Here is a 56,774-nt window from a genome sequence, read left to right as displayed (position 1 = left end):
CCACCGGCTCCGGTGCGGCCGCGGCGCTGGAGGCCGTCCTGGAGCAGACCGGGTACCTGGCCGGGCTGCGTTCCAGCACCGATCCGCAGGATGAGTCGCGGGTGGAGAACCTGGCTGAACTGGTCGCCGTCGTGCGTGAATACGAACAGGAGAACCCGGAGGGTTCCCTGGGCGCCTTCCTGGAGCAGGTCTCCCTGGTGGCGGACGCGGACCAGATCCCTGACGCGCCGGGCGCGGACATCGACGCCGCCGTGGCGGAAGCCAAACGGCTGGGCGTGGTCACGCTGATGACCCTCCACACCGCCAAGGGCCTCGAATTCCCCGTGGTGTTCCTGACCGGAATGGAGCACGGGCTGTTCCCGCACCAACGCTCCGCCACTGATCCCAAGGAGCTCGCCGAAGAACGCCGGCTCGCCTACGTGGGCCTGACCCGCGCGCGCAAACGGCTCTACGTCACCCGCTCCGAAGTCCGCAGCATGTGGGGCCAGAGCCAGTACAACCCCGCCAGCCAGTTCCTCGAAGAGATTCCGTCAGAGCTGGTGGAGTGGAAGCGCGAAGGCACCAGCAGGCAGGCCGGCGGTTGGGGGAGCGGCGGGTCCATCGGCTCCAGCCGGTACGGCGGCTCGTTCTGGGGCGCTGGCACGGCCCGTGGTGCGGCCGCGGATTCCTCAGCCGGTTTCAATGCTGACGTTCCCGCCATCATTGCCAAGAACCGGGTCCAGCCACAGAAGGAAATCGTGGCGGTGAGCGTCGGGGACAAGGTCAACCACACCAGCTTCGGCAACGGAACGGTGCTGGCCCTCGAAGGCGCAGGGGACAAAACTGTCGCCAAGGTGAAGTTCGACGTCGGGGAGAAGCGCCTCCTGCTCCGTTATGCGCCGCTGACGAAACTCGACGCCTGACGATGCCGGTCCGGTCTGCTGTGCAGACGGTGGGCTTTGCGGCTGCCGGCGTTCATAGCCGCACCTCCCCTTCAGCGTCCTCGTTTCCGGCGGGCAGCAGGTAGCGGACGAACCACGCGGCGGCCAGTGCGGCCGCTTGGGGCAGGGTCCCTGGTTCTTCGAAGAGGTGCGTGGCACCGCGGATGATTTCCAGCCGGGTCGGCGCATGCATCCGGGCCATGGCCTCGCGGTTCAGGGCAAGGACATGTGTGTCGGCGCTGCCGACAATCAGGAGAGTGGGGGCACGGACAGCGGCCAGCCGTGGGCCGGCCAGGTCCGGGCGCCCGCCCCTTGAAACTATGGCCCGCACCTGCGCGCCGGGCTCTGCCGCCGCCCACAGCGCGGCACCGGCACCGGTGCTGGCGCCAAAGTAACCAACATGGCTTGACGCCGTGTCATCCCTCGTACTGAGCCATTGTGTGGCTGCCGTAAGCCGCCGTGCGAGCAGGCCGATATCGAAAACCTTCTCCCGGACGATTTCCTCAGCGGGGGTCAGCAGATCGAGCAGCAGGGTACCCAGGCCGGCTTTCTGGAGGACCGAGGCAACCAGCCGGTTGCGGGGGCTGTGACGGCTGCTGCCGCTGCCGTGGGCAAAAAGCACAATGGCACTGCACCGTGCGGGCAGGTTCAGGTTTCCGCGGAGGCTTACATTGTCCGTGGGGATTTCCACGTCCGCTTCGACGGCTTCCTCGTCGAAGGCAGCGGGCATGCTTCCCCTGGCAGGGAGCAGGCGTCCGGCAGCCTCAAGCAGTTGCAGGACCTCCTCATCCCCGGTGGGGGAGAAATCGCGGTAGTAGTTGCCCACCGCATGGAAGTTCCGGGCCGGAAGGAGGCAGACGACGGCGTCGGCTTCGGTCAGCGAGGCCAGCGCCCTGTGGGGGGCGACCGGCACAGCCAGAACCACCCGCGCGGCTCCCAGTTGCCGCGCGACGGTGCAGGCGACACGGGCGGTGGATCCCGTGGCGATGCCGTCATCGACGATGAGCGCAGTGCGGCCTTTCAGGTCCACCCGGGGGCGCCCCTGCCGGTAACGCACCACCCGGGACTCCAGCAGTTCGCGTTCACTCCGCTCCACCGCCCGCAGGGCATCTTTTCCAACGCCTGCCAGGGAGACGATGTGCGGGTCCACCACCCGTGCGTTGCCTTCCCCAATGGCTCCCATCGCCACTTCCGGCTGGAACGGCAAGCCCAGCTTGCGCACCACGATGACATCCAGCGGCGCTTCGAGGACCTTCGCAACCTCAAAAGCCACCGGAACCCCGCCGCGGGGCAACCCCAGCACCACCACGTCCTGTCCCCGCAGCTCAATCAGTTTTTGTCCCAGTCTTCGGCCGGCATCGGTCCTGTCCTGGAATTCAAACATCATGCCCACCCTCCCTGAGTGGCACCCGGCCCCGCGTTGGTTGGGGCCTTATTCTTCCTCCAGCGGGATGACCGCGGCCGCGGGCCACGACATCCGGAGGATGAAGTGGCCCTCCGTGCTGTTTCTGGCGATGACAGCCCCTGCATCCCCTGCCAGTTTGACGCCGAATTCGATTTCCATCTGCTCGGGAGCCAGTTCCCTCATGGCCTCCACTACGGCAGTGGCGGCCGGACGGATACTGGCCAGCGCATCTTCAAGGCGCCGGCCCACATCGAGGATTCCTTGCTCGTTCCGGGCAGGGTGGTTCACTCCATAACTGTTGTCATCCACTTCAACCAGAACTGTTCCGGAGCCGACTTCGTATCGCAGTACCTCGGTCATGGCCAGGTCCGCTCCAATCTTGGCTGGGAAGGCCCGAAGCGGGGCCGGTGTTCCTCCAGTAGATACCTCCGGCAGAACCCGTAAAAGGGACGAAAGGCCCGACCACGCCCGCCGCGTACCAGGCGGTGCGGTGGGGGAGATTTCCTGGCTACGAGGGATGGTCCAGGGACACGGATTCAAGGTACTCGGGCACGCGGGCCTTCCAGCCCAGTTCACGTTTGATCCTGGTCCGGATGGTGTCGGATGAGTCTGCTTCCCCATGCGTGATGTAGGTCATGGCCGGTGCAGTGGGGGCAGCGTGCATCCATCGGATCAGCTCGTCAGCATCCGCGTGGGCGGACAGGCCTTCCATCTGGATGACTTCCGCGCCGATCCGGATGTCCCGCCCGTAGATGCGCAGCTGCCGGGCACCGGCCGCGAGGGAAGCTCCCCGGGTTCCGGGGGCCTGGTATCCACTGAGGATGATCGCGTTCCGTGGATCCGGCCCGTAGTTTTCCAGGTGATGCAGGATCCTTCCCCCGGTGAGCATGCCGCTGGCTGAGAGAATGATCATAGGACCGCCCCGGAGGTTGAGCAGCTTGGAATCATCGGCGCTGCGGACCGGCGTGGCCAGTTTGTACATCGCCTCAAATTCGTGCCGTTCGAGCCTGTGCTCTTCGCGGTGGCGCTGGTACATGCCGGAGGCATCGATAGCCATCGGACTGTTCAGGTAGACAGGGATATGCGGGATCGCATCCTTGCGCATCAGGCGGGACAGGTGCAGCAGCACCGTTTCGGCCCGTCCCACGGCGAAGGCAGCGATCATGATCACGCCATTTCTTTTCGCCACCCGCGTGATGATCCCGCCCAGCTCTTCCTCCGGGCTCCCGCTCGGGTGTGCGCGGTTCCCGTAGGTGGATTCGGTGACCAGCACGTCGACGGCCTCCAGGGCCCTGGGCGGGTACATGAGGGGGTCGTTTGCCCGGCCGAGATCACCGGTGAAATGTACGGAGCGGCCGCCCAGGTTGAGATGGATCTGCGCAGCGCCGAGGATATGGCCGGCGGGAAGGAAAGTCGCCTCGATTCCATCGCCCAGCGGGAACGGGGCGTCGAACTCACGGGTTTTGAAGCTGTTGAGGGAACGAACCGCATCCTCCGCGGTGTAGAGGGGCATCGGGGGATGATGTTGGGAAGAACCCCGATGATCCGCGTAGCGGGCTTCCTCCTCCTGCAGGTAGCCGCTGTCAGGCAGGAGCAGCGTGCAGAGCTCGGTGGTTCCCTGGGTCGCATACACCGGGCCGCGGAAGCCGTCCCGCACCAGCGCCGGAACATAACCGGTGTGGTCCAGGTGGGCGTGGGTGAGGATGACGGCATCAATGCTTGCCGGACTGACGGGAAACGGGACCCGGTTGCGGTCCCTGAGGACTTTGTATCCCTGGAACAGACCGCAATCGACCAGAATCCGCCGTCCCCCTGACTGGATCAGGTACCTGGATCCAGTGACGGTGTCCGTTGCGCCGAGAAACCGCAGCCTCGGCCGATGGTTCTCCTCCATGGGGGCTCCTTAGGTTCGGCAACCGCGGACAGGCTCGGGCCTCCCGTGCACCCAAGGTGGGGCCAGCCTACGCCCAACAAATTTGTCACCGCCATGGGCTAAATGCCCTGGAGGAGCGGATTCCCGAAAGCTATCCACCGGGGCCGGCCGCCAGCAGGCCGGGCCTGTCCCCCGAGGCCCGCGGCCACGGGGGATGAAGCATAATGGGGACCATGCGACGGACTGTTCTGGGGATCTTCGCCGCCTTCACTTTGCTGGCGGCCACCGCGTGCACCATCACCACCGGGGATCCCGGCTACGTTCCGCCGCCTCCACTGCCGGCCCTGGAGCAGTTGGAACAGACAGCCCTGGTTGACCCCGCTCCTTACCAGGCCGGAGATAACACCACTTCCTTCATCTCCGAAGACCGGAACATTGTCTGCTCGCTCACGGACGCCCGCGGCGAACACCTGAACCTCCCGTACGAAATGAACAGCTTCAGCGGCCAGGACAACAACAAGCTCGCCATTGTCCCCGTAGCGCACTGCGAGCTCGCGAACTATCCGAAACCGGAGGCGGGCGACATCAAGGACGACTGTGCAGGCACCGGGCTGGGCTATCTGGGCGGAACGGTGCTGCTCACCCCGGACAAGGCCACCTATGGGGAGTGCCGCTCCGGCGTCACACAAATGGAGGCAGCCTACGGACCCAGGGGAAACAAATCCGGTCCCCTGACCGGACTTGCCGTCCTTGCGCAGGGCCGGAACCTTGAACGGAACGGGCTCCGCTGCTCGGCTTACAACGGCGGCGTGGCGTGCGGAAATGTCTCTGCCGGCGTCGGATTCTTTGTTTCCCGGGAAGGCTACGAACTTATTTCCAAGGCGGCGGAATCCGCTGCACCGGCACCGGCCATGGCCTCAAAATCCCCGTAATCTAGGGTTTTTTCTACGCTCCATAGAATAGTGTCCTTACTCACATTAGCGGTACTGTGGGACGGGCCCGTCCTTGAGAAGGACTAGAGTTCCGAATGGAGCATTGCGCTGGGTGGCCCGTTTCCAACGGGCCGAAGGCGCTCGCAATCCGCAGCCCGGTCATCGTCTTCGATGGTGCCCGACTGTACAGAAACTACTTCGACGTAGAAGGACACTAAACCGTGGACCTGTTTGAATACCAGGCGCGCGATATGTTCGAGGCGCACGGTGTACCCGTGCTTGCCGGCATCGTGGCGTATACCCCAGAAGAAGCAAAGGCAGCTGCCGAGAAGATCGGCGGCGTAACTGTCGTTAAGGCCCAGGTTAAGGCCGGTGGCCGCGGAAAGGCCGGCGGCGTCAAGGTTGCCAAGACAGCCGATGAGGCACTTGAGCACGCCACCAACATCCTGGGCATGGACATCAAGGGCCACACCGTTAACAAGGTGATGATCGCCCAGGGTGCTGACATCGCCGAGGAGTACTACTTCTCCGTGCTGCTGGACCGGGCCAACCGCAACTACCTGGCCATGTGCTCGGTTGAAGGCGGCATGGAAATCGAACAGCTCGCCGTCGAACGCCCCGATGCCCTCGCCAAGATCGCTATTGATCCGGCCGTGGGAATCGACCAGGCCAAGGCCGACGAAATCGTTGCGGCAGCAGGCTTCGCCGAGGAACTGCGCGGCAAGGTCGCCGCCGTGATCCTCAAGCTGTGGGACGTCTTCAAGAAGGAAGACGCCACCCTCGTGGAGGTCAACCCGCTGGTCAAGACCGGCGCCGGAGACATCGTGGCATTGGACGGCAAGGTCTCGCTGGACGAGAACGCTGAGTTCCGCCACGCCAAGCACGCCCTCCTTGAGGACAAGGACGAGACGGACCCGCTCGAGGCAAAGGCCAAGGCGCAGGACCTGAACTACGTCAAGCTGGACGGCTCCGTGGGGATCATCGGCAACGGTGCCGGCCTGGTCATGTCCACGCTGGACGTCGTCGCTTACGCCGGTGAGAACCACGGCAACGTCAAGCCCGCCAACTTCCTGGACATCGGCGGTGGAGCTTCCGCCGAGGTCATGGCTGCCGGCCTTGACGTCATCCTGGGCGACGAGCAGGTCAAGTCCGTGTTCGTGAACGTCTTCGGCGGCATCACCGCGTGCGACGCCGTCGCCAAGGGCATCGTTGGTGCGCTGGCCGAGCTGGGCCACTCCGCGAACAAGCCGCTGGTAGTCCGCCTCGACGGCAACAACGTTGAGGAAGGCCGCCGCATCCTGGCCGAGGCCAACCACCCGCTGGTTACCCTGGCCGCCACCATGGACGAGGGCGCCGACAAGGCCGCCGAGCTCGCCAACGCAGCTAAGTAAAGGGACGCACCATGTCTATCTATCTGAACAAGGACTCCAAGGTCATCGTCCAGGGCATCACCGGCGGCGAAGGCACCAAGCACACCGCCCTGATGCTGAAGGCCGGCACCAACATCGTTGGCGGCGTCAACGCCCGCAAGGCCGGCACCACGGTCCTGCACGGCGACAACGAAATCAGCGTCTTCGGCACCGTCAAGGAAGCCATGGCTGAAACCGGCGCAGACGTTTCCATCGTCTTCGTGCCGCCGGCATTCACCAAGAACGCCGTTGTTGAAGCCATCGAGGCCGGCATCGGCCTGGTGGTTGTCATCACCGAAGGCGTGCCGGTCCAGGACTCCGCCGAGTTCTGGGCGCTGGCCCAGTCCAAGGTCGACGCCGACGGCAACCAGGTCACCCGTATCATCGGCCCGAACTGCCCCGGCATCATCACCCCGGGCGAGGCACTGGTGGGCATCACACCGAACAACATCACGGGCAAGGGCCCCATCGGCCTGGTTTCCAAGTCCGGAACCCTGACCTACCAGATGATGTACGAGCTGCGCGACCTCGGTTTCTCCACCGCCATCGGCATCGGCGGCGACCCCGTCATCGGCACCACGCACATCGATGCCCTGGCCGCGTTTGAGGCTGACCCCGAGACCAAGGCGATCGTGATGATCGGCGAAATCGGTGGCGACGCTGAAGAGCGCGCGGCTGACTTCATCAAGGCCAACGTCACCAAGCCCGTCGTTGGGTACGTGGCCGGCTTCACGGCTCCCGAAGGCAAGACCATGGGCCACGCCGGCGCCATCGTCTCCGGTTCCGCCGGAACCGCCCAGGCCAAGAAGGAAGCCCTTGAGGCTGCAGGCGTCAAGGTCGGCAAGACGCCGTCCGAGACCGCCAAGCTGCTGCGCGAAGTCTACGCAGCGCTCTAGCTTTCAGTAACAAAGCAACGCGGGGTCACTCCTTGCCCGTTCCAGAGGTTGGATCGGGCCAGGAGTGACCCCGCGTTGACGTTTAACGTCCCGGGGGAGCCGCGTGGAGCGGCGGCTGCCCCGAGGTCTAGTAGTGTTTAGGGAAGAAAAACGGCGGACAGGGAAGGGACGGCAATGGCAGAGGCGCGGCGCACGCTCGTCGATGTCGTGGTCGATAGTGTCCTTGAACATATTCTCAGCGGGCAGATTAAGGCCGACGACGCCCTGCCGCCCGAAGCCGACATCGCCAAGGAATCCGGGGTCAGCCGCCTGACGGCCCGCGAGGCGATGAAGGTGCTGAAGGCGCAAAACATTGTTTACGTCAAACGTGGACTCGGCACGTTCGTCAACCCGCCCGAGCGCTGGACCGGCCTGGATGCCATCATGCGCGCGGCCTCCCGGGGAGTGGCCTCGGACCAGGTGGCGTTGCGGCTCCTGGAAGTGCGGCGGATGGTCGAAACCGGCGCTGCCGAGCTTGCCGCTTCGCGCCATGATGAGGACGACCTCGCCGCAATGAAGAAAAGCATCACGGAGATGGAGTCGGCCCACCACGCGGGCGACGTCGATGCGCTGACCATTGCGGACATCACTTTCCACGACACGGTGCTCCGCGCCTCCGGCAACCCCTTCGTGCCCGCACTGCTGGGCCAGCTGACCACCCTGCTGTACGCCATGCGGCGGGAAACATCTGCTTTTCCGGATGTGCAGCGACACGCCATCTATCACCACAAGCAGGTCTTGGCTGCCATCGCCTCGCGGGTCCCTTCCGCCGCGCGCTCCGCCATGGATGAGCACATCACCCAGACCTTTGAGGACTACAGGCATTTCCTCGCGGCATCCAAGCTGGAGGCCGGACTGGTCTCGGACCCGGATGGCGCTTCCGCCCGCTGACAGCGGCGCAGCAATACTGCAGCGGGCCGGACCCGGGCCCTGACTTCCACGTTTTCCTTTCCTCGTCACCCCCTTCGTCGAGCCTCCTACGCGCGGAGGTTGACGCTGGCGCGCCCTGTGATTAGAATCTCAATCAGACATCAGACATCTGATATCAATCGAGTCATTTGCCGCCAGCCAAAGGAGCCTTTATGCGCGCGCACGTCCACGTCCAAAACACCATCGGCGGAGGTCTCGGATGACTTCCCTCACTGCAGCCCCGCCGTTGAGTGAACTCGGCCAGACAACGCTTCGCAAGGTCCGCCGGCGGGTCATGCCGCTGGTCATCCTGCTCTATTTCATCGCCTACCTTGACCGCAACAACGTCGGCTTCGCCAAGCTCGGAATGCAGAGCGATATCGGCCTGACCGAGGCTGCGTACGGCCTGGGTGCCGGCATCTTCTTCATCGGCTACGCGCTGCTGGAGATCCCGAGCAACGCGGGCATGTACCGCTTCGGTGCCCGCAAGTGGCTCGCCCGGATCCTCATCACCTGGGGCATCTTCGCCACCGCCATGTTCATGGTCAACGGCGAAGCCATGTTCTACGTCATCCGGTTCCTGCTCGGTGCCGCCGAGGCCGGATTCTTCCCCGCCATTCTCTTCTACCTCACGCTCTGGTTCCCCGCGGCCCAGCGGGTAACCGTGTTGGGCCTGTTCATCCTTGCCCAGCCGATCTCCAACGCGCTCGGTGCACCGGTTTCCGGCATGCTCCTGAACATGGAAGGTGTGCTCGGCCTGCACGGCTGGCAGTGGGTCTACATCATCGAAGGCATCCCGGCCATCCTGCTGGGCATCATCACCCCGTTCGTCATGACGGACCGTCCCGAGCACGCCAAGTGGCTGAAGCCCGAAGAGCGTGAGTGGCTCACCAGCACCATGAACAAGGAACTCGCCGACAAGCAGAAGTCCGGCAACCACAACTTCCTGGCCGGCCTCAAGGATCCCCGGACCATTGCCTACTCGGCCCTGTACTTCGGCCTGGTCTGCGGTATTTATGGCCTGGGTCTGTGGATGCCGACCATCGTCAAGGCGCTGGGCAAGTTCGACTCCACCCAGGTGGGCTTCATCGTCTTCATCCCGTACGCAATCGCCGCCGTGTTTGTGTACTTCTGGAGCAAGCGCTCGGACCGCACCGGCAACCGCGTATGGCACGCCTGCTTCTCCATGGCGATGGCCGCAGTGGGTCTGCTTGGCGCCGGCTACCTGCTGCCGGTGAACGCAGTGCTGGCGATGATCTTCCTGACCATCGCCGCCATGGGCATCTACTCCGCCATCGCGCCGTTCCTGGCGATGCCGGCCGCAGCGCTGACCGGCGCGGCTGCTGCCGCGGGCCTGGCGATGGTGAACTCGCTCGGCAACCTCGGCGGCTTCGTGGCCCCGTACGTCGTGGGCCTCCTCAAGGACGCAACCGGCAACAGCCAGAGCGGCCTGACTTTCCTTGCCGCCTGCCTGGCAATCACCGCTGTTGCCACCTATCTCTACGCACGCAAGCGTCCCGAAGGCGTCTCTGCTCCCGCAGCCACCGCCCCCGTCTCTGAAAGCCTGTAGGACAACTCCATGACTGAACTCACCACATTTCCCGCCGAGCGCACGGTTGTCCTGACCGGCGCAGCCTCCGCCCGCGGCATTGGCCGCGCGACGGCCGACCGCCTGGCCCGGGACGGCTGGTCCATCGCCATCCTGGACATCAACGCCGAGGATGCCAAGGCCGCGGCCGCGGAAATCGGCTCCAACCGTGCTGTCAAGGCGATCGGCGTGGGAGCGGACGTCTCCGACGCCGCGTCCGTGGACCGGGCCATCTCCGAGGTCGAGGAAAACCTTCCGCCGATCGTCGGCCTGGCCAACCTGGCCGGCATCAGCTCGCCGACGACGTTCATGGAAACGTCCGTTGAGGAATGGGACAAGGTCTTCGCGATCAACATGCGCGGCACCTTCATCGTCTCGCAGCGTGTGCTCAAGGGCATGATCGAGCGCCGGACGGGACGCATCGTCAGCGTCTCCTCCATCTCCGCCCAGCGTGGCGGGGGTACCTTCTCCAAGGTTGCCTACAGCGCTTCGAAAGCCGGAATCCTGGGCTTCACCCGAGCACTGGCACGCGAAGTGGGCGAGTTCGGCGTGACGGTCAACGCCGTGGCACCGGGCCCGATCGACACCGACATCATGGGCGGTACCCTCACGGACGAGCGGAAGGCTGCCATGTCCGAGGGCATCATGATGGGCAGGGTAGGAACCCGCGAGGAGGTGGCGGCCTTGATCAGCTTCCTCCTCAGCGAGGACGCCGGCTACATCACGGCGGCAACCTACGACATCAACGGCGGCCTGCAGGTCTCCTGACCGGAAAGGCTAAATGCCGACCCTCTGCGCGCCCGGTCCACAGCCGGGCGCGCAGGGGTGTCCGCCGTCCATGGCGGCCTCCACCGGCTATAGGATTTCACTATGGCAAACAAGGACCAGGCCGCCGGAGGCGTCAGCAGGCAGGTCCTGGCCGACCACGTATACGAAGCGCTGCTCAGCGCACTGATGGACGGCCGGCTCGAAGCCGGATCGCCGGTGAGCATCGACGGCATGGCGAGGGAGCTGAACGTTTCGCCGACGCCGGTCCGGGAGGCTCTTGCCCGGCTGGAAGCAACCGGCATGGTGCGCCGCACCGCCTTGCGGGGGTACCGGGTGGCGCCCCTCCTGACACCGGATGAGCTGGCCGACCTGATGGATGCCCGCCTCGTGATTGAACCGGCAAACGCCTTCATGGCTTGCCGCCGTGCCGCTGATGGTCTGATCGGTGAGCTCGCCCAGGCAATTGATGACCTTAAATCAGCGCCGCGTGGCCCGTCGTTCGCCGAGTTCCGGGCATACTGGGAAGCGGACGAGCGGTTTCACCGTCTCGTCGCACTCTACGCCGATAACCAGTTCCTCCTGTCAGCCTACGACGCCCTGGGCGGCCAAGTGCAACGCTTCCGCTTTTTTGGCGGCCTGGGCATCACGGATGCGGACTTTGCCATCACGGAACACACACAGATCCTCCAAGCCTTCAAAACAGGCGACCCCGAACGTGCCCGGGATGCGATGATCGCCCACATCCAGGGCGTCAAACAGCGCTCACAGCACGAAAGTGAACTGCGCAGCTAGCGCTTTCCGCCGGAACGTCACGGCCGCACACCGGCATCCGGCCCCGCATGGACAGCTGAAGCCCTTGACAGGCGCTGCTAGTTCATAGATCCTATAGGAAATGTGATCCGCACAAATTGGAGTGACAATGGTGTACACCGCTGACAACTGGCCCATTACTGCGGCCCTTCTGCCTTTTCCCGGCGTCCGGCCTGACGGATCGCCCGTTCAGGAAGCTCCTGCCGAGGAGTGGCAGCTCGTCTTCGAGGAAGTCAGGGATGCGGGTTTTGTCAACGCGGACCTGACCGACAGCTGGGTCCGCCCGGGGGACCTTTCCCCGGCGAGGCTCAAGGAGCTCACAGCTGCTGCGCACAACGCAGGCATCGGACTGCCCGCCATTTCGGCCATCCGCAGGAGCGTCATCGAGGAAGGGGCCTGGCAGGAGAACCTCGCCTACACCCACCGCACCCTGGAAGCGGCAGCGCAACTAGGCTGCGAAGTGGTGTCGATCGGCCTCCACCAGGCCATTACCGCGGCCCAGCGCAAGCAGCTTTGGTTCTGGACCGTTGAAGGCCACAAGGACCCGGTGGGGGACAAGGACGTGTGGAACAACGCCGTCACCCGCATCCGTGAGGTCGGCCGGCACGCCGCCGAGTTGGGGCTGCTGGTCTCCCTCGAAATGTACGAGGACACCCTCCTCGGAACCGCCGACTCGTCGGTGCAGCTGGTCCAGGACATCGGCCTGGCCAACGTGGGCCTCAACCCGGATATCGGCAACCTGATCCGCCTGCACCGGCCCATCGAGGACTGGCGGGAGGCGCTCCACAAGACTCTCCCGTACGCCAACTACTGGCATGTTAAGAACTACATCCGCGACGAAGACCAGGCCCGCAACCAGTTCGTCGCCATGCCCGCTCCGATGGAAAGCGGCCTCATCAACTACCGCGAGGCGTTCCAGTTCGCGCTTTCCGTCGGTTTCCAGGGCATCGTCTGCACAGAGCACTACGGCGGGGACGGCCTGAGCGTTACCGCCGCCAACCAGGAGTACCTGCGCCGTCGGATCCTGCCCAAGCGCGACGGTTACGGCCTCGGCACCAGCCTCGTGGCCCAGGGACGCCAGCTCCCGGCAGCCGTCCCGTCCCTGTAGCCTGCACTTGTAGCCTGCACTGCAGGCCCAACCGGTTCAACGAGGAATCATGACCAAACTATTTGACGATCCTGCACGCTTCGCCGATGACGCCCTCGATGGTTTCGTGGCCGCCAACCGGGCGTACGTGACGCGGGTGGACGGCGGCGTTGTCCGGTCCACGGAGACTCCAGCAGGCCAGGTCGCCGTGGTGATCGGCGGCGGTTCGGGCCACTATCCGGCCTTCGCGGGCCTGGTGGGCGCCGGCCTGGCCGCGGGCAGCGCCTGCGGAAACATGTTCGCCTCGCCGTCTGCCGGCCAGGTCTACCGGGTTGCGAAAGCGTCCGACGCCGGGGGCGGGGTCCTGCTCAGCTTCGGCAACTACGCCGGTGACGTCCTTCACTTCGGCCAGGCGCAGGAGAAGCTGAACGCCGAGGGCATCCGGACCCGGACCGTGCTGGTAACGGACGACATTGCCAGTGCCCCGCCCGGCGAGATCGGCAAACGCCGCGGCATTGCCGGTGACCTCACCGTCTTCAAGATCGCCGGGGCGGCAGCCGAGGCCGGCCGGGACCTGGATGAGGTGGAGCGGCTTGCCCTGAAAGCAAACGATCGCACCCGCTCGCTCGGCGTTGCCTTCGCCGGCTGCACCCTTCCGGGCGCACCGGAGCCGCTGTTCACGGTGCCCGAGGGCATGATGTCGGTGGGCCTGGGCATACACGGTGAACCCGGTATCTCCGAGCAGCCGCTCCCGACAGCCAGTGAACTGGCGCAGCTGCTGGTGGACGGACTCCTCAAGGACAGGCCCGAAACCGCCGGCACCCGGGTAGTGCCCATCCTTAACGGCCTCGGCACGGTCAAATACGACGAGCTTTTCCTCCTGTACGGCAAGATCGAGAAACTCCTGGTCAGGGCAGGGCTGGAAATCGTGGAGCCGGAGTGCGGCGAGCTCGTCACCAGCCTGGACATGTCAGGAGTGTCCCTGACGCTGTTCTGGCTGGATCCGGAACTGGAGATGTTCTGGGCCGCGCCCGCGGACACACCCGCTTTCCGCAAGGGCAACCTCGCGCCGCGCCGCGCCCGGGCCGTGACCTCTGCGGCGGCAGCCGCCGCGCAGGCCCCGGCACAGGCGGCAACCGCGGCTTCCATCTCGCTGGCCGCCACCGCAGTCGAGGCGCTGAAGGTTGCCCGGTCCGTCGTCGTCGAGCACGAGGACGCACTGGGGAAGCTGGACGCCATCGCGGGCGACGGCGACCACGGCATCGGGATGCGCCGCGGCGTGGACGCTGCGGTCGCCGCGGCGGAGAAGGCGCACGCGGCCGGCGCCGGGCTGGAGGAGCTGCTTGCGGCCGCCGGCGAGCAGTGGGCTGAACGTGCCGGGGGCACGTCCGGTGCGCTCTGGGGAGCGGCGGTCGCCGCCGTCGGACGGACCCTCGGCAGCAAGGAAGCCTACACCCGCGCGGATGCCGCGGCCGCCGTCGACGCCCTGCGCGACTCCATCATTACCCTTGGCAAGGCCGAGGCAGGCGACAAGACCATGGTGGACGCACTGCTTCCCTTCGCCGAAGTCTTCAACCGCTCAATCCGCGACGGCGACGGCCTGGCAAAGAGCCTGCGCTCCGCCGCCGACGCGGCCGCCAAAGCCGCCGACGCCACTGCCGTACTCAGCCCGAAAAAGGGCCGCGCCCGGCCGCTCGCCGCGAAGAGCCTCGGGCACCCGGACCCGGGCGCCGTGTCATTCGCACTCATTGCCAACCGGTTGGCCGACCACGCCGCCTCCATCGAACGCATCTGAAGGACAAACCATGACTGAAAACACCCAGCCAGGCTGGCGGATCGTTGTCGGAAACGACGAGGCCGGTGTCGAATACAAGAACGCCCTGCGTGAACTGCTGGAGGCCGACCCGCGCGTCGCGTCGGTGGAGGACATCGGCGTCGGCGCCGACGACACCACCGCCTACCCGCACCTTGCCGTCGCCGCGGCCCGGAAAGTGGCCGCCGGCGAGGCCGACCGTGCCCTGCTGATCTGCGGCACCGGACTGGGCGTGGCCATCTCGGCCAACAAGGTCCCCGGCATCCGGGCCGTTACCGCGCACGACAGTTACTCCGTGGAGCGTTCCGTCCTGAGCAACAACGCCCAGGTTCTGACCATGGGCCAGCGGGTGATCGGCCTGGAACTGGCCAAGAAACTGGTGGCGGAATGGCTCGGATACCGCTTCGATCCCGCTTCCGCGTCGGCGGCCAAGGTGGAAGCCATCCATTCCTATGAAGGAACGTCCGCAGAAGGGGACAGGAAATGAGCGTCCGCAACATCGCCGTCGTCGGGTCCGGTTACATGGGCGGCGGCATCGCCCAGGTCCTGGCCCTGGCCGGTGCCCGGGTGGCACTCGCCGACGTCTCCGCCGAGATCGCCCAAAGCAACTACGAACGGCTGCTCAGGGAGTCCGAGGAGTTCGTGGCGGCGGGCCTGTTCCCGGCCGACGCCACGGACCGGCTGAAGGAGAACCTCTGGGCCGCCCAGGACATTGAGGAAGCCGTCGCCGGCGCCGAATTCATCGAAGAAGCCGTGCCGGAGGTCCTCGAGATCAAGCACGGCACCCTCTCCCGGATCAGCGCCGCAGCCCGCCCGGACGCGATCATCGGCTCGAACACCTCCACCATCCCCATCGCAAAGCTGGCAGAGGTGGTGGACCGGCCGGAGCGCTTCCTTGGCGTGCATTTCTCCAACCCGGCACCCTTCATCCCGGGTGTGGAGCTGATCCCGCATGCAGGCACGTCGGAAGCCACGGTTGCGGCTGCCCGCGCCATCGTGGCAGAGACAGGCAAACAGAGCGCCACCGTGAAGGACGTCACCGGCTTTGTCCTGAACCGGCTGCAGTATGCGCTCTTCCATGAGGCCGCCCAGGTGGTGGAGGAGGGCATAGCCACGGCCGAGGATGTTGACACTCTGGTGCGCACCACCTTCGGGTTCCGCCTTCCCTTCTTCGGCCCGTTCGCGATTGCGGACATGGCCGGCCTTGACGTCTACGCTTTCTGCTACAAGTCACTTCAAACCGGCTTCCCGGAAAGGTTTGCCACCCCGAAAATCCTGCAGGAGAAGGTTGACGCAGGGCAGCTCGGGACCAAGACCGGGTCCGGATTCCTTAACGTCCCGGCTGAACGGACGGCGGAGCTGGTGGCCTACAGGAACAAGGCCTATGTGGCGATGCAGCGGCTGATGGAGGACCTCGGTCCGGCGCCGGTCCAGTAGGGCAGGCCCATGACCTCAAGTGGCGGAAATCCGCTCGGACCGGCCGGCGCGGCCATTTCCGTGGGTGTCAGTACCAAGATGTACCTCGGCTACCAGGCCAGCCTGCGCTGGCTGGCGGAGGTGCGTTCCGTGGTGGATGCCCGCCGTCTCGGCGCGGACAGCGCCGTCCGGGTTTTTGTGATGCCGTCCTTCCCTGTCCTGGAGCATGCCGGGCGGATCTTTGACGGTTCGCCCGTGCTGCTGGGGGCGCAGAACTGCTCCTGGGCGGACGGACCCCTGACGGGTGAGGTCAGCCCCGGCATGCTGGCCGAGCTGGGCGTCTCGCTGGTGGAGGTGGGCCACGCTGAGCGCCGGCGTCTCTTCGCCGAAACTGATGCGGTAGTTGCACGCAAGGTGGGCGCCGCCCTCGACGCCGGCCTGACGCCGCTGCTGTGTATCGGCGAACCGGACGTGCTGGGCCACGAAGCTGCGGCGGAGTTCTGCCTGCGGCAGGTCCGGCTGGCGATCGGGGATGATGACTCGCTGCTGCCGGAACTGGCTCTAGCCTACGAGCCGGTGTGGGCCATCGGGGCTGAACGGCCGGCCGCCGCAGGATATGTGAATGCAGTGGCCGGGCTCCTCCGCGAAGCCGTGGGCGCGGCGTGTCCCATCCTTTACGGCGGCAGCGCCGGTCCCGGGCTGTTGCCGGCGCTGCCCGGAGTGGACGGTCTGTTCCTGGGCCGCTTTGCCCACGACGCCGCGAACCTGGGCCTGGTGCTGGATGACGCCCTCGAGCGGGCAGCGGCCGGCGAAGCCTGAGTACGACGGAGGGACGGTTGCCTTCCCGGCGGAGGTGACCGTCCCGGCGTCGTGATTCTTGTGCGTATTAGACCTTGGCGCCGGACAGCAGTTCGTCCAGGCGCTCATAGCCTTGGCTCATGCCGCTTTCCATGCCGGACTGCGCCATCCCGTCCCGCGCTTCCTGGGTGGGATAGACGGAGTGGCCGCGCAGGCGCGTACGTCCGTTGCCGAGGTCCTCAAAGGTCATGAACTCGAGGCTGACCACATCGGGGTAGCCGCCGAATTCGAACGTCTGGATGGCGAACTCGTTTTCGCGGACGGTGTGGAAGATGCCCTTGAACTCGTAGGCGACGCCGTCCGGCCCTGTGTGGAGGTAGCTGTAGCTGCCGCCCGTGCGGAAATCGTAGTGGTCGATGTCCATCTTCATGCCACGCGGGCCGAGCCACTGGACGATCAGATCGGGCTCCTTATGGGCGCGGAAGACATCCGCGACCGGGAAATCGAACTCGCGCTCGTAGTAGATGAAGGGCTGGCCTTCGGGGACGCTGAGTTGCAGGGAATTGCTCATGATGACTCCTTGGGTAGCTCGCCGCTGGCTGCGGCGCGTGATTGAAGTACGGTATCGAGGCGCCGGAACCGTCCTTCGTGGACCAGCCGATACTGGTCGATCCACGACGTCAATGCCTCCAGCCGTGCGGGATTCAGGTGGACGGGCCGCCGCTGTGCATCCCTCGTACGGGTGACCAGCCCTGCCTGCTCGAGGACCTGGATGTGCTTCGAGACCGCCTGCTTGGTGATCGCGAAGGGTTCTGCCAATTCATTCACTGTGGCCGGGCCCCGGCTGAGCCGTGCGATGATGCCGCGGCGCACGGGATCAGAGAGGGCCATAAAGGCCGAGTCCAGCGATCCGTTGTCCGCATCCATTGGTGGCTCCGTCTTGCGCAGTGACATTCCGCGTGCTGATCAATGCATTGGTTGATCAACCATCTGGTTGTTTAAGAATAGATCCAGCAGTGACGGCGGTCAAGGCCTGCAGTGGGGTATCAGACGGTGGCGTGGAGCCCAGGGAGGGCGTGGACCAGTGCGGCCAGCTCGGGAATCCCGCGCGCTTCGTCGAGGGCGCGCTCCAGGGTGGCGTCGTGGACCGGCCGGGCCTCTTCCAGCAGTGCGACCCCGCTTGCCGTGAGTTCGGTGTAGATCCCGCGGCGGTCGTCCGCGCAGAGGATCCTGGTCAGGAGCCCGCGGTCCTCGAGCCGGTTGACCAGGCGGGTGGTGGCGCTGGCACTCAGCGCGGTGGCGCGGGCCAGCTGCTGCATGCGCATGTGCCAGCCGTCCTGCCGACTCAGGGCGTCCAGCACGGTGTACTCCACCACGGACAGCTTTGACCCGGCCTGCAGGGAGCGTTCCAGCTCGCCCTCGATCAGTCCGTGCAGGGCCGCGAGAGTGCGCCATCCCTGTGCGCGGACCTCCACGGCGTCGTCCTTGATGCCCATCCTCTGTTCCTTATCCGGTGCGCCGCCCCACGCCGCGGGGCGTGAGGACGGACACAACCACTAATAGTTGCTTGCGCGGTGTATCTGCTTGTGCAACAATAAACAACGCGTCTGCAACTACTAGCTTACGCTCACTACCTCATTCCGTACAGTTTCAAAGGAGCACCCCCATGCCCATAGGCCTGATAGCCCTCGCCCTCGGCGGGTTCGGCATCGGACTCACCGAGTTCGTCATCATGGGCCTCCTGCCCGAAGTTGCGGCGGACTTCCGGATCAGCGAAGCAACGGCAGGCTGGCTGATCTCCGGCTATGCCCTGGCGGTGGTGGCCGGCGCCCTGGTGCTTACGGCAGCCGTGACCCGCTTTGAGCGCAAGCCCGTCCTGGCTGTCCTGCTGGTGCTCTTCATCGCGGGCAACCTGATCTCGGCACTGGCTCCCGGCTACGGCATGATGATGGCCGGCCGCATTCTCGCAGCCCTCGCCCATGGCGCATTCTTTGGCATCGGGGCAGTAGTGGCCGCCGACATGGTGGCGCCCACCAAAAAAGCCGGCGCCATCGCCATTATGTTCACCGGCCTGACAGCGGCCAACGTCCTGGGCGTGCCGTTCGGCACCATGCTGGGACAGGCCGCGGGCTGGCGCTCCACGTTCTGGGCCATCACCGTCATCGGCGTCATCGCCCTGGCCGGAATACTGGCCCTGGTGCCGAAAACCGGCCACGGGGACGCCGCGCCCGGAACCCTGCGGAGCGAACTGCGGGCCTTCCGCTCCGGCCAGGTGTGGCTCTCCATTCTGGTCACGATCCTTGGCTACGGCGGTATGTTTGGCGCCTTCACCTATATCGCCTTCACGCTCACAGAGGTCACCGGCTTCTCGGCGTCCACCGTGCCGTGGCTGTTGATTGTCTTTGGTGTGGGCCTTTTCATCGGCAACACCATCGGCGGCAAGGCGGCGGACCGCAACGTTGACCGGACGCTCATCGTGGTGCTCGCCGTGCTCGTGGTGATCCTCGCAGCCTTCGCCCTGACGGCAAGCAACCAGGTGGTCACCGTGGCATCCCTGGTCCTGATGGGCGGCTTCGGCTTCGCCACCGTTCCCGGGCTGCAGATGCGCGTGATGAAGTACGCCGCCGCGGCGCCCACCCTCGCGTCGGGCGCCAACATTGGTGCCTTCAATGTGGGCAACGCGCTCGGCGCCTGGCTTGGCGGGGTGACCATCACTGCGGGACTCGGCTACACATCGCCCATCTGGGCCGGTGCAGGCATCACCCTCCTGGGGCTCGCCGTCATGCTGATCGCCGCTGCCGGTGCCCGGCGTCCGGCTGTGCAACAAACCTCCCTTGCCCGCCGCGGGCACGTTGCCGCTGAGCCTGCAGCCCCTGAGCCCTCGGGTGTCCTTCGCTGACCATCCATCCCAAATCGGATAACCCTTGACGCCCGACGACGGATGGTCACCATCGCCACGATGGTGACCATCCGTCGTCGTACTGGATTAAAACCTTTGGGCCCCGATGAGTGGGGCATTGCTTCGCCTTTCCCTTATTTGTTAGTATGTCAGGACAAACTTGAGGAGACGGAAATGCCACTGGTACGAATTGATGTCAATGAGGGGCGCAGCGCCGAAGACCTGCGCCTGCTGAGCCGGGGAATCCATGATGCGATTCTCGCTGAGTATGGAATTCCGGAGCGCGACTACTTCCATGTCCTGACCGAGCATCCGCGCGGGCAGATAGTCGCCCAGGACGCAGGGCTGGGGTTTGAGCGCACGCCCGACGTTGTGATGATCCAGATCTTCACCCAGGGAGGCCGCACCCAGGAAGCCAAGCAGTCCCTTTTTGCGGCAATTGCGGCCAGCCTCGCGGAGATCGGCGTGGCCGGAGAGGACGTGTTCATCGGTTATGTAGAGAATGCTCCCGGGGACTGGTCTTTCGGGTTCGGGCGCGCCCAGTACGTCACCGGCGAACTGGCCGTGCCGCGTCAGTAGGGCTCCCGTGCCGTGAGGGCCGGGCTCTGATCGTTGGTTTCAGGCCTTAAATGCAAGTTGTAGTTATGTCAGTACAAACCTTTGACAGGACATTGATTCTAGGGCAAAGTAGTGGTGTGTTCCCGCTCACGGGAATGGCCAGGCAACGGAGCTCCAACTGTCACAGGTACCGAGTTCAATCAGGAAAGGTCCGCGATAACCGTGACCCACGAACTTCTTACGATCGGGCGCATCAGCGTTGATATCTACCCGAATGACATCGGGGTGGGCCTGGAGGACGTCACGTCCTTTGGCAAGTACCTCGGCGGATCGCCGTCGAACGTGGCGGTGGCTGCGGCCCGGCACGGACGGAGCGCTGCAGTCATCACCCGGACCGGCGATGACGCCTTCGGCACCTACCTCCACCGCGAGCTTCAGAAGTTCAACGTGGATGATTCCTTTGTCACCCCCGTGAAGGAGTGGCCAACGGCGGTGACGTTCTGCGCCATCATGCCCCCGGATGATTTCCCCCTCTACTTCTACGGCCGTTTTCCCACCGCTCCGGACCTGCAGATCAAGGCCGAAGAACTGGACCTCGACGCCATCCGGAATGCCCGGATCTTCTGGTCCACCGTGACGGGCCTGTGCCAGGAACCCAGCCGTTCAGCACACCTGGCAGCCCACGAGGCCCGGTCCCGCGCAGACCTTAAAGACGGCCAGTTCACCATCCTGGACCTGGATTACCGCCCCATGTTCTGGGCCTCCGAAGACGAGGCCCGGGCCGAGGTGGCCAAAATCCTGCCGCATGTGACGGTGGCGATCGGCAACGACAAGGAGTGCGCGGTGGCGGTAGGGGAGGGGACCCCTGACGAGCAGGCGGACCGGCTCCTCGCCGCGGGCGTTGAGATCGCCGTCGTCAAGCTCGGCCCCGAAGGCGTGATGGCCAAGACCCGCACCGAACGGGTTGTCTCCGCCCCCGTTCCGGTCGAAACACTCAATGGCCTGGGCGCAGGGGACTCCTTTGGCGGGGCTTTCTGCCACGGGCTGCTGTCCGGCTGGCCGCTGGCCCAGGTCCTGGACTACGCCAACGCTGCAGGCGCCATTGTGGCGTCCCGCCTGTCCTGCGCCGACGCGATGCCGACGCCGGATGAGGTCACCTCGCTGCTCGCGGAGCGCGGCCGCCTTATTCCCGGGCAGTTCTCCACCGAAGGACTTGCCACTGAAGGACTTGCCACCGAAGGAGCAGCCCTGTGAGCACCAATCTCGGCACCGCCCCCGTCGCGGTTGATGACGATCCCCGCCGCTACGCCCGTCTGAGCACCATCCGCCTGGAAGATCCGGAGGCGATCGCCCGGGCAGCGAAGGCGCGCCGCCGCCACCCCGGCCTCAAATCCGGCCGGCAGAACTTCATCGTCGCCGCCGACCATCCGGCCCGCGGCGCCCTGTCCGTGGGCTCTGACCCGGTGGCGATGGCTGACCGCCGTCAGCTCCTGGATCGCCTGCAGATTGCCTTGGCCAATCCGGCCGTGGATGGCGTCCTCGCCTCCCCGGACATCATGGATGACCTGCTGCTGCTCGGCGCACTGGAGGGCAAGCTCGTTTTCGGCTCCATGAACCGCGGCGGCCTCACGGGCCTGGTCAACGAATTCGATGACCGCTTTACCGGCCACACCGCCGCGGCGCTGGAAGCGCTCGGGGCCGACGGCGGAAAGATGCTCACCCGCATCTGCCTGGGCGACCCGGACACCGTGTCCCTCCTCGAAGCGACGGCCAAGGCTATCGACTCCCTCGCGGAACGCAAGCTGATCGCGATGGTGGAGCCGTTCCTCTCCGTCTGGGAGAAAGGCAAGGTCCGCAACGACCTCTCCACTGACGCGGTGATCAAATCCATCGCGATCGCCGAGGGGCTGGGTTCAACCAGCGCCTACACCTGGATGAAGCTCCCGGTGGTCGCGGAAATGGAACGCGTCATGGCCGCAACCACCATGCCTACCGTGCTCCTTGGCGGCGACCCGGACGGCACCCAGGAGGAAGTCTTCTCCACCTGGGAAGCGGCCCTGTCACTGCCCGGCGTGCAGGGCCTGACCGTCGGCAGGACCCTCCTCTACCCGGCCGACGGAGACGTTGCCGGCGCGGTGGCTTCCGCGGCGTCCCTCCTTCACCACACAGCATCCGCCGGCCTCCCGTCAGCCCACACCGCAGAAGTTACGGAGTAATCTCCCATGGAAATGAAGAATTCATCGGGAACACGCAGGATGACGGTGGCCCAGGCCGTGGTCGAGTACCTTTCGAAGCAGTACACCGTGGATACGGTCGGCGGAGTGGACTACCGCGAACGGCTGATCCCGGGCACCTTCGGTATCTTCGGCCACGGCAACGTCGCCGGTGTGGGCCAGGCCCTGAAGCAGTACCAGCAGCTCGATCCGACGATCATGCCCTACTACCAGGGACGCAATGAGCAGGCCCAGTCGCACCAGGCCGTGGGCTACGCCCGGCACACCCGCCGCCGCCAGACCTTCGCGATCAGCACCTCGATCGGGCCCGGGTCCTCGAACCTGCTGACCGGCGCGGCCCTGGCCACCACGAACCGTTTGCCGGTGCTGCTGCTGCCGTCCGACACGTTCGCCACCCGCGCCGCGGACCCGGTGCTGCAGCAGCTCGAGCAGCCCCACGCCTACGACATCACGGTCAACGACGCGTTCCGTCCGCTGTCGAAGTTCTTCGACCGGGTCAACCGCCCGGAGCAGCTGTTCTCCGCATTCCACCACGGCCTGCGCGTCCTGACCGACCCCGCGGAAACAGGCGCGGTGACCATCTCGCTGCCGCAGGATGTCCAGGCCGAGGCCTTTGACGTTCCGGAGGAGTTCCTCGCCGAGCGTGAATGGCGGATCCGCCGTCCGGACGCCGACGACGACGATATCGCCCGCGCAGCCGCTGCCATCCGCGCGGCCAAGCGCCCGCTCATCATTGCCGGCGGCGGTGTCCTGTACGCCTTCGCAAACGAGGAGCTCGCAGCCTTCGCCGGGTTGACCGGAATCCCGGTGGGCAACACGCAGGCCGGCGTCGGTGTCCTGCCCTGGGACCACAGGTTCAGCCTCGGCGCGATCGGGTCAACGGGCACGACGGCGGCGAACGCGATCGCTGCGGAAGCTGACCTGATCATCGGGATCGGCACCCGGTACGAGGACTTCACCACCGCGTCCCGGACCGCGTTCCAGAACCCTGACGTGAAGTTCATCAACATCAACGTGGCCGCCATCGATGCGTACAAGCACGGCACCTCGCTGCCGATCGTGGCCGACGCCCGCAAGGCCCTGGTCAAGCTGAACAAGGCCCTTGGCGGCTACCGCGTCGGCGCCGATCTGGAGCAGCAGGTCGCTGCCGAGAAGAAGCGCTGGGACGCCACCGTGGACGAAGCCTTCGACACCCGGTACACGCCCCTGCCGGCGCAGAACGAAATCATCGGCGCCACCTCCCGGGCCATGGACGCGGCCGACGTCGTCATCTGCGCCGCGGGCTCCCTTCCCGGGGACCTGCACAAGATGTGGCGGGTCCGGGACCCCTTCGGCTACCACGTGGAATACGCCTACTCCTGCATGGGCTACGAAATCCCGGGCGGGCTGGGCGTCAAGCGCGCGGCACTGGCCGAGGCGGCAGGGGGCGGAACCCAGCGCGACGTCGTCGTGATGGTGGGGGACGGCTCCTACCTGATGATGCACACCGAACTGGTCACCGCCGTCGCCGAACGCATCAAACTGATCGTGGTCCTGATCCAGAACCACGGCTACGCCTCCATCGGCTCGCTCTCCGAAATGCTCGGTTCGCAGCGGTTCGGCACCCAGTACCGGGCCCTGAACGAGGAACAGCACAGCTTCGACGAAGGCGAGACCCTCCCGGTGGACCTGGCACTCAACGCCGAGTCCCTGGGCGTGAAGGTCATCCGGATCGAACCGGGGGAGAAAGTCATCGCCGAACTCGAACAGGCCATCCGCGATGCCAAGGCGGCACCGGAACGCGGCGGGCCCATCCTGATCCACGTCGAATCAGACCCGCTGCTGGACGCCCCGAGCTCCGAATCCTGGTGGGACGTCCCCGTGTCCCAGGTCTCCGAACTCGAGTCCACCAAGCAAGCCTTCCAGACCTACATCGAGCACAAAGACCGCCAGCGCAAATTCCTCGGCTGACCACACTTTCCACCTACTCAAGGAAGAGTCCCCATGACTGCCACCAGCACTGAGACCACCACCATCAACCACTTCATCAACGGCGCCGAAACCGCCGGCGAGGGCACCCGCACCCAGCCCGTCTACAACCCGGCCACCGGCAAGGTGTCCGGCGAACTCCGCCTGGCCAACCGCGCGGACCTGGACGCCACGGTCGCGGCCGCCCGCAAGGCCGCGGACTCCTGGGGCGACATTTCGCTGGCCAAGCGCACCGCCGTCCTGTTCAAGTTCCGCGAACTCGTCGCCGCCCACGTGGACGACCTCGCCGAACTGATCACCGCCGAGCACGGCAAGGTCCTCTCCGATGCGAAGGGCGAGATCGGCCGCGGCCTGGAAGTCATCGAATACGCCTGCGGCATCCCCACCCTGGTCAAGGGCGATTACTCGGACCAGGTCTCCACCGGCATCGACGTCTTCTCCTTCCGCGAACCGCTCGGTGTGGTCGCCGGCATCACGCCGTTCAACTTCCCGGTCATGGTGCCGCTGTGGATGGCGCCGATGGCGATTGCCACCGGCAACGCCTTCATCCTCAAGCCCTCCGAGCGCGACCCCTCCGCCTCCATGCTGCTGGCCAAGCTCTGGAAGCAGGCCGGCCTGCCGGACGGTGTCTTCCAGGTCCTGCATGGCGACAAGGAAACCGTCGACGGCCTGCTGACGCACCCGGACGTGGACGGCATCTCCTTCGTCGGCTCCACCCCGATCGCCCAGTACGTGCACGAGACCGCCACCAAGCACGGCAAGCGCGTCCAGGCCCTGGGTGGGGCGAAGAACCACGCCATCGTGATGCCCGACGCCGACCTGGACAACGCGGCCGATCACCTCGCCGCCGCCGCGTTCGGCTCCGCCGGGGAACGCTGCATGGCCATCTCCGTCGCCGTTGCCGTGGGGGACGCCGCGGACCTGATCGTGAAAAAAGTCGAAGAGCGCGCCCTTGCCGTCAAGGTCAACAACGGCACCGCCCCCGACGCCGAAATGGGCCCGGTCATCACGCCCGCCTCCAAGGAACGCATCGTCCGGATCGTCACCGAAGCCGAAGCCGCAGGAGCCGCTATGGTGGTGGACGGCCGCGACCTGGTGGTCCCCGGCCACGAAGACGGCTTCTGGGTGGGCCCCACCGTCATCGACCACGTCAAGACCGGAATGACCGCCTACACCGAGGAAATCTTCGGCCCCGTCCTCGTGGTGGTCCGCGTCGATACGCTCGAAGACGGCATCACGCTGATCAACGCCAACCCCTACGGCAACGGCACCGCCATCTTCACCTCCTCCGGCGCCGCAGCCCGCAAGTTCCAGCGCTCCGTCACAGTCGGCATGATCGGCATCAACGTGCCCCTGCCCGTCCCGGTGGCCTACCACTCCTTCGGCGGCTGGAAAGCCTCACTCTTCGGCGACAAGCACATCTACGGACCCGAGGGCGTCTCGTTCTACACCCGCGGCAAAGTGGTCACCTCCCGCTGGCCCGAAACTCACCACGACTCCGGCGCCTCCTACAACTTCCCCTCCAACTAATCCCCACCGCCGCCCTCGCCTCGCAAGCCCGGCCAGGGAACCCTGGCGGCGTGGGCCCAGCCGATACAAGAAAGACAACGCTGTTATGACTGACGTACAGAACAAGCTGATCATCGGCACCGCACCGGATTCCTGGGGCGTCTGGTTCCCCGATGACCCCCAGCAGACCCCCTGGGAGCGGTTCCTCGACGAAGTAGCAGAATCCGGCTACAAGTGGATCGAACTTGGCCCCTACGGCTACCTCCCCACCGATCCCACGCGCCTGGCCGAGGAGCTCAAGGCCCGGGACCTGAAGGTGACCGCCGGAACGGTTTTCACGGCCTTCCACCGCGGGCTGGACCAGTGGGAGACCGCCTGGGAACCGGCCCGCAAGGTTGCCGAGCTCACCGCTGCCATGGGCGGGGAACACATGGTGGTCATCCCGGCCATGTGGCGCGATGACGTCACCGGCGAGGCAGTGGAAAGCGGCCAGCTCACCGAGAAGGCCTGGAGTGACCTCTTCGCCGGCCACAACCGCCTCGGCAAGACCCTGCTGGAGGACTTCGGCCTGAAGCAGCAGTTCCACTCCCACGCCGATTCCCACGTGGGCGCCCAGGCAGACATCGAGACGCTGCTGGCCGCAACGGACCCGCAGTACCTCAACCTATGCCTGGACACCGGCCACGCTGAGTACTGCGGCGCTTCCAGCCTGGAGCTCATCAAGAACTACCCGGACAGGATCGGCTACCTGCACCTGAAGCAGATCAACCCGGACATCCTGAAAAAGGTCAATGAGGAAAACATGACCTGGGCCGCGGCGAACCTGGCCGGCGTCATGACCGAGCCGCCGAACGGCCTGCCGGACCTGCGCGCCGTTATCGAAGCAGTTGAAGCACTGAACCGGCCGATCTTCGGCATCGTGGAGCAGGACATGTACCCCGTGGCGTTCGACGTTCCCATGCCGATCGCCAAGCGCACCCGGAACTACCTGCTCTCCTGCGGCTCCCGCACCACCGTCAACTGACGCCCCGACCCGCTTCCGCAAGCTCACCCGAAGGACACCACCATGACTGAAACCCTCCGCGTCGCTGTCATCGGCGCCGGCCGCATGGGCGCCGACCACATCCAGCGACTCACCAAGCGGATCAACGGAGCTGAAGTGGCCGCCGTCGTCGACGTCGACCTTGCCCGCGCCCAGGCGGCCATCGAAGGCATCCCGGGCGCCGTCGCGCTGGCCGATGCTGAAGAGGCGCTGAACAACGGCGACGTCAACGCCGTCCTCATCGCCACCCCGGGCTTCCTGCACGAGGACATCCTGCTGAAGGCACTGGCGAAGGACATTCCCATTCTCTGTGAGAAGCCGCTGACCCCGGACGCTAGGTCCTCCTGGAAAATTGTCCAGGCGGAAGAGAAGCTGGGCCACAAGCGGATCCAGGTGGGCTTTATGCGCCGCTTCGACGCTGAATACGCAGCGCTTGGCCAGATCATCCAGAAGCACGAACTGGGCGAACTGCTGATGCTGCACCACCAGCACCGCAACCCCACCACCCCGCCAGGGTTCACCAACGAAATGCTGATCAACGACTCCGTGGTCCATGAATTCGATGCGATCCGATTCTTCACCGGCGAGGAAATCACCAGCGTCCAGGTGCGGCTCGGCAAAGCCACAAAGAACGCCCCCGCCGGGCAGCACGACCCCCAGCATGTCCTGCTCGAAACCGAGTCGGGTGTCCTGGCCGACGTCGAGATCTACGTCAACGCCAAGTTCGGCTACGAAGTGGCCACCCAGGCCTCCTTTGAAGAGGGCATCGTGAGCATCGGCGGGGACAAGGGCCCCTACACGCGCAGTGCCGGGCACTGGGGCGGCAACGTCACGCCCGGGTTTGAGGAGCGCTTCGGTGCCGCGTACGACGTCGAGATCCAGTCATGGGTGGACGCCGCCCTTCGCGGTGAGATCGGCGGTCCCACCGCCTGGGACGGCTATGCCACCGCCGCCTGCTGCGAAGCCGGCGTCGAGGCGCAGAAGAACGGCGAAAAGGTTGCCGTGAAGCTCAACGCCAAGCCCGCCCTCTACAACTAGGGCATGCCCGCAGCCACCCTTAAGAGCCCCTGAACCACAATGGAGTGTCCTTCGTGAAAATCGCCCTTGACCCCACCCCGTTCCACCACTCGCACAGCCTGCTCGAATTCCCGCGGGTGGTAGCCGATCTTGGCTACAAGTACATGCAGATGACCCCGCATGCCGACCTGATCCCGTTCTACAACCACCCCAAAGCGGACGACGCACTGGTGGGGCAGCTGAACAAGGCCTGCAAGGATGCGGGCGTCGAAATCGCCTCCGTCCTGCCGGTGCTCCGCTGGTCCGGTCCGGACGAGGACGCCCGCGAAGCTGCGGTCCGTTACTGGAAGCGGGCCATCCAGATCACCGTGGACCTGGGCGTCAGCACCATGAACACCGAGTTCAGCGGCCGGCCGGAGAAAGCCGAGGAGTCGGAGCGGGCCTTCTACCGCTCCATGGAAGAACTGCTTCCCATCATCGAGCGGGAGGGGATCGATCTCCTCATCGACCCGCACCCGGACGACTTCGTTGAAGAAGGCCTCGCGGCCATCCGCGTCATCCGTGGGCTGAACTCGAAAAATGTCGGCCTGGTCTACGTCGCCTCGCACAGCTTCCACATGAAGAACGCGCCGCTGGACATCATGCGGGCCGCGGGGGACAAGCTTCGGCTCGTCCACGTGGCCGACACCATGGACCACCACGCCTCGCACGGGCTGCGCTACATCACCAACCCGCCCGGCAATCCTGTCCGGGTGCACCAGCACCTGAAGATCGGCGACGGCGACGTCAACTGGGATGAATTCTTCGGCGGCCTGCAGGAGATCGGCTTCCTCGACAACGAGAACGCTGTGATGGTCTCCAGTGTCTTCGCCGAGGACGACAACGCCGAGGAGGTTTCCCGCTACCAGCTGGAGACGATGAAGCAGTACGTCCGGAAGGTCAGTGTATGACGGGGACGTCCGCGCACACCACCACAGACCCGGCTGCAGTCCGTACGGCGCTCGCCGGTACAGCCAAGCCGGCCAACCCGAAGAAATTCATGCGGAAGGTGGCGCTGTTTTCCACCTTCGGCGGCCTGCTGTTCGGCTACGACACCGGTGTCATCAACGGTGCCCTGCCCTTCATGCAAAGGGACCTGGGGCTGACGCCGCTCACCGAAGGGCTGGTGACCTCAACGCTGCTTTTCGGCGCGGCATTCGGTGCCATCAGCGCCGGAAGGCTCTCGGACCGCTTCGGCCGGCGCAGGGCCATCATGGCGCTCGCCCTGGTGTTCGCCGTGGCCACCGTCGCCTGCACCATCGCGCCCAGCACAGAACTGCTCATCGCGGCCCGGACCCTGCTGGGCCTGGCCGTTGGCGGCGCTTCCGTCATCGTTCCGGTGTACCTGGCGGAGATGTCGCCGGCCGCCCAGCGCGGCCGCATTGTCACCCAGAACGAACTCATGATTGTCACCGGCCAGTTCCTGGCCTTTACGTTCAACGCCGTGCTGGGCAACCTCTTTCCGGGGACCGACCACGTGTGGCGCTGGATGCTGGTCATTGCCACCCTGCCCGCCGTTATCCTGTGGTTCGGAATGCTGGTCCTGCCGGAGAGCCCGCGCTGGCTCGCCTCGGCCGGACGCTTCGGCGCCGTCCTCGAGGTCCTGCGAAGCACCCGCGCAGCGGGCGAGGTCTCAGCGGAGTTCGACGAGGTCCGGCAGGCAGCCCGCGAGGACTACCAGGCCAGGATGGGCACGTTCAAGGACCTCACTGTTCCGTGGATCCGCAGGATCTTCGTAGTGGGCCTTGGCATGGCCATCATCAACCAGATCAGCGGCGTTAACGCCATCATGTACTACGGGACGTCCATCCTGTCGTCGTCCGGTTTCGGTGACCGGGGCGCCCTGATCGCGAACATCCTCAACGGCGTCACCTCCGTGGTCGCCGTCATCGTGGGCATGTATTTCATGACCCGTGTGGCCCGTAAATCCATGCTGGTTGTGGGCCTGAGCGGCACCGCCGTTTCACTGTTGGCCATCGGCCTGATCTCCATGCTCCTGCCGGAGGGCACCCTCCGCGGGTACCTGGTGCTGCTGTTCATGGTGACCTTCCTTGCCTCCATGCAGTCCTGCATCGGCACGGTCACCTGGTTGACGATGTCCGAGATCTTCCCCCTGCACGTGCGGGGCATCGCCATGGGCATCTGCGTTTTTGTCCTGTGGATGATCAACTTCCTGATCGGCTTCTTCTTCCCGCAGATGATCTCGTGGATAGGGGTCTCTGCGACCTTCTTCATTTTTGTGGCGCTGCAGCTGGGAGCCATCGTCTGGGTCAAGCGCGTTGTTCCCGAGACGCGTGGAAAGTCCCTGGAGGAGTTGGAACATCTTTTCAAGCAGCGGACCGTTGTGAACGTCTAGCCCCGCACAACGAACGCTGAAAATGCCCGACGCCGGCCGGCGTCGGGCATTTGCCGTGGATAAGGTTCCCAGGTTTTCCGCAGCCTCAATGCCCCCGAGGTCCCGGAGAAGACCCCCACCAGCCCCAACTTCAAGGGTGTGCGCATTGTCCTGGTCCATGGTTGAGCGGATCCGCCAGCCGGGAATCCGGACGTACAGCAGAGGGACGGCGCCTGGGCGCCGTCCCCTGAGCCGTTTGTCCACGGGAGGTATTGCCGGGATACGCCCGGCTGTTGCTGCTAGGCCGTGGGCTTCAGCGATTCGGAGAGGGCCGCGTCAGCGTCGCGCAGCACCTTGGCCGCCACCTGAAGGCCCTCGATCCGGCCCAGTTCGACGTCTTCATGTTCGATGTTGACGAGCATGTCCGGATCGACGTCGTGGAGGGCACGGAGGAACTCTGTCCAGTAGGCGGTGTCGTGCCCGCGGCCAAGTGCCACGAAGTCCCACGCGGAGTCCTTGGGCCATTCGTTGGCCCACTCGTCGCCGCCAAGGTTGGTCCGGTTTTCCTCCGGAGAGAGCCGGCGGAAGCTGTTGTCCAGGACTCCATAGAGGGCAGCGTTACCGGAGTTGACCCGTACGTCCTTCGCGGCCGCCTGGAAGACCAGTGGGCCGAGTTCGCGGACCACTGCCACCGGATCCATCTGCTGCCAGAACAGGTGGGAGGCATCCAGTTCGACGCCGACGTGGGTGGCGCCAGTCAGTTCGATGAGTTTGTACACGTCAGCGGTGTTGAAGACGATATTCTGCGGATGCAGTTCGAGGGCCACCTTGACGCCATGGTCCGCAGCAAGCCGGTCGGTTTCCTTCCAGAAACCGGCGGCGATGCCCCACTGGTAATCGAGGACGTCCAACGCCGCGGAGTTCCACGCGTTGACAATCCAGTTCGTCACCGTCGCACCGGGTTCCCCGCCGGGCAGGCCGGACATGGTCACAACCCGGTTCTGGCCGAGGCGCGCGGCGAGCCGGATGGAGCGGCGGATATCCTCGGCATGCTTCTCGCCGATTTCGCGCTTGGGATGCAGCGGGTTGCCGTTGCAGTTCAGGCCGGCGATGGCCACGCCGGTGCCCTCGAAGATCCCGAGGTAGTCATCGCGGGCGGTGTCGCTTTCCAGGATCTGGTCCATGGTGGGAACGTGCACGGCGGGAAGGAACCCGCCCGTGTTGATCTCGATGCCAGTCAGGCCCAGGTCTGCGATGACCTTCAGTGCCTCGGGGAGTGGCCTGTCATGCAGGATCGCGTTGTAGACGCCGAGCTTCACAGGGTGACCTTCTTTCCGTTGTTAAGCGCGGATTCCGTGACGGCACCGAGCAGTTCCATGTTGCGCACGCCCTCGTCGAACGTGGCGCAGCGGGGCAGGGACTCTGCTTCGCTGAGTCCGGCAACCTCTTCGAGGAAGGCCCGGGCCTGGTAGCCGAAGGCGTCGTTCTGTCCGAAGCCGACCTCGGGGGCGTCCATGGCCAGGCCGCCGGCAATATAAGGGTGTCCCGGGCCGAGGATGACCTGGCGGTAGCCGTTCTCGTGGCCGGAGCCGTCGTTGAGGAACAGCTGGATTTCGGCCGGGCGGCGCTGGTCAAACTTGGCAGCGCCGTTCTCGCAGAACACCTCAAACTGGAGGCTGTTGGCGTGGCCGGCCGCAACCCGGGAGACTTCAAAGCTGCCGGCGCCGGTGCCGAACTCTGCGTTGAATGCTGCGTAGTCGTCGTTCTCGACGGCTTCGAAAGTGTCGCTGACCGCTGCGTGGTCGTGGCCCATCACAGCCGCTAGCGGCAGGGGCCGCTTGTTGATCACGGTGCTGAGGCTGCCGCCGGTGATCGACTTGATGTCGCCGCAGAGGAATTCGGAGACGTACGTCAGGTGGCTTCCGACGTCGGCCAGCGCGCCTGACCCTGGGCCGCCTTTGTAACGCCAGCTCATGGGAGCCGAGGGGCTGAAGCCGTAATCGGTCCAGTAGCGGCCGCTGAAGTGCAGGACGTTGCCCAACACTCCGTTCTGGATGAGGTCCCGGATATAGGCGATGCCGGGCGTCCGCCGGAACGTGAAGCCGATGCGGGCGATGCTGGAGGCGCTGCGGGCCGCTTCCGCCATCGCGCGGGCGTCCTCAAGGGAGTCGCTCAGGGGCTTCTCGCACAACACGTGCTTTCCCGCGGCGAGCAGGCCTTCCACTACCTCGCGGTGAAGGGAATTCGCGATTACGACGCTGACAACGTCGATGTCATCCGCTTCTGCAATTGCCTGCCACGAGGTGTCATTGCGTTCGTAGCCGAACCGCCGGGCCGCGAGGGACCCAAACTCGGCGTTGACATCTCCGATCGATACGAGTCGCACCGGCGGAAGCACCGGGCTGTAAAGGGAAGACGCTGTGCGGTAGGCCGCCGCATGCGCCTTGCCGGCCATTCCTGCGCCGATGACGGCGACCCCTAGGCTCTCAGCCATTGATTTCTCCTTCGAAATTCAGCCCGGGTGCCGAACACCCCTTGTGGCTTTTTAGAGCGCTACAATTTAGCACTGGACTCAAAGCATATTCATGTGAGTATGTCCTGTCAATGTCTCCGGACGTTCGAATACAGATGAGAAGAATGGCTCAGGATATGACTGCTACAAGCCCCGGAACCGGCCGTCCCACAATCTACGATGTCGCCAAGCGCGCCGGCGTCTCGCCGTCGCTGGTGTCCCTGGTCCTCCGGTCACCCGCCCGGGTCAGTGACAAGCGGCGGGAAGCGGTGCGGGTGGCGATGTCGGACCTGGGCTACCGTCCCAGCCGGGCGGCAACAACGCTTGCGAGCAGCCGGACCAAGAGCATCGGCCTGGTGATCGACGACTACCGGAACCTGTGGTTCGTTGACCTGTTGCGGAGCATGCAGGCAGCCCTGTCCAGCCATGGCTATCACGTGACTGTTGCCGATTCGCAGCCAGGGGAAAACCGCATCCACGAGGCAATCGACGGGCTGCTTGCGATGCATGTGGACGGCTTGGTGATTGCGGCCGAACCTGGCGGGTCCATGCCAAGCAGGAGCTGGGTGCCGATGGTGGTGGCCGGCTGGCGTAACGGGGTGCCGGATGGTGCGGATCTGATCACGGGCGACGACGACGGCGGCGGCCGCGCGGCGGTGGAGCACCTCCTCATGCTCGGGCACACCCGGATAGGTCACCTCTCCGGAACGGGAGGCGCCGCGGAACACCGGCGGAAGGGCTTCCAGGGCGGCATCCTGGAGGCAGGGCTGGAGGTGCGGATCGCGGGCGAGGCGGGCGGCACTTCAGAGGAGGATGGCTATGCCGCTGCATGCCGGATCCTGGAGCAGTATCCCGACACGACGGCCATCTTCGCCGCCAATGACACGATGGCCGTGGGCGCCTTCGCCGCACTCAAGGCGCGGGGCCTTCGTGTGCCGGATGACATCTCCGTGATCGGATACGACAACTCCCCACTGGCGAAATCGCGGTACCTGGACATCACCTCAATCGACAACCGCAGCGACCTTGTCGGGAGTGACGTCGCAAGCAGGCTCTTGGCCAGGCTTGAGGACCCCGCCCTCAAAGCCCGGCGCACTCTGATCGAACCCGTCCTGGTGGTCCGCTCGACGACCGCCCCTGTTGCGCCCTGAGAATGGGCAGCTTGCTTATCTGAAGTAAAAACATCCTAATGTCAGGACAAAGTATTGACATCTGTGAGCCGAGTCACCATGATCTGTGTAGGGGGCTTTGAGCTTCTGCAGAGTGGCAGGGCCGCAACCCCAATCAAAGGAGATAAATCGTGAAGAACTTTTCGTGGCGGAAGGCGGCACTCGTGTCGGCCGTCGTTCCGATGCTGGCCCTCAGCGCCTGTTCGAGTACGGGCGGCAGGCCGGCGGACAGCGGCAACGCGGCCGGTGGTGGCCAGGTGGCAACGACCGATCGGATAAAGATCGCAATGATCGCCCACGCCCCGGCCGGTGATACCTTCTGGGACACCGTCCGCAAGGGCGCCGAGGAGGCGGCCGCAAAGGACAATGTCGAGCTGCTGTACACCTCGGATCCGGAGGCTGGCCGGCAGGCACAGCTGATCGAGCAGGCCGTGGACCAGAAGGTGGACGGCATCGCCGTGACTCTGGCCACCCCTGACGCGCTGAAGGATGCACTGAAGAAGGCCTCTGCTGCGGGCATTCCGATCGTCAGCTTCAACGCCGGCGAAGCGGCCTCTGCGCAGCTGGGGGCATTTACCCACTTCGGTTCCAACGAGCAGCTCGCCGGCCAGGCCGTGGGATCAAAGCTGGCAGCAGGTGGTTTCAAGCACCCCGTCTGCGTGATCCAGGCGCAGGGCCACGTGGGCCTGGAAGCCCGTTGCGCCGGCGTGAAGGCCAAGGTGCCCGGGACAGAGATTCTGTACGTGAACGGCGCGGACATGACGTCGGTTGAATCGACGGCCACCGCGAAGCTTCAGGCTTCCAAAGACGCGGACGTCATTATTGGGCTGGGCGCTCCCATCACACTGACGCTCCTTAAGTCCGTGACCACCGCAGGAAGTTCGGCCAAAGTTGCCAGCTTCGACCTGAACAAGGAACTGGCCCAAAAGGTCTCCGACGGCAGCGTGCTGTTCACAGTGGACCAGCAGCCATGGCTGCAGGGCTACGAAGCAGTGGATGCGCTGTGGCAGAACAAGCGCGGCGGCTTCCGGCTCGGTGGCGGACAGTCGGTCCTGACCGGACCGGCAATCATCGACCAGTCAAACGCGGCGGATGTCCTGAAATTCGCCGAGCAGGGTATCCGCTAACAGCCCGCTGGCCGGGCCGGCCATGGCCGGCCCGGCAGCAAGGAGAGTCATCATGACCATCACCCAGACAAAGACAAGCACGAAGGCAGCGGCGGCCGATGAGCGCGTCGCCCAGCGCAGTCCGTTCCAGAAGCTCCTCGGCCGGCCCGAGGTCGGTGCCCTCGTGGGTGCCATCGTCCTCTTCATCTTCTTCGCGTTGGTTTCCTCAACGTTTACCCAGCCCAACGCCCTGGCGACCATTCTTTACGGCAGTTCCACGATCGGGATCATGGCGGTGGGGGTGTCCCTGCTGATGATCGGCGGGGAATTCGATCTGTCCACCGGTGTCGCCGTGATCTCCTCGGCCTTGACGGCATCGATGTTCAGCTGGTACTTCAGCACGAACGTCTGGGTCGGTGTGGCACTGGCCCTGGTGGTCTCCCTGGCCATCGGCTTCATCAACGGCTGGATCCTGATGAAGACCAAACTGCCCAGCTTCATCGTCACCCTGGCGACCTTCCTGATGCTGACCGGCCTGAACCTGGGCCTGACCCGGCTGATCGGCGGCTCCGTGTCCTCACCGTCGATCTCCAACATGGACGGTTTCGCCTCCGCCCGCGCAGTCTTTGCGTCCTCGGTCACCATCGGCGGCATCGACGTCAAGATTACGGTGTTCATCTGGATCGCCCTCGTGGCGGTGGCGACCTGGGTGCTGATGCGGACCCGGGTGGGAAACTGGATCTTCGCCGTCGGCGGGGACGAAAACGCCGCCCGCGCCGTCGGTGTTCCGGTCAAGGCCACCAAGATCGGCCTGTTCATGGCCGTTGGTTTCTGCGGCTGGATCCTGGGCATGCACAACCTCTTCGCCTTCGACTCGGTGCAGTCCGGCGAAGGCGTGGGCAATGAATTCCTCTACATCATCGCCGCGGTCATCGGCGGGTGCCTCCTGACCGGCGGCTACGGTTCCGCGATCGGCGGCGCGATCGGCGCCTTCATCTTCGGCATGGCGAACAAGGGCATCGTCTACGCCCAGTGGAACCCTGACTGGTTCAAGTTCTTCCTGGGCCTGATGCTGCTGCTGGCCACCATCGTCAACCTCATCGTCAAGCGCCGCGCAGAGCTCAAGTAAGGGGCCCGGAGAATGAATGCCAAACAGATCGACCAGCAGACCCTGTTGCAGAACGAACGGGACCCGCTCACGCACACCCCCGTGCACCTGCTTTCCCTTGACGGGGTAGGCAAGCACTACGGCAACATCATCGCCCTGTCCGATGTCACCATGGCCGTGGACAACGGCCGCGTCACCTGCGTCCTGGGCGACAACGGTGCGGGTAAGTCCACGCTGATCAAGATCATCGCCGGCCTGCACCAGCACGACGCCGGGGTGCTGAACATCATGGGCGAGGAACGGAAGTTCAGCTCACCCCGGGACGCCCTCGACGCCGGTATTGCCACCGTCTATCAGGACCTCGCGGTGGTGCCGCTGATGCCGATCTGGCGCAACTTCTTCCTCGGCTCCGAACTGACGTCCGGCTTCGGCCCGTTCAAGAGCATGGATGTCCAGAAGATGAAGGACATCACCAAGCACGAACTCGCCGAGATGGGCATCGACCTCCGCGACGTGGAGCAGCCCATCGGCCAGCTCTCCGGCGGTGAACGCCAGTGTGTGGCGATCGCCCGCGCGGTGTACTTCGGTGCCAAGGTCCTGATCCTGGACGAGCCGACGGCGGCACTCGGCGTCAAGCAGTCCGGTGTGGTTTTGAGGTACATCCTGCAGGCCCGTGACCGCGGACTGGGCGTCATCTTCATCACCCACAACCCGCACCACGCCTTCCCCGTGGGGGACCGGTTCCTGCTGCTCAAGCGCGGCAAGTCAATCGGCTACTACGACAAGAAGGACATCACCCTGGACGAGCTCACGGCCCAGATGGCCGGCGGCGCCGAACTCGCCGAACTCGCCCACGAACTCGAACAGCTCGGCGGACACAGCGACGTCGTGAAGGAAGTCAAGGCAGAGGTCGCGGACGTTGCCGAAGTCGCCGAGACCACACGGGAAAGCAGCCCGCGGCACGTGTAGCCCCGCACATGTGCGGCACGGACAGGGTCGGGGCCCGCCGGAAAGACCGGAGGGGCCCCGCTCGCCATGCCACGCACCATATGCCACTGGCAAACGCAACGAAAAAAACAGAACGGAACATAACATGCCGATCCGGGTTGGCGTCATCGGCGCCGGTGTCATGGGCGCGGACCATATCAGGAACCTCTCCACCACCATCAGTGGGGCTGAAGTCACCTTCGTGGCAGACCTCGACGGCGGCCGTGCGGCGGCCGCAGCGCCCCCGTCGGCGCGTGTCACCACGGACCCAACCGAGCTCATCAATTCTAGCGAGGTTGACGCCGTCGTCATTGCCTCGCATGACGACACCCACGCCGGCCTGGTCCTGGAGTGCTTTGAAGCGATGACTCCGGTGCTGTGTGAAAAGCCGTTGGCCCCGACGCTTCTGGAAAGCCGCGAAGTGGTGGAAGCCGAGGCTGATATCTTTGCCGCAACCGGGGCGCGGCTGCTCTCCATGGGATTCATGAGGCGGTTCGATCCCGGGTACGCCGCGCTGCGGGAAGCCACCCAGGCGCGCAGCCAGGGCGAGCCCCTGCAGGTGCACTGCATCAGCCGGACGGCAGCCTCAGGGCCAGGCGCAAGCTCCGAATCCGCAATCACCAATTCGGCCATCCACGAGTTCGACATCATTCCCTGGCTGCTGGGCTCACCTGTCACCGAGGTCTCCTGGCAGGCAGGCCGCAGTTCCCGGCACAGCACCGGCGAGCTGCGGGACCCTTCCTTCATGCTGCTGCGCGCAGCAGACGGCACCCTTGCCACCCTGGAACTCTTCCTCAACGCCCGGTACGGCTACACCACATCATGCGAGGTCGTGTCCGAATACGGCACCGCCGCCCTGCCGGAACCCACCGCCCTGGCCGTCCATCAGGAGGGTCAGCGGCGGTCCGATGTCCCCGCTGACTGGCGCCCGCGGTTCGCCGACGCCTACCGGCTGCAGCTCCAGGCCTGGATTTCCGCGCTCCGCCGCGGTGAACCCGCCCCTCTCGCCACCGGGGAAGACGGCCTGCGGGCATCGCAGGTTGCCCAGGCCATGATCCGTTCGCTCCACAGTGATGGAGCCTTCACGAAAGTGACCCACTGATGCCCCTGCGCACCCTGCCGGCATCACGCGTGCCGGACTCACGGGACGCACCCGCCCTGCGGTGGGGGATCATGGGCCCGGGGTGGATTGCGGAGCGCTTCACGGAATCGGTGCAGGCCCACACAAACCAGATGATCGCCGCCGTCGGCTCCCGCTCCCTGGCCCGCTCCAAGGCGTTTGCCGACACCTTCGGAGTGCCCGCCGCCTACGGGAGCTACGAGGAGCTGGCGGAATCTCCCGACGTCGACATCGTGTACGTCTGCACGCCCCACAACTTCCACCACAGCGCCGCCCTGCTCGCGATCGACGCCGGCAAACACGTCCTCATCGAGAAACCCATCGGCCTCAACGCCGCACAGGCGCGTGATATCGCCGCGCGTGCCACCGCTGCCGGCGTCTTCGCCGCCGAGGCAATGTGGAGCTTCTTCCTGCCGAAATTCGACGTGATCAGGCAAGTGCTCGATCGCGGCACGCTGGGGACCGTCACCACTGTCCTCGCCGAATACGGCGAGTACTTCGACCGCAGCCACCGCATCTTTGATCCCGCACTGGCCGGCGGCCCGCTGCTGGATTTGGGAACCTACCCGCTGGCACTCATCACCGAGGTCCTGGGCTCACCCGAACGGCTGCATGCCGCGGGCCAGCAGCACGAATCGGGGGTCAACGCCCAGCTCTCCGCCATCATGGAATTCCCCGGCGGAAGCCAGGCCGTGATTAACACCCAGCTGCACAATTTCACGCCCACCGCGGCAACGATTGTGGGATCCGCTGCCACGTTGACCATCGACGGCCCGTTTAATATGCCCGGCGGCTTTGAGGTCCGGTTCCCCGACGGCAGGCGGCTCCGCCACGAAGAACCGGCCGGGGGCCACTTCGAGGGCCTGCACTATGAAGCGGCGGCGGTGGCCCGCGCCATCGCCGCCGGTCAAACGGAAACCACGCAGCGGCCCCTCGCTTCCTCCATCCGGACCATGGAAGCAGCGGATGAAATCCGCCGCCAGCTTGGCATTGAGTTCCCGGGCGAACACAGCGGTTCCGCCTGAGCAATTGTTGTACTGACTATCGAAAGGACCTGGCCCATGGCCTACATCGAACAGCGTTCCACCGAAATGCCCGCCCCGGTGCGGCTGGGCCTCATCGGCTCCGGCTGGATGGGGGCATTCCACGGCGAAAGCATCGCCCGCCGGGTTCCCGGTGCCGTTCTGGCCGCCGTCGCCGATCCCAACCTGGACTCGGCAGCCTCTGTGGCAGCCGGGCTCGGGGCAGCAAAGGTCACCGCCGACGCCGCGGACATTCTGGCCGATCCGGGCATCGACGCCGTAATCATCGCCAGCCCGGCGCGGTTCCACGCCTCCCTGATCACCCAGGCCGCGGCGGCGGGCAAACATGTCTTCTGCGAGAAACCCGGTGCGCAGAACCTCGACGAACTCGACGCTGCCCTCCGCGCCGTGGAAACGGCAGGGATCCACTTCCAGATCGGATTCAACCGCCGCTACGCAGCTGACTTCCAGGCTGCAAAGAAGGACCTGGCCAACGGAGTCGTCGGGACGCCCCAGCTCCTGCGCTCGCTGACCAGGGACCCAGGCACCGGGAGCATCGGGCAGGCAGCCAGGATTCCGGCCTGGACCATCTTCCTCGAAACGCTGATCCACGACTTTGACACCCTGAACTGGTTCAACGAAGGCGCCGAGCCGGTGGAGGTCTACGCCGCCGCGGACGCCCTCGTGGAACCAGGGCTCCGCGATCAGGGATTCCTGGACACGGCCGTGGTCACCGTCCGCTACAGCAACGGAGCCCTGGCAGTGGCGGAAGCGAACTTCAGCGCCCTCTACGGCTACGACGTCAGGGGAGAAGTATTCGGCTCCAAGGGTATGGTCCAGGCGGGACGCACCACTGAAACGGCAGCGGTGAGGTACACCGCCGAAGGCCTCTCCGCTGACACGCCGCGGCTCAACGTTGAGCTGTTCCGCGATGCTTACACCGACGAACTCGTTGACTTCAGCGCGGCGATCCGCGCGCACCGCGACGGCGACCAGCCGCCGTCGGGCGCGTACACCCTCACCCCGGGGGCTGCCGACGCCAGGCGTGCCCTCGCCATGGCGCTGGCGTGCATAGAATCCGTCCAGCACGGCGGTCCGGTTGCTGTGGCCCAGAAGGCGGCCGTCTGATGCGGCTGGCCGTGTGCGCCGAAATGGTGTTTACGGGGCTGCCGTTCACCGATCGGGTGCGGCGGATCCACCAGGCAGGTTTCGACGTCGAACTCTGGGATTCGAGGACCAAGGACATCGCCGCTCTCAAAGCCACCGGCGCCGTCTTCTCCTCGATGACCGGTTACACCTCCGGCAGCCTGGTGGACCCGGACACAGCCGACGACGTGGTGCGTACCGCCGAAACACTGATTCCCACAGCGTTGGAACTTGGCGTCAGCCGGATGGTGGTCCACTCCGCGGAGCTCATCGACGGGAAGGCGGCGCGTCCTGTCTACCGCTCCACCGGCAGGATGTGGATCACCGGCGCACGTACCCTCGAACGCCTTGGTGCGCTCGGCGAGAAGCACGGACTCACCTTCTGCCTCGAAAACCTCAACACGGTGCTGGACCATCCGGGCATTCCCCTGGCCCGTGCCAAGGACACACTGGCCCTCGTGGAAGCAGTGGCCCACCCCAACGTGAAACTCATGCTGGACCTCTATCACGCACAGCTGGGGGAGGGGAACCTGATCGAGCTCATGCGCACGGCCCTGCCGCACATCGGCGAGATCCAAGTGGCCGACGTTCCCGGCCGCTGCGAGCCCGGCACCGGCGAAATCAACTACGCGGCCGTGGCCCGGGCGCTCGCAGCCGCCGGCTATGAGGGAACCGTCGGCATGGAGGCGTGGTCCAGCGGCGATGACCTGGCTGCACTCGACGCCTTCCGAACCGCCTTTACCGTCTATGCAGAGGACAAACTGTGAAAAATACCATTCTCGGACTGGTCGGCGTGGGCCGGATCGGCGTGATGCACGCCAACAACATCGCAGCGCTCAACGCGGAATTCGCTGGCCAGGGCAGCGGCGTCACACTGCGGCTGACCGACGTCGCCGCAGACCACGCGCGCACGGTAGCAGCGGGCCTCGGCGCAGAATTCCTGCCGTCGGTGGATGCCTTGATCGCTTCAGGCATCCAGGGCCTGGTCATTGCCACCGGAACAAGCACCCACCCGGAACTGATCCGGGCGGGTGTGGACGCAGGTATTCCCGTTTTCTGCGAAAAGCCCGTGGCCATGAATGTGGCCGACTCCCTGCCTGTCCTGGAACACATCCGCGCCAAGAGCGGCGTGGTCCAGATCGGCCACCAGCGCCGCTTTGACGCCGGGTACCTGGAAGCGAAGCGTGCCTACCAGGCCGGAGAGCTCGGCTGGATCCACTCGCTGCGGGCCGTCACCTGTGACATGACGCCCCCGCCGGTTGAATTCCTTGCCACCTCCGGCGGGCTCTTCCGCGACTGCTCCGTCCACGATTTCGACATCCTGCGCTGGCTGACCGGGCGCGAAATCGTGGAGGTCTACGCCCGCGGGTCCAACAACGGGGATCCCGCCATCGGCGGGGTGGGCGACGTGGACACTGCGCTGGCTGTGATTACGTTCGACGACGGCACCGTGGGCACAGTCTCCGCCAGCCGCTACAACGGGGCCGGGCATGACGTCCGCCTCGAGATCCAGGGATCCAAAGGTTCCCTGATGGTCGGCCTGGATGAAAAGTCCGCCCTGAAATCAGCCGAGGAAGGGATCACGTTCCCCACGGGCGAGTCCCACAAAACCTTCGCCGAACGATTCGATGCGGCCTACCGTTCGGAAATGGCAGCCTTTGTTGAGCTGGTCCTCGGCCGCCGGGCGAACCCCTGCACGCCCGAGGACGCCGTCGCTGCTTCACGGGTGGCGGACGCCGCGCAGGAGTCCCTGGCCAGTGGAGTCCCTGTCAGGGTGGCGCTTGCCGCTGAGCAGGCTGTCTGACGCCGTCCTCCACACAAAAGAGCCCGCTCCATAGCCCTCCCGCTCCACGCAAAAGCTCCCCTCCGGAAAATGCTTCCGGAGGGGAGCTTTTTGGTTCACCGAAGAATCAGGCGCCGAACGGCAGGCGGGGGTCAACGTCCTGGCCGTCCCAGCTCTGCCGCACCCAGCCGTGGTGGGGGTCATCGCTGATCAGCCATTCGCGGACCGGGCCGGGGCCAGCCATCACGTTGAGGTAGTACATGTCATAGCCGGGGGCGGCCATGGCAGGGCCGTGCCAGCCGTACGGAACCAGCACAACATCGCCGGTGCGGACCTCTGCGGCGACATCAATGGGACGCTCGTCCGAGGCGTACACACGCTGGTACCCGATGGCATCGGCGTCGGCCGGAGCCCCGCAGCCGTCGGCCACCCGGGTCTCGAAGTAATAGATCTCCTCGAGCCGGGTCTCCCCGTCCTTCTCCTCATCGTGCTTGTGCGGGGGATAGGAGGACCAGTTGCCGGCGGGCGTGAGTACTTCACAGACGATAAACCGGTCAGCTTCCAGTGCTGCAGGCGTCCCGAAGTTGTGGACCTGGCGTGAGCAGTTTCCGGCGCCGCGGAGTTCCACGGGGGTTTCGGCGGCGGTGACCAGCCGGGTGGGGTAGGACGACCTGGCGGGAGCGGTGGCGACCGCCACCCTGCCGCCGTCGGCCGAACTGATGGTGACGGCCTTGCCCGTGCCTGTGTAGAGCACATCGCTGGGGCCGTGGAAAACCGACGCCCGCCCGCCCAGCCGGTGCTCAACGCCGTCGACCGTGGCGGTGAACGAGCCATTCAGCGGAACGATGATCCGTTCCTCCTCCGCTGCAGGAAGGACGACGGCGGCGCCGGCTGCCAGGGTGGCCACCTTCAGGCCCGTGTGTGCCCAGCCGTCCACGGCCAGTGATGAATCGGAGGTTCCGAGTGAGATGTCCCAGCCGCCGTCGGCGGCGGTGCCCAGGGGATAGACCCAGTTGGCCATGGAGTTTTTTCCTTGCGTTAGCGCTGTACGAGTGTCATTTCAAAGCTGTAGGAATCGGCACGGTAGACGTGGTTGCCGGTTTCGACACGCCGTCCGGTGTCGTCGGTGGCGGTTCGCTCCATGGTGACCAGTGCCGAGTTCACCGGCGTCTCCAGTAGCCCGGCCTGGTATTCATTGGCGATCACGGCCCCGATCCGCTGGGTGGCGAGGCGGAAGTTGACCCCGCCACGGCGCAGGATGGCGTAAAGCCCCTCGGCGGCGAGGGTTGCCTCGTCGATGGTGACGATGTCGTCCCGGACCCAGTTCTCCATCAGTGCCAGCGGTTTTCCGCCGACTTTGCGCAGCCGGGTGAAGTGGTAGACCGTGGATCCGGCGGGGATCTGGAGGGCGGCCACAGTGGCTGCGTCTGCCTCGCCGTGGGAGAAGCTCAGCACCTCGGTGGTGGGCTTTTTGCCGTTGTTGGTGAGATCGTCGAACAGGCTGGAAAGCTCCAGGGGCCGCCGGACCTGGCTGGAGACGACCTGCGTCCCGACGCCACGCTTGCGCACCAGAAGCCCGGAGCGGACCAGTTCGTCCATGGCCTTGCGCATGGTGGGCCGGGACAGGTTGAGCTGGGCGGCAAGGTCGATCTCGTTGTCCAGCCTGCTGCCAGGTTCGAGGACACCGCTGTGGATGGCCGCCTCAATCCCCTGGACCACCTGGTGGTACAACGGGACGGGGGAGGACCGGTCGATGATGAGGCCGAGTTGGTTCGTCACTGAAATGCTTCCTCAGGTTCCGCGCTGCCCGGCCGGCGCCCCTTGTGGAGGCGCTGGTCTGCATATGTTCGCTTGATAGGACATACTTCCAGTTCGATGATATCAGCAGGTGCGGGGCCGTCAAGGGAACGTTGGAGGTGTGGGGAAGGCGGCAAGGAAACATGTCCGGACATGAGTACGAAGCGCTTCCAGTGCGTGGCCCGCCCATCCCGGCCGTGACTGGCTGCCTCTAGGCTGGGGGAATGACTAACCGATACCTCATCTCCCGTGAGCGCTTCATCGCGGCCCCGCCGGAAGACATTTTCGAAATCCTCGCCACGCCGTCGATGCACAGCGTCATCGATGGCTCCGGCACCGTCAAAGGCGCCCAGCCGCGCGGGCCCGAGCGGTTGTCGGACGGAGCGAAGTTCGGCATGGAGATGAACGTCAAAGTGGACTACAAGATCCTCAATACGGTCTGCGAGTTCGAGGAGGGCCGGCGGATTGCCTGGCGCCACTTCTACGGCCACATCTGGCGCTACATCCTCGAACCGGCCACGGGAGCTGACGGCACCCCCGGGACCCGGGTCACCGAACAGTGGGACGCCCGGGCCGTCCGGGGCAGATTCTTCCTGCGGCTGGCAGGGTACCTGCGCCGCCATCCGGTCAGCATCGAGGAAACCCTGGTCCGGCTGGATCGGCATCTGACGGGCACCGCCGAAGTGGCAGGCTAAGAAACCGTGGTGGACCTCACCGCCAGCCGCGGCCACAGCCCCCGCACCCTTGAGGTTGAGAGCCTGGAAAGCTTCGACCGGCTGGTGGGCGCCGGGGCCGTGGCCATGCACGGCTGGCATGCCCAGTCCCTGGACCTTCGCGGCCGGCAGGCTGCGCTGGACACCCTGGATGTCGAAGGCGCCATTTTCCTGGGCTGTACTTTCGATCCGGGGGTCGAAGACCGCATCCGCCGGCGCGGCGCCCTGATATTTCCACGCTTGGAAGGTGTTCCCTTCGATCCCTACCGGGCACGGTTGTACACGCCGCAGGAGTTGTACACAGGATTGGCCACGTCACCGTACGAGGAGCTCCCGGATGCGCTCGTGTACCAGTGGAGCATCCAGCCCGGACAACGGCACCGGCTGGAATCCACCTTGGCCTCGGCGCTTCATGATCATGCGATCGGCGATTCGTTGGAGGAGTTCCTCGGCTCGGACCTGGTCGTCGGCCGGCCAGTGGTCGGCGTGATGGGCGGCCACGCGGCCCAGCGCGGCAGCGAAGAGTTCTCCCAGGCCGTCTCGCTGGGGAGATTGCTCGCCCTCAGCGGGCGCGTCGTCGCAACAGGTGGCGGGCCGGGCGCCATGGAAGCTGCCAACCTGGGCGCCTACCTCAGCGGCGTCGCTGAAGCCGACGTACAGGCAGCGCTCGCAGGGCTCGGCTCCGTCCCCGGGTTCCGGCCCTCCGTGTCCGCGTGGGCGCGGGCGGCTGCCGCCGTCGTCGAACGCTTCCCGGACGGTACCCCGTCGCTGGGGATCCCCACCTGGTTCTACGGGCACGAGCCGCCGAACTACTTCGCCACGCACATCGCCAAATACTTCGCCAACGCGGTGCGGGAGGCGATCCTCTTGGAGGTCTGCGACGGCGGCATCATCTTCCTGCCGGGCGCGGCCGGTACCGTGCAGGAAATCTTCCAGGACGCGTGCGAGAACTACTACAGCGCCCGCGAAGCCGTCACGCCCATGGTGCTGGTGGGAAAGCGGCACTGGGAGGAGGAGTACCCGGCGTGGCCCATCCTCCAAAAACTGGCCGCCGGACGGGTCATGGAGGACCGGATCTTCCTGGTGGACAGCGTGGAGGCCGCGCTGGAGGTCATTGCCGGGTAAGGCCTACCGGTGCGGTACAGGGACCTGGAGCTACAAGTCCTTGCGGCACTGGGCTTTGCTGAGTTCGTACAAGCCATTGAGATCGCCGGCTGCGAGTCCTTCCGGGGTGCCGATTTCGGGGTACATCAGCTGCCTCGGGTCGTCCACGTGTTCCAGGCCCATCACATGGCTCAGCTCGTGCAGGATCACCGCCGTGGCATACAGCTTCCCGTCGGGCTGGCGCAGGTCCTCCCTGATCTGGGGTGCGTCCAGTTCCAGGCTGCCGGTGACAAAGGCCTTCGGCCCGTCGTCGAAGCTGTAATGCGTACTGCCGCCGGTGCCAATGACCTTGCCCTTGAGTTGCGGGGCAGTTTCAGGGGTTGTCCAGGAGATGAGAAGGGGCGCCCACCGGTCACCATAGGCGCCGGGCTGGTAAGGGGCGCGCTGCCCGGACGGCTGCTCCGTGGTGGCTCCGTCATAGATGAACCGGATGCCGGTAGCCCGGGAAATGGTGCTGATGGCATCCGGAACAAGCTGCTGGGCACCGGCCGGAACCAGTTCGGCATTCACCACGTAATGCAGCGGCCGGCAGGGAGAGTATCCCACCGGGGTGCCGTCGCCGTTGACCGCGAGGAAACCGTACGAATCGCTTCCCACTCCCGGGACCTCAGGGACGCCCAGTGGCTCTGCGGCCTCTTCCAGCCCGGGCGGTGGGGCTTCGGCGCCCTTTCCGCTCAGTGGTCCGGCCCGGCCGGCTGTTCCCGGCTCCGGCGTTCCGGTCTGGCCCGCGCCCGGTTGAAGGCCGCCCGGACCCAGCCGCAGATCCAGCAGTCCGAGGAGGCGCGGATCCCCGTACACAAACCCTGCGAGCAGGAAAGCCGCAGCACCGATCGCCGTCACCAGCAGGAAATTCCGGACAATACCAACCCGCCACCGCGGGCGCCCGCCGGAGGGAGTCCGGCGGGAGTGGCGCCCTTCGGAGTGGCGCCCTTCGGAGGGGCGTCCGTCGGAGTGGCGCGGGGGCCCGGCGTCCACTAACCCACCACGGTGCCGAAGGCCAACCCAAGCAGGTACGTGACTCCGGCAGCGCCCAGGCCGATCGCCAGCTGGCGCAGCCCCCGCGTCAGCGGCGACGTGCCGGACAGCAGCCCCACGATTCCACCGGTCACCAGCAACGCCAGGCCTACCAGGACGCCGGCCACAACAAGCGCCGCCACTCCCGTCATTCCGAACAGGAACGGCAGGATGGGCACGATGGCGCCGGAGGCAAAGAAACAGAAGCTGGAAAATGCGGCGCCCCACGCGGTCCCGATCGCCTCATGCTGGTCCGCGGCTTCGGGCAGTTCAGGCTGCAGGGACAGGCTGGGGTCGCAGTCGCAGGCAAGCAGCCCTGTGCGTTCCGCCACACGGTGTTCGGCGGCCTCGCGGGACATGCCCCGGGCCAGGTACACCAGCAGCAGTTCATTGTGTTCAAGGTCGAGTTTGGGCGCGGCCGCCAGGGTGATCTGGGTCGGCCTGGTGGCTGCGAGGAGTTCACGCTGGGAACGCACGGAAACAAATTCGCCGGCTCCCATGGACATGGCGCCGGCCAGGAGCCCGGCGATACCGCTGAGCAGCACCACGCCGCTGGCAACGCCGGAGGCAGCCATGCCCATCACCAGCGAGAGGTTGCTGACCAGACCGTCGTTGGCACCGAACACTGCAGCGCGGAAGGTGCCGGCAAGGCGGTTCCGGCCACGGGTGGCCAGGCCGCGGACTACTTCTTCGTGGATCTGTTCATCTGCCGCCATCGCATCGGTGGCGTTGGGGTCCCGGGCGTAGGGGGAGCGGCCCTCGGCGCGCTGGGCCAGGGCAAGGACGAACACCGAGCCGAAGTGGCGGGCCAGGAAGCCCAGCAGCTGGCTCCGCAGCGACGCGGGCCGGGACTTCTCGGCGTTCTCGCCCAGGAGCGCCAGCCAGTGGGCTTCGTGGCGGCCTTCGGCTTCGGCGAGGGCCAACAGGATGGCGCGCTCTTCACCCACGCGGTTCTGGGCCAGATCGCGGTAGACGGCAGCTTCGGCGCGCTCGTCCGCGAGGTACTGGCGCCAGCGGCGGATGTCTCCTGCAGTGGGCTGTGGTGCTGAGGGGCTGGATTCCGCGGAGGGATGGGTGCGGTTGGGTTTGGCGTGCTGAGTCACGGAGGCTCCTGTGCTGGATAGGGCATGGTTCTGCCCCATTGCAAAGCCCAGCCTACCGCGGAAATCCGCGGATTTTCGGCTGGCAGACCTCACTCGCAAGTTTCGGCGGCCCGTAAAATATCCCGCTGCGGCGGGTCAGCCAACGCGGGTCGTCCGGCCCTTGACCCGGCATTCCGGCGGTGCTGTTATGAAGGTGTGGGCGCCCGCCACCGCCCGGCCAAGAGAGCACGTCACAGGCGAAGAAACGGAGGTTGGACTAATGAACACCACCGGAGAGCACCCGGACCTGCCGCACCTTGAGTCTGTTGAGGCGGATCCCGCGTACGACTATGCCGAAGACATTCCGGTTGACGAGGACGACTGGGACGCAGAGGACGAGTTCCTGGACGCCGAGGAAGTCATCGTTCCGACGCCCCCGGTCAAGGTCGACGCCGAGGAACGCGTGGTTCCGCTGGATGAGGACGAGTTCCGCGGGATTGAATAGCGCGGCACAGGGCCGCACGTCCAGATAAGGCACACAAGTCAGAACGGACGACGGCGGCACCTCCGGTTCGCTGGGATGCGAACCGGAGGTGCCGCCGTCGTACGTCTTTAAGTGCGCGAAGCTTCTAGCGTGCCGGAACCGCCACTGGTACTTCCTCATTGTCCCTGCCGGCAACGCGCCGGACCCAGTTGCGCATGACCTGGGGATCCGTGGGCTTGGTCAGCAGCGAGACCGCAACGTAGACCACGGCCGATGCGACCAGGCCGAAGTAGATCGGTTCGTTGGCGAAGACGCCGTCCAGGGGGACCTCGGCATTGATCTCCAGCACAATCATGGTGCCGAGCGTAATGACCGAACCCACCGCCATGGAGGCGGCAGCGGCGAGGCCGGTTCCGCGCTTCCACACCAGGCCGCCCAGGATTGCCACGAGCAGCCCGCCCACCAGGATGTCGTAGGCGATGGTCAGGGCCGCCACCACGTCCTTGGTGATGATGGCGATGAGGATGGCTACGATCCCGAGTCCCAGGACCCACCTGCGGTTTGCTTTGACGTCGTGCTCCGGGTTGTCGGTGTCCTCGGTGTTGATGTCCTTGCCGAACCAGCTGGCGACGAAGGGCAGGACGTCGGCGCGCGCCACGGTGGCCGCCGCGATCAGGGCGCCGGAAGCGGTGGACATCATGGCTGCCACGGCTGCGGCGAGGACCAGCCCGCCGATGCCGACCGTGAGCAGGTTCTGGGCTACCTCGGCATAGACGATGTCCTTGCCGCCGGTGGCAACATCGATCTCAGGCAGGGCAACTTTGGCGCCCAGGCCGATCAGCGCGCCGGCCACACCGTAAAGGATGCAGTAGATGCCGGCAGTGGCGCCGCCCCAGCGTGCCACCTCCGGATTTTTTGCCGTGAAGACGCGCTGCCAGATGTCCTGCCCGATCAGGAGGCCAAGGGTGTAGACCACGAAGTACGTGATGATGGTCTGCACGCCGATGCCGTCCAGCTGGAAGAAGCTTTCATCCACGCGGCTGCGGATACCGTCGAGACCGCCGGCGGCGTTCAGGGTGAAAGGGAGCATCAGCAGGAAAATGCCTACCGTTTTGATGACGAACTGCACCTGGTCGGCCAGGGTGATGGACCACATCCCGCCGATGGTGGAGTACACCAGGACGATGGCTCCGCCAATGGCGATGGCGAGCCAGCGCTCCCAGCCGAAGAGGACCACGAAGATGGTGGCGTAGGCGCTTGTCGAGGTCGCGCACAGCATCAGGGTGTAGGCCAGCATGACGATTCCGGAAGTCTGAGTCGCGTTGCTGCCGTAGCGCAGGGTGAGCATCTGGGAAACGGTGTAGATTTTCAGCCGCTGGATGGTGCCCGCGAAGAGAAGGCTCAGGAGCAGCACGCCGGCCCCGATCGCCACCACAAGCCACATGCCGGAGATGCCGAACTTGTAGCCGAGGCCCACGCCGCCCACGGTGGAGGCGCCGCCGAGGACCACGGCAGCCATGGTGCCGGTGTAGAGGAACGGGCCCAGGCGGCGGCCGGCCACAAGGAAGTCGCTGTTGTTTCTCGTGCGGGATTTGCCCCACCAGCCAAACGCCAGCATTGCAATGAGATACACCACCACGATGGCGATGTTTACGAAGTTAAGGTCCATGTCGGGGTTCCTTGGGAGCTTAGGTGCAGCGTCTTGAGGCCGGCAGTGCTGCTGGAAGCCGGTATTTCTGCTGCTCTTGTGGCGTGGGAAAGGGCTAAAACGAACCATGAATTGCCTGACAGGCAACATTTGTTGTCCGTCAGCGTATTCTGTGACCGGCGTAACAGTCAACGTTGCTACGCCACATGCTTTTCTGCGACGTACCGGGCCGCACTGTGCGGGTTGCTGGCCATTAGGATTGCTCCAGAGATGGGGCCGGACCCCCGGCTACGAAAGGTTCGCACATGAAGGCACTGCCAGTAGAGCCGAGCAACACACCGGTAGCCATCGGTTCCCGGATCCGCGCGGCCCGGCAGTCCCAGCGGCTGACCATCGAGCAGGTGGCCGATGCCACCGGCCTGACCAAAGGGTTCCTCAGCCGCGTCGAGCGCGATCTCACCTCGCCGTCGGTCGCCTCGCTGGTGACGCTCTGCCAGGTCCTCTCCATCTCCATCGGGGACCTGTTCATGGCCCCGGAGACGCACCTGACCAAAAAGGGCGACGGGCCCAGGATCTCCCTGGGTGGCCAGGGCATTGTGGAACGGCTGCTGACGGCGCGTTCCGAACGCCGGGTCCAGATCATCCAGGCCGTCATTGCACCCCGTGGCCGCGGGGAATCAGAGCTGTATGCCGTGGACTGCGATGTGGATGTGCTGCACGTCATCAAGGGCCGCATCCGCCTGATCCTCACCAATGAGGAATATGAACTCAACACCGGCGACACCGTGACATTCCCTGGCCGCGAACCGCACACCTGGGCCAACCCCACTGACGAGTCCGTTGAAGTCCTCTGGGTCCTGGTGCCCGCCGCCAGCCGGTAGCTTGCATCGTTTCCTGCTGGGTGCGCTCCAGCCCCGGTTTGTTTCCGGGCCGCTTGCCGTCAGTCCCGGTGCACCGCGCCCCGATCCTGATGTAAACATTTGGTGCACATCACGAAACTTCTGGGTATGATGGGTGTCACACCCGCCGAACAATCCCCGAAGGAGGGGCCACTGTGAAAGAGCTGCGCATCGAAGCCAACGGAAACCTCGGCCCGATCGACTCATCCCGTATCCCGCGGTACGCCGGCGCTGCCACGTTTGCCCGCCTGCCCCGGCTTGACCAGGTCACGAAGGCCGATGTGACGGTGGTGGGGGTGCCCTTCGACTCGGGCGTCTCATACCGCCCCGGCGCGCGGTTCGGTGCCAACCATGTCCGGGAGGCGAGCCGCCTGCTCCGCCCCTACAACCCGGCCTGGGATGTCAGCCCGTTCGAGAACATCCAGGTTGCCGATGCCGGTGACATGGCGGTCAATCCGTTCAACATCAACGAGGCCATCGAGACCATCCAGCAGAACGCGCTGAACCTGACGGCGGCCGGCAGCAAACTGGTGACCCTCGGTGGCGACCACACCATCGCGCTGCCCCTGCTCCGCGCAGCCGCGGAACGGGCGGGCGGCCCTATCGCCATGCTCCACTTCGACGCTCACCTGGACACCTGGGACACCTACTTCGGCGCCGAATATACGCACGGCACCCCGTTCCGCCGGGCCGTGGAAGAAGGCATCCTGGACACCGAAGCCATCAGCCACATCGGTACCCGCGGCCCGCTCTACGGCAAAAAGGACCTCGACGACGACCACCGCTTCGGGTTCGGCATCGTCACCTCCGCTGACGTCTACTACCAGGGCGTCCTCGAGACGGTGGCCAAGGTCCGCGACCGGATCGGCAACCGCCCGCTCTATGTCTCCGTCGACATCGACGTCCTGGACCCGGCGCACGCCCCGGGCACTGGAACCCCCGAGGCCGGCGGCATCACCAGCCGCGAACTCCTGGAAATCATCCGCGGCCTCCGCGGCATGAACCTCGTGGGCGCCGACGTCGTCGAGGTGGCCCCCGCGTACGACCACGCCGAAATCACCGGCGTTGCAGCAAGCCACGTCTCCTATGAACTGGTCACCCTGATGGCGGACAATGCTGTTCCAGGGGACCGGTTCGGCGCAGCCAACGGCTACGCCGCCCAGGCCCTCGGCCAGGAGATCCGCCAGCCTGCCGGCTTCGCAACCGCCACTAAGGAGTCCCGACAAGATGATTGATTTCGACCCCGGCACAGCAGCTCCCACCAAGGGGACCAGCCAGCGCAACGGCGGGGACCTCGTCGTCGAGACCCTCGAAGCACTGGGGGCCAAGACGGTTTTCGGTATCCCGGGCCAGCACGCGCTGGGCCTGTTTGATGCCATGGGCCGGGGAAACCTGCATTTCGTGTCCTCTCGGGTGGAGAACAATTCAGCCTTCGCCGCCGACGGGTATTCGCGGGCGACAGGTGAAGTGGGCGTCCTGTTCCTGTCCACCGGCCCGGGTGCGCTGACTTCCCTGGCCGGGCTGCAGGAGGCCTACGCAACGGGCGTCCCCATGGTGGTGGTGGCAAGCCAGATTCCGCTCGACGGGTTGGGGGCCCGCCGCAAGGGCATGCTCCACCAGCTCGATGACCAGAAGGCCTCGGCCGCCAACGTCACCAAGAGCCAGCGCCTGATCCAGCACGCCTCCGGCATCCCCTCGGCCATCCAGGATGCCTGGACCGAGGCGATCTCCTCCCCGCAGGGCCCCGTCTGGCTGGAAATCCCGCAGAACGTGCTGCTGGATCCCATCATGGTTCCCCCGGTCGAGGACGCGCTTGCCGAGGCGGCGGACAATCCGCCCCGGGTTGAGCTGATCCGTGAGGCAGTGAAGTGGCTGTCGACGGCGGAACGTCCAGCCATCATCGCCGGCGGCGGTACGCGCCGCGGCCGGGCCGAAAAGTCCCTGCTTTCCATTGCCGGGAAGCTTCGCGCCCCGGTGATCTGCACGCCTGGCGGCAACGGCGCATTTCCCTGGAACCACGAGCTCTCCCTGCAGTCCTGGATCGAGGACCGCCACATGACGGACCTCCTGGAAGACGCCGACGTCCTGATTGTGATCGGATCCTCCCTGGGCGAGGTCACGTCCAACTACTTCACCTTCGAACCCCGCGGCCGGATCATCCAGATCGACGCCGAACCACGGGTGCTCGAATCCAACAGCCCGGGCCTGGGCATCCGCGCGGACGCCGGCCAGGCGCTCGCCGCCCTGGACAAGGCGCTTCAGGCCGCACCCGGAATCGAACCCGACTGGCACGGGGTGACCCCTGAGACCCTGGTGAAGGAGTCGTTGGCCAAGGTGCGCGAGCGGCTGGAATCGCAGGACCTGGGCAAGGAACTGAAGTTCATGGCCGATATCCGGGAGGCAGTTCCCGCAGACATGCAGACCTTCTGGGACATGACCATCGCAGCGTACTGGGGATGGAGCTGCTGGGATGCCAGGGACGGCCAGTTCCACTCGGCCCAGGGCGCCGGCGGCCTGGGCTACGGTTTCCCGGCCGCCATCGGCGGGGCCGTAGGGCTGGAAACGCTGGGCAAACCCGGCAGGGTCCTTGCGGTTTCCGGCGACGGTTCGTCCATGTACTCCATCTCCGAACTTGCCACGGCGAAGCAGCACAATGTGCCGGTGACGTGGCTGATCGTGGACGACGGCGGCTACGGCATCCTGCGCGAATACATGGTGGGCGCCTTCGGCAAAGCCACGGCCACTGAGCTTGCGCGCCCCGACTTCGTCAAACTCGCCGAGGCGTTCGGCGTCCCGGCCACCAAGGTGGCCCCGGAGGACGTGGGGGACGCACTCAAAGCGGGCTTCGCCGCCGACGGCCCTAACGTCGTCGTCGTCGAGACCTTGCTCAGGATGTTTAGTCCCACCCATCTGGACAGCTGAGAACCGCTCCGGAAACAGCGCGGACCGGCAGTTGACAGCCCCTCGAAACCGGGCTGTTGGCTACCGGTCCGCGTTCGGCGTTTAAGGCACCTCCGCCTGTTAGTTTCCCAAAGCAACCATTATTCGATATAGTTGCCCGAGGCAAGCAAAATCAGGGGAGCTCAATCATGGCAGTTGCGCCAGATACCGCGGCGGACCTCGTCTCCCGCATTTTCGACCTCCAGCGCGTGGTCCGATGCGTGGCGAACGCGAGTTTCCGCGGCATGGACACCGGGGTGGCGCTGCAGGGCGTCCTCAGGTTCGTGGGGGAGGGCGAGTCCCGTGCCACCCACCTGGCCGAACGCCTGGGCGTCAGCGCCCCTGTCCTCAGCCGCCACATCGCGGACCTTGAAACGCAGGGGTACGTCACCAGGCGGCAGGATCCCGACGACGGCCGGGCCCAGTTGGTTGCCTTGTCGCCGGCCGGGGTGGATAAGCTCCGGCAGATCGAGCAGCACCGGGCGGCCACCCTGCAGGACTACCTCAGCAACTGGAGCCAGGACGACGCCGAAGATACGGCGCGCACACTGGCAAGACTCACGGATTCCCTGAAGCACTCAGCCCGGGCAACGGCGACCGGTCCCATCACCACGACCCAGACCCACAAGGAGCACTGACATCTCAAGGAGCACTGACATGCCGAATCCACCCGCCGCAGCGCCGCCCTTGGCGATGACCCACCGCCAAATCATGGAAGCCCTCACCGGGATCCTCGCGGCCTTCTTCACCGCCATCCTCAGCAGCACCATCGTGGCCAATGCGCTGCCCACCATCATGTCCGATCTCCACGGCACCCAGACCGACTTCGCCTGGGTGATCACGGCCGCACTGTTGGCCAACGCCGTCACCACCCCGATCTGGGGCAAGCTTGCGGACCTCTTCAACAAGAAGGTCCTGGTCCAGCTGAGCATTGTCATCTTCGTGGCCGGCTCGGTGATGGCCGGATTGTCCGAGACCATCCCGCTGCTGCTCACCGCCCGCGTCATCCAGGGCATAGCCATGGGTGGGCTCACGGCCCTGTCACAGGCCATCATCGGCACCATGATCCCGCCCCGGGACCGCGGCAAATACTCCGGCTACATGGGTGGCGTGATGGCTGTGGGCACCGCCGGCGGCCCCCTGCTGGGTGGTTTCATCGTGGACAGCCCGCTCGGCTGGCGCTGGACGTTCTTCGTCTGCGTGCCGCTGGCCGTGGTTGCCCTCATCCTGCTTCAGGTCACCCTGAAGATCCAGCACATCCGGCGCCCCGCCAGGATCGACTGGCTGGGCTCCATCCTCTTGACCTCAGGTGTCAGCCTCCTGCTGATCTGGGTCTCCTTCGCCGGCAACCCCGCCTACTACGACTGGGTTTCGTGGCAGTCCGCCGCAATGGTGGGCGGCGGTGTGGTGCTCCTGGCACTGCTGGTACTGGTCGAATCCAAAGTGGAGCAGCCCATCATTCCGCTCAAGATCATCTCCGAGCGCACCACCGCCCTGGCCATCCTTGCCTCCGTCGCCGTGGGCGTCGCGATGTTCGGTTCAACGACCTTCCTGGGCCAGTACTTCCAGGTGGCCCGGGGTGCCACGCCCACCGAGGCCGGCCTGCTGACGCTTCCCATGATCGCCGGAAACCTGACCGGCTCCGTCATTTCCGGCCTCCTGATCAGCCGCACCGGAAAGTGGAAGGGCTACCTGATCGGCGGGTCCGTTCTCTTGATGGGCGGACTGGGCCTGGCCGGCACGATGGACCACACCACCGAGCTGTGGCAGGCAGGGGTCTTCACCGCAGTCCTGGGCATTGGCCTTGGCATGCTGATGCAGAACCTGGTGCTGGCCGTGCAGAACACCGTGCGGGCATCCGACATCGGAACGGCCAGCGCATCGGTGGCATTCTTCCGCTCAGTGGGTGGCGCGATCGGCGTGGCCGTGCTGGGCGCCATCCTGAGCAGCAGGGTCAGCCAACTGGCTACCGAAGGCCTGGCCGCTGCCGGCATCCCCGTGGCCGGCGGTACGGCCGGAGCCAGCATGGACCTGGTGGACATGCCCGCTCCCGTCCGCGAAATCATGCGCGCCGCCTACGGTGATGCCACTGCCGAGGTGTTCCTGATCTCCGCCGTCGTCGCCGTCGTCGCCCTGGTCTCCGTGCTGTTCATCAAGGAACGCCCGCTGCGGCGCACCGTGGACGTCCAGCCGGACACCCGGCCCGACCTCCAGCCGGACAGCCACCTGGAGGCAGACGCGGAACGGCCGACGCCGGCACTCACATCCGTGAACAGCTGACCGCCGCGGGAACAACAGCTGAGGCCCGGTTCCCTTCCCGGGGAAGTCCGGGCCTCTTTTGTCCGCGCCGGGACGTTCGGATGAACTCTGCCGCAGATGTTACGCCGGGCCAACTGATTTCGTAGAGTTGGAACCGCAGGAATGTCAGCCCAGGCTGCTACTACTTGAACTCACCTATTCGCGCTCTCTCCTTAAGGACCCGTGGGCATGCTCCTCACCCTCATACGGCAGTACTCCAAGCCGTATTTGCCGTACATCGTCACCGTCGTCCTCTTCCAACTGGCGTCCACCATCGCGGCGCTCTACCTGCCCAGCCTGAATGCGCAGATCATCGACGAAGGCGTTTCCCGCGGGGACACGGATTTCATCTGGCGGACCGGCGGCCTGATGCTCCTGGTCGCTTTTGCCCAGGTAGGCACCGCGATTGCCGGCGTGTACTACGGCTCCAAAACGGCCATGGCTGTGGGCCGGGACCTCCGCCGGGGGGTCTTCCGCAAGGTCACCAGCTTCTCCGCCAAGGACGTCAACACGTTCGG

The 56,774-nt window shown here is 65.5% G+C and carries 54 protein-coding genes (2 of these 54 running past the window's edge); 41 read left to right on the top strand and 13 right to left on the bottom strand.

Features of this window, described 5'->3' with window-relative positions; all coding sequences use genetic code 11:
- On the top strand, positions 1–902 hold the 3' portion of the coding sequence (pcrA, locus tag ACS5PJ_RS11610) for a DNA helicase PcrA (RefSeq protein ID WP_439435038.1). It extends 1,708 nt beyond the left edge of the window; only the last 902 of its 2,610 coding nucleotides appear in the window; its start codon lies off the left edge, out of view; the stop codon is at positions 900–902.
- Between the two features lie 52 nt (positions 903–954).
- Here pcrA and ACS5PJ_RS11605 read toward each other — a convergent pair whose 3' ends face one another.
- The 3 genes from ACS5PJ_RS11605 to ACS5PJ_RS11595 form a co-directional block, all read right to left on the bottom strand.
- A complete protein-coding gene (locus ACS5PJ_RS11605) occupies positions 955–2,304 on the bottom strand; it encodes a phosphoribosyltransferase family protein (protein ID WP_439435124.1) in 1,350 nt (449 codons plus the stop codon).
- Between the two features lie 48 nt (positions 2,305–2,352).
- Complete coding sequence (locus tag ACS5PJ_RS11600) at positions 2,353–2,685, bottom strand: CU044_2847 family protein (protein ID WP_439435037.1); 333 nt, start codon at positions 2,683–2,685, stop codon at positions 2,353–2,355.
- Positions 2,686–2,833: 148 nt separating this feature from the next.
- The gene (locus ACS5PJ_RS11595) at positions 2,834–4,219 is read right to left on the bottom strand and encodes an MBL fold metallo-hydrolase RNA specificity domain-containing protein (protein WP_439435036.1); all 1,386 of its coding nucleotides are present in this window, start codon (positions 4,217–4,219) and stop codon (positions 2,834–2,836) included.
- A gap of 203 nt (positions 4,220–4,422) precedes the next feature.
- On the opposite strand from ACS5PJ_RS11595, the gene ACS5PJ_RS11590 reads away from it, so the two are divergent.
- The 12 genes from ACS5PJ_RS11590 (at position 4,423) to ACS5PJ_RS11535 (ending at position 16,684) form a co-directional block, all read left to right on the top strand.
- Positions 4,423–5,130, top strand: coding sequence for a hypothetical protein (locus tag ACS5PJ_RS11590; RefSeq protein WP_439435035.1), 708 nt, complete (start codon positions 4,423–4,425; stop codon positions 5,128–5,130).
- Positions 5,131–5,351: 221 nt separating this feature from the next.
- Positions 5,352–6,521: an ADP-forming succinate--CoA ligase subunit beta gene (gene sucC / locus ACS5PJ_RS11585; RefSeq protein WP_439435034.1), complete on the top strand. Its 1,170-nt coding sequence runs from the start codon at positions 5,352–5,354 to the stop codon at positions 6,519–6,521.
- Positions 6,522–6,532: 11 nt separating this feature from the next.
- Entirely contained in the window at positions 6,533–7,435 is a 903-nt protein-coding gene (sucD, locus tag ACS5PJ_RS11580; protein ID WP_142120057.1) for a succinate--CoA ligase subunit alpha, read from the top strand.
- 174 nt (positions 7,436–7,609) lie between these two features.
- Complete coding sequence (locus tag ACS5PJ_RS11575) at positions 7,610–8,365, top strand: FadR/GntR family transcriptional regulator (protein ID WP_439435033.1); 756 nt, start codon at positions 7,610–7,612, stop codon at positions 8,363–8,365.
- Positions 8,366–8,603: 238 nt separating this feature from the next.
- Positions 8,604–9,953: an MFS transporter gene (locus tag ACS5PJ_RS11570; protein ID WP_439435032.1), complete on the top strand. Its 1,350-nt coding sequence runs from the start codon at positions 8,604–8,606 to the stop codon at positions 9,951–9,953.
- A 9-nt stretch (positions 9,954–9,962) separates the two neighbouring features.
- Positions 9,963–10,739, top strand: coding sequence for an SDR family NAD(P)-dependent oxidoreductase (locus ACS5PJ_RS11565; protein ID WP_439435031.1), 777 nt, complete (start codon positions 9,963–9,965; stop codon positions 10,737–10,739).
- 102 nt (positions 10,740–10,841) lie between these two features.
- Entirely contained in the window at positions 10,842–11,531 is a 690-nt protein-coding gene (locus ACS5PJ_RS11560) for a GntR family transcriptional regulator (RefSeq protein ID WP_439435030.1), read from the top strand.
- A 127-nt stretch (positions 11,532–11,658) separates the two neighbouring features.
- The gene (locus ACS5PJ_RS11555; protein WP_439435029.1) at positions 11,659–12,657 is read left to right on the top strand and encodes a sugar phosphate isomerase/epimerase family protein; all 999 of its coding nucleotides are present in this window, start codon (positions 11,659–11,661) and stop codon (positions 12,655–12,657) included.
- Between the two features lie 49 nt (positions 12,658–12,706).
- Positions 12,707–14,431, top strand: a complete 1,725-nt coding sequence (locus ACS5PJ_RS11550) for a dihydroxyacetone kinase family protein (RefSeq protein ID WP_439435028.1) — start codon at positions 12,707–12,709, stop codon at positions 14,429–14,431.
- 10 nt (positions 14,432–14,441) lie between these two features.
- Positions 14,442–14,936 (top strand): ribose-5-phosphate isomerase, encoded by a 495-nt coding sequence (locus ACS5PJ_RS11545; protein WP_439435027.1) that lies wholly within the window; start codon positions 14,442–14,444, stop codon positions 14,934–14,936.
- Positions 14,933–15,886, top strand: a complete 954-nt coding sequence (locus ACS5PJ_RS11540) for a 3-hydroxyacyl-CoA dehydrogenase family protein (RefSeq protein WP_439435026.1) — start codon at positions 14,933–14,935, stop codon at positions 15,884–15,886. The genes ACS5PJ_RS11545 and ACS5PJ_RS11540 overlap by 4 nt, the downstream gene beginning before the upstream one ends.
- Positions 15,887–15,895: 9 nt before the next feature.
- The gene (locus ACS5PJ_RS11535; RefSeq protein WP_439435025.1) at positions 15,896–16,684 is read left to right on the top strand and encodes a triose-phosphate isomerase family protein; all 789 of its coding nucleotides are present in this window, start codon (positions 15,896–15,898) and stop codon (positions 16,682–16,684) included.
- Between the two features lie 67 nt (positions 16,685–16,751).
- Here the strand turns inward: ACS5PJ_RS11535 and ACS5PJ_RS11530 are convergent, their stop codons facing one another.
- The 3 genes from ACS5PJ_RS11530 to ACS5PJ_RS11520 form a co-directional block, all read right to left on the bottom strand.
- A complete protein-coding gene (locus tag ACS5PJ_RS11530; protein ID WP_439435024.1) occupies positions 16,752–17,234 on the bottom strand; it encodes an SRPBCC family protein in 483 nt (160 codons plus the stop codon).
- A complete protein-coding gene (locus ACS5PJ_RS11525) occupies positions 17,231–17,590 on the bottom strand; it encodes an ArsR/SmtB family transcription factor (protein WP_439435023.1) in 360 nt (119 codons plus the stop codon). The genes ACS5PJ_RS11530 and ACS5PJ_RS11525 overlap by 4 nt, the downstream gene beginning before the upstream one ends.
- 119 nt (positions 17,591–17,709) lie before the next feature.
- Positions 17,710–18,159, bottom strand: a complete 450-nt coding sequence (locus ACS5PJ_RS11520; protein ID WP_439435022.1) for a MarR family winged helix-turn-helix transcriptional regulator — start codon at positions 18,157–18,159, stop codon at positions 17,710–17,712.
- Between the two features lie 170 nt (positions 18,160–18,329).
- Here ACS5PJ_RS11520 and ACS5PJ_RS11515 point away from each other — a divergent pair, with 170 nt between their 5' ends.
- The 10 genes from ACS5PJ_RS11515 (at position 18,330) to ACS5PJ_RS11470 (ending at position 30,285) form a co-directional block, all read left to right on the top strand.
- Complete coding sequence (locus ACS5PJ_RS11515; RefSeq protein ID WP_439435021.1) at positions 18,330–19,562, top strand: MFS transporter; 1,233 nt, start codon at positions 18,330–18,332, stop codon at positions 19,560–19,562.
- 174 nt (positions 19,563–19,736) lie between these two features.
- Positions 19,737–20,141, top strand: coding sequence for a tautomerase family protein (locus tag ACS5PJ_RS11510; protein WP_439435020.1), 405 nt, complete (start codon positions 19,737–19,739; stop codon positions 20,139–20,141).
- 201 nt (positions 20,142–20,342) lie between these two features.
- Positions 20,343–21,374, top strand: a complete 1,032-nt coding sequence (iolC, locus tag ACS5PJ_RS11505) for a 5-dehydro-2-deoxygluconokinase (RefSeq protein ID WP_439435019.1) — start codon at positions 20,343–20,345, stop codon at positions 21,372–21,374.
- On the top strand, positions 21,371–22,336 hold the full coding sequence (locus tag ACS5PJ_RS11500) for a Cgl0159 family (beta/alpha)8-fold protein (protein WP_439435018.1): 966 nt from the start codon (positions 21,371–21,373) through the stop codon (positions 22,334–22,336). The genes iolC and ACS5PJ_RS11500 overlap by 4 nt, the downstream gene beginning before the upstream one ends.
- Before the next feature lie 39 nt (positions 22,337–22,375).
- Positions 22,376–24,304 carry a 3D-(3,5/4)-trihydroxycyclohexane-1,2-dione acylhydrolase (decyclizing) gene (gene iolD / locus ACS5PJ_RS11495; RefSeq protein ID WP_439435123.1) on the top strand — a complete coding sequence of 643 codons (1,929 nt, stop codon included), beginning with the start codon at positions 22,376–22,378 and terminating at the stop codon, positions 24,302–24,304.
- Positions 24,305–24,337: 33 nt separating this feature from the next.
- Positions 24,338–25,852, top strand: a complete 1,515-nt coding sequence (locus ACS5PJ_RS11490) for a CoA-acylating methylmalonate-semialdehyde dehydrogenase (protein ID WP_439435017.1) — start codon at positions 24,338–24,340, stop codon at positions 25,850–25,852.
- 85 nt (positions 25,853–25,937) lie between these two features.
- On the top strand, positions 25,938–26,855 hold the full coding sequence (locus tag ACS5PJ_RS11485) for a sugar phosphate isomerase/epimerase family protein (RefSeq protein ID WP_439435016.1): 918 nt from the start codon (positions 25,938–25,940) through the stop codon (positions 26,853–26,855).
- A 42-nt stretch (positions 26,856–26,897) separates the two neighbouring features.
- Positions 26,898–27,911 carry a Gfo/Idh/MocA family protein gene (locus tag ACS5PJ_RS11480; protein WP_439435015.1) on the top strand — a complete coding sequence of 338 codons (1,014 nt, stop codon included), beginning with the start codon at positions 26,898–26,900 and terminating at the stop codon, positions 27,909–27,911.
- A gap of 53 nt (positions 27,912–27,964) precedes the next feature.
- A complete protein-coding gene (locus ACS5PJ_RS11475) occupies positions 27,965–28,840 on the top strand; it encodes a sugar phosphate isomerase/epimerase family protein (protein ID WP_439435014.1) in 876 nt (291 codons plus the stop codon).
- Positions 28,837–30,285, top strand: a complete 1,449-nt coding sequence (locus ACS5PJ_RS11470) for a sugar porter family MFS transporter (RefSeq protein WP_439435013.1) — start codon at positions 28,837–28,839, stop codon at positions 30,283–30,285. Before ACS5PJ_RS11475 ends, ACS5PJ_RS11470 begins: the two co-directional genes overlap by 4 nt.
- Before the next feature lie 278 nt (positions 30,286–30,563).
- Here ACS5PJ_RS11470 and ACS5PJ_RS11465 read toward each other — a convergent pair whose 3' ends face one another.
- On the bottom strand, positions 30,564–31,583 hold the full coding sequence (locus ACS5PJ_RS11465) for a sugar phosphate isomerase/epimerase family protein (RefSeq protein WP_439435012.1): 1,020 nt from the start codon (positions 31,581–31,583) through the stop codon (positions 30,564–30,566).
- Positions 31,580–32,758, bottom strand: coding sequence for a Gfo/Idh/MocA family protein (locus ACS5PJ_RS11460; protein ID WP_354146710.1), 1,179 nt, complete (start codon positions 32,756–32,758; stop codon positions 31,580–31,582). Before ACS5PJ_RS11460 ends, ACS5PJ_RS11465 begins: the two co-directional genes overlap by 4 nt.
- Positions 32,759–32,913: 155 nt before the next feature.
- Between ACS5PJ_RS11460 and ACS5PJ_RS11455 the strand changes: the two genes are divergently transcribed.
- From ACS5PJ_RS11455 to ACS5PJ_RS11415, 9 genes are all read left to right on the top strand, one after another.
- On the top strand, positions 32,914–33,927 hold the full coding sequence (locus ACS5PJ_RS11455) for a LacI family DNA-binding transcriptional regulator (protein WP_439435011.1): 1,014 nt from the start codon (positions 32,914–32,916) through the stop codon (positions 33,925–33,927).
- A gap of 149 nt (positions 33,928–34,076) precedes the next feature.
- Positions 34,077–35,072: a substrate-binding domain-containing protein gene (locus ACS5PJ_RS11450; protein ID WP_439435010.1), complete on the top strand. Its 996-nt coding sequence runs from the start codon at positions 34,077–34,079 to the stop codon at positions 35,070–35,072.
- 52 nt (positions 35,073–35,124) lie between these two features.
- Positions 35,125–36,180, top strand: a complete 1,056-nt coding sequence (locus ACS5PJ_RS11445; RefSeq protein WP_439435009.1) for an ABC transporter permease — start codon at positions 35,125–35,127, stop codon at positions 36,178–36,180.
- A 12-nt stretch (positions 36,181–36,192) separates the two neighbouring features.
- Entirely contained in the window at positions 36,193–37,128 is a 936-nt protein-coding gene (locus ACS5PJ_RS11440) for an ATP-binding cassette domain-containing protein (RefSeq protein WP_439435008.1), read from the top strand.
- 124 nt (positions 37,129–37,252) lie between these two features.
- Positions 37,253–38,248 carry a Gfo/Idh/MocA family oxidoreductase gene (locus ACS5PJ_RS11435; protein ID WP_439435007.1) on the top strand — a complete coding sequence of 332 codons (996 nt, stop codon included), beginning with the start codon at positions 37,253–37,255 and terminating at the stop codon, positions 38,246–38,248.
- A complete protein-coding gene (locus tag ACS5PJ_RS11430; RefSeq protein ID WP_439435006.1) occupies positions 38,248–39,291 on the top strand; it encodes a Gfo/Idh/MocA family protein in 1,044 nt (347 codons plus the stop codon). Before ACS5PJ_RS11435 ends, ACS5PJ_RS11430 begins: the two co-directional genes overlap by 1 nt.
- 36 nt (positions 39,292–39,327) lie before the next feature.
- A complete protein-coding gene (locus tag ACS5PJ_RS11425; protein WP_439435005.1) occupies positions 39,328–40,416 on the top strand; it encodes a Gfo/Idh/MocA family oxidoreductase in 1,089 nt (362 codons plus the stop codon).
- On the top strand, positions 40,416–41,201 hold the full coding sequence (locus tag ACS5PJ_RS11420) for a TIM barrel protein (RefSeq protein WP_439435004.1): 786 nt from the start codon (positions 40,416–40,418) through the stop codon (positions 41,199–41,201). The genes ACS5PJ_RS11425 and ACS5PJ_RS11420 overlap by 1 nt, the downstream gene beginning before the upstream one ends.
- Positions 41,198–42,238, top strand: coding sequence for a Gfo/Idh/MocA family oxidoreductase (locus ACS5PJ_RS11415; protein WP_439435003.1), 1,041 nt, complete (start codon positions 41,198–41,200; stop codon positions 42,236–42,238). Before ACS5PJ_RS11420 ends, ACS5PJ_RS11415 begins: the two co-directional genes overlap by 4 nt.
- Before the next feature lie 106 nt (positions 42,239–42,344).
- On the opposite strand, the gene iolB is transcribed toward ACS5PJ_RS11415, so the two are convergent.
- Positions 42,345–43,238 (bottom strand): 5-deoxy-glucuronate isomerase, encoded by an 894-nt coding sequence (gene iolB, locus ACS5PJ_RS11410; RefSeq protein ID WP_439435002.1) that lies wholly within the window; start codon positions 43,236–43,238, stop codon positions 42,345–42,347.
- Positions 43,239–43,255: 17 nt separating this feature from the next.
- Positions 43,256–43,996: a GntR family transcriptional regulator gene (locus tag ACS5PJ_RS11405; RefSeq protein WP_439435001.1), complete on the bottom strand. Its 741-nt coding sequence runs from the start codon at positions 43,994–43,996 to the stop codon at positions 43,256–43,258.
- Positions 43,997–44,238: 242 nt separating this feature from the next.
- On the opposite strand from ACS5PJ_RS11405, the gene ACS5PJ_RS11400 reads away from it, so the two are divergent.
- Both ACS5PJ_RS11400 and ACS5PJ_RS11395 read left to right on the top strand, forming a co-directional pair.
- Positions 44,239–44,709: an SRPBCC family protein gene (locus tag ACS5PJ_RS11400; protein WP_439435000.1), complete on the top strand. Its 471-nt coding sequence runs from the start codon at positions 44,239–44,241 to the stop codon at positions 44,707–44,709.
- 6 nt (positions 44,710–44,715) lie between these two features.
- The gene (locus tag ACS5PJ_RS11395) at positions 44,716–45,852 is read left to right on the top strand and encodes an LOG family protein (protein WP_439434999.1); all 1,137 of its coding nucleotides are present in this window, start codon (positions 44,716–44,718) and stop codon (positions 45,850–45,852) included.
- Positions 45,853–45,882: 30 nt separating this feature from the next.
- On the opposite strand, the gene ACS5PJ_RS11390 is transcribed toward ACS5PJ_RS11395, so the two are convergent.
- Positions 45,883–46,866, bottom strand: a complete 984-nt coding sequence (locus ACS5PJ_RS11390; RefSeq protein ID WP_439434998.1) for a matrixin family metalloprotease — start codon at positions 46,864–46,866, stop codon at positions 45,883–45,885.
- Positions 46,866–48,047: a VIT1/CCC1 transporter family protein gene (locus ACS5PJ_RS11385; protein WP_439434997.1), complete on the bottom strand. Its 1,182-nt coding sequence runs from the start codon at positions 48,045–48,047 to the stop codon at positions 46,866–46,868. The genes ACS5PJ_RS11390 and ACS5PJ_RS11385 overlap by 1 nt, the downstream gene beginning before the upstream one ends.
- 220 nt (positions 48,048–48,267) lie before the next feature.
- On the opposite strand from ACS5PJ_RS11385, the gene ACS5PJ_RS11380 reads away from it, so the two are divergent.
- Positions 48,268–48,492 (top strand): hypothetical protein, encoded by a 225-nt coding sequence (locus ACS5PJ_RS11380; RefSeq protein ID WP_439434996.1) that lies wholly within the window; start codon positions 48,268–48,270, stop codon positions 48,490–48,492.
- 124 nt (positions 48,493–48,616) lie between these two features.
- On the opposite strand, the gene ACS5PJ_RS11375 is transcribed toward ACS5PJ_RS11380, so the two are convergent.
- Entirely contained in the window at positions 48,617–50,140 is a 1,524-nt protein-coding gene (locus tag ACS5PJ_RS11375; RefSeq protein ID WP_439434995.1) for a sodium:solute symporter family protein, read from the bottom strand.
- A gap of 284 nt (positions 50,141–50,424) precedes the next feature.
- Between ACS5PJ_RS11375 and ACS5PJ_RS11370 the strand changes: the two genes are divergently transcribed.
- The 6 genes from ACS5PJ_RS11370 to ACS5PJ_RS11345 all read left to right on the top strand — a co-directional run.
- On the top strand, positions 50,425–51,000 hold the full coding sequence (locus ACS5PJ_RS11370; RefSeq protein ID WP_439434994.1) for a helix-turn-helix domain-containing protein: 576 nt from the start codon (positions 50,425–50,427) through the stop codon (positions 50,998–51,000).
- A 173-nt stretch (positions 51,001–51,173) separates the two neighbouring features.
- Positions 51,174–52,253 (top strand): agmatinase, encoded by a 1,080-nt coding sequence (gene speB / locus ACS5PJ_RS11365; RefSeq protein WP_439434993.1) that lies wholly within the window; start codon positions 51,174–51,176, stop codon positions 52,251–52,253.
- Positions 52,246–53,940 (top strand): thiamine pyrophosphate-binding protein, encoded by a 1,695-nt coding sequence (locus ACS5PJ_RS11360; RefSeq protein WP_439434992.1) that lies wholly within the window; start codon positions 52,246–52,248, stop codon positions 53,938–53,940. The genes speB and ACS5PJ_RS11360 overlap by 8 nt, the downstream gene beginning before the upstream one ends.
- Positions 53,941–54,107: 167 nt before the next feature.
- Complete coding sequence (locus tag ACS5PJ_RS11355; RefSeq protein WP_439434991.1) at positions 54,108–54,596, top strand: MarR family winged helix-turn-helix transcriptional regulator; 489 nt, start codon at positions 54,108–54,110, stop codon at positions 54,594–54,596.
- 19 nt (positions 54,597–54,615) lie between these two features.
- Positions 54,616–56,238 (top strand): MDR family MFS transporter, encoded by a 1,623-nt coding sequence (locus ACS5PJ_RS11350; RefSeq protein ID WP_439434990.1) that lies wholly within the window; start codon positions 54,616–54,618, stop codon positions 56,236–56,238.
- Between the two features lie 207 nt (positions 56,239–56,445).
- Positions 56,446–56,774, top strand: the 5' portion of a protein-coding gene (locus tag ACS5PJ_RS11345) for an ABC transporter ATP-binding protein (RefSeq protein ID WP_439434989.1). Its footprint extends 1,405 nt past the window's final position; 329 of the gene's 1,734 nt are visible here — the first part of the coding sequence; the start codon lies at positions 56,446–56,448; the stop codon falls past the right edge of the window.

Origin of the sequence: Pseudarthrobacter cremeus, assembly GCF_051857465.1 — a bacterium.
Classification (GTDB): domain Bacteria; phylum Actinomycetota; class Actinomycetes; order Actinomycetales; family Micrococcaceae; genus Arthrobacter.
The sequence above is the reverse complement of the archived record's forward strand: the minus strand, read 5'-3'. Positions and strand labels throughout refer to the sequence as shown.

Bases quoted from the DNA above. Each gene is read 5' to 3' on its own strand.
- ACS5PJ_RS11605 (WP_439435124.1), bottom strand. From the start codon at position 2,304: ATGTTTGAATTCCAGGACAGGACCGATGCCGGCCGAAGACTGGGACAA.
- ACS5PJ_RS11600 (WP_439435037.1), bottom strand. From the start codon at position 2,685: ATGACCGAGGTACTGCGATACGAAGTCGGCTCCGGAACAGTTCTGGTT.
- ACS5PJ_RS11595 (WP_439435036.1), bottom strand. From the start codon at position 4,219: ATGGAGGAGAACCATCGGCCGAGGCTGCGGTTTCTCGGCGCAACGGAC.
- ACS5PJ_RS11590 (WP_439435035.1), top strand. From the start codon at position 4,423: ATGGGGACCATGCGACGGACTGTTCTGGGGATCTTCGCCGCCTTCACT.
- sucD (WP_142120057.1), top strand. From the start codon at position 6,533: ATGTCTATCTATCTGAACAAGGACTCCAAGGTCATCGTCCAGGGCATC.
- ACS5PJ_RS11575 (WP_439435033.1), top strand. From the start codon at position 7,610: ATGGCAGAGGCGCGGCGCACGCTCGTCGATGTCGTGGTCGATAGTGTC.
- ACS5PJ_RS11570 (WP_439435032.1), top strand. From the start codon at position 8,604: ATGACTTCCCTCACTGCAGCCCCGCCGTTGAGTGAACTCGGCCAGACA.
- ACS5PJ_RS11565 (WP_439435031.1), top strand. From the start codon at position 9,963: ATGACTGAACTCACCACATTTCCCGCCGAGCGCACGGTTGTCCTGACC.
- ACS5PJ_RS11560 (WP_439435030.1), top strand. From the start codon at position 10,842: ATGGCAAACAAGGACCAGGCCGCCGGAGGCGTCAGCAGGCAGGTCCTG.
- ACS5PJ_RS11555 (WP_439435029.1), top strand. From the start codon at position 11,659: ATGGTGTACACCGCTGACAACTGGCCCATTACTGCGGCCCTTCTGCCT.
- ACS5PJ_RS11550 (WP_439435028.1), top strand. From the start codon at position 12,707: ATGACCAAACTATTTGACGATCCTGCACGCTTCGCCGATGACGCCCTC.
- ACS5PJ_RS11545 (WP_439435027.1), top strand. From the start codon at position 14,442: ATGACTGAAAACACCCAGCCAGGCTGGCGGATCGTTGTCGGAAACGAC.
- ACS5PJ_RS11540 (WP_439435026.1), top strand. From the start codon at position 14,933: ATGAGCGTCCGCAACATCGCCGTCGTCGGGTCCGGTTACATGGGCGGC.
- ACS5PJ_RS11535 (WP_439435025.1), top strand. From the start codon at position 15,896: ATGACCTCAAGTGGCGGAAATCCGCTCGGACCGGCCGGCGCGGCCATT.
- ACS5PJ_RS11530 (WP_439435024.1), bottom strand. From the start codon at position 17,234: ATGAGCAATTCCCTGCAACTCAGCGTCCCCGAAGGCCAGCCCTTCATC.
- ACS5PJ_RS11525 (WP_439435023.1), bottom strand. From the start codon at position 17,590: ATGGATGCGGACAACGGATCGCTGGACTCGGCCTTTATGGCCCTCTCT.
- ACS5PJ_RS11520 (WP_439435022.1), bottom strand. From the start codon at position 18,159: ATGGGCATCAAGGACGACGCCGTGGAGGTCCGCGCACAGGGATGGCGC.
- ACS5PJ_RS11515 (WP_439435021.1), top strand. From the start codon at position 18,330: ATGCCCATAGGCCTGATAGCCCTCGCCCTCGGCGGGTTCGGCATCGGA.
- ACS5PJ_RS11510 (WP_439435020.1), top strand. From the start codon at position 19,737: ATGCCACTGGTACGAATTGATGTCAATGAGGGGCGCAGCGCCGAAGAC.
- iolD (WP_439435123.1), top strand. From the start codon at position 22,376: ATGACGGTGGCCCAGGCCGTGGTCGAGTACCTTTCGAAGCAGTACACC.
- ACS5PJ_RS11490 (WP_439435017.1), top strand. From the start codon at position 24,338: ATGACTGCCACCAGCACTGAGACCACCACCATCAACCACTTCATCAAC.
- ACS5PJ_RS11485 (WP_439435016.1), top strand. From the start codon at position 25,938: ATGACTGACGTACAGAACAAGCTGATCATCGGCACCGCACCGGATTCC.
- ACS5PJ_RS11480 (WP_439435015.1), top strand. From the start codon at position 26,898: ATGACTGAAACCCTCCGCGTCGCTGTCATCGGCGCCGGCCGCATGGGC.
- ACS5PJ_RS11470 (WP_439435013.1), top strand. From the start codon at position 28,837: ATGACGGGGACGTCCGCGCACACCACCACAGACCCGGCTGCAGTCCGT.
- ACS5PJ_RS11460 (WP_354146710.1), bottom strand. From the start codon at position 32,758: ATGGCTGAGAGCCTAGGGGTCGCCGTCATCGGCGCAGGAATGGCCGGC.
- ACS5PJ_RS11455 (WP_439435011.1), top strand. From the start codon at position 32,914: ATGACTGCTACAAGCCCCGGAACCGGCCGTCCCACAATCTACGATGTC.
- ACS5PJ_RS11445 (WP_439435009.1), top strand. From the start codon at position 35,125: ATGACCATCACCCAGACAAAGACAAGCACGAAGGCAGCGGCGGCCGAT.
- ACS5PJ_RS11440 (WP_439435008.1), top strand. From the start codon at position 36,193: ATGAATGCCAAACAGATCGACCAGCAGACCCTGTTGCAGAACGAACGG.
- ACS5PJ_RS11435 (WP_439435007.1), top strand. From the start codon at position 37,253: ATGCCGATCCGGGTTGGCGTCATCGGCGCCGGTGTCATGGGCGCGGAC.
- ACS5PJ_RS11430 (WP_439435006.1), top strand. From the start codon at position 38,248: ATGCCCCTGCGCACCCTGCCGGCATCACGCGTGCCGGACTCACGGGAC.
- ACS5PJ_RS11425 (WP_439435005.1), top strand. From the start codon at position 39,328: ATGGCCTACATCGAACAGCGTTCCACCGAAATGCCCGCCCCGGTGCGG.
- ACS5PJ_RS11420 (WP_439435004.1), top strand. From the start codon at position 40,416: ATGCGGCTGGCCGTGTGCGCCGAAATGGTGTTTACGGGGCTGCCGTTC.
- iolB (WP_439435002.1), bottom strand. From the start codon at position 43,238: ATGGCCAACTGGGTCTATCCCCTGGGCACCGCCGCCGACGGCGGCTGG.
- ACS5PJ_RS11400 (WP_439435000.1), top strand. From the start codon at position 44,239: ATGACTAACCGATACCTCATCTCCCGTGAGCGCTTCATCGCGGCCCCG.
- ACS5PJ_RS11385 (WP_439434997.1), bottom strand. From the start codon at position 48,047: ATGGGGCAGAACCATGCCCTATCCAGCACAGGAGCCTCCGTGACTCAG.
- ACS5PJ_RS11380 (WP_439434996.1), top strand. From the start codon at position 48,268: ATGAACACCACCGGAGAGCACCCGGACCTGCCGCACCTTGAGTCTGTT.
- ACS5PJ_RS11375 (WP_439434995.1), bottom strand. From the start codon at position 50,140: ATGGACCTTAACTTCGTAAACATCGCCATCGTGGTGGTGTATCTCATT.
- ACS5PJ_RS11370 (WP_439434994.1), top strand. From the start codon at position 50,425: ATGAAGGCACTGCCAGTAGAGCCGAGCAACACACCGGTAGCCATCGGT.
- ACS5PJ_RS11360 (WP_439434992.1), top strand. From the start codon at position 52,246: ATGATTGATTTCGACCCCGGCACAGCAGCTCCCACCAAGGGGACCAGC.
- ACS5PJ_RS11355 (WP_439434991.1), top strand. From the start codon at position 54,108: ATGGCAGTTGCGCCAGATACCGCGGCGGACCTCGTCTCCCGCATTTTC.
- ACS5PJ_RS11350 (WP_439434990.1), top strand. From the start codon at position 54,616: ATGCCGAATCCACCCGCCGCAGCGCCGCCCTTGGCGATGACCCACCGC.